General features: G+C 71.3%; 43 protein-coding genes (1 of these 43 running past the window's edge). 29 read left to right on the plus strand and 14 right to left on the minus strand.

Features of this window, described 5'->3' with window-relative positions:
* Nucleotides 1-141 precede the first annotated feature (141 nt).
* Together L1785_RS04295 and L1785_RS04300 are read left to right on the plus strand one after the other, a co-directional pair.
* Nucleotides 142-1,455 carry an extracellular catalytic domain type 1 short-chain-length polyhydroxyalkanoate depolymerase gene (locus L1785_RS04295; protein ID WP_236087907.1) on the plus strand — a complete coding sequence of 438 codons (1,314 nt, stop codon included), beginning with the start codon at nucleotides 142-144 and terminating at the stop codon, nucleotides 1,453-1,455.
* Between the two features lie 763 nt (nucleotides 1,456-2,218).
* Complete coding sequence (locus tag L1785_RS04300) at nucleotides 2,219-4,042, plus strand: RICIN domain-containing protein (RefSeq protein WP_236087908.1); 1,824 nt, start codon at nucleotides 2,219-2,221, stop codon at nucleotides 4,040-4,042.
* Between the two features lie 589 nt (nucleotides 4,043-4,631).
* Here L1785_RS04300 and L1785_RS04305 read toward each other — a convergent pair.
* The 4 genes from L1785_RS04305 to L1785_RS04320 all read right to left on the minus strand — a co-directional run bounded on the left by L1785_RS04305 (nucleotide 4,632) and on the right by L1785_RS04320 (nucleotide 9,479).
* Nucleotides 4,632-6,368 carry a type 2 periplasmic-binding domain-containing protein gene (locus L1785_RS04305; protein ID WP_236087909.1) on the minus strand — a complete coding sequence of 579 codons (1,737 nt, stop codon included), beginning with the start codon at nucleotides 6,366-6,368 and terminating at the stop codon, nucleotides 4,632-4,634.
* A gap of 33 nt (nucleotides 6,369-6,401) precedes the next feature.
* Nucleotides 6,402-7,418: a carbohydrate ABC transporter permease gene (locus tag L1785_RS04310; RefSeq protein WP_236087910.1), complete on the minus strand. Its 1,017-nt coding sequence runs from the start codon at nucleotides 7,416-7,418 to the stop codon at nucleotides 6,402-6,404.
* A 10-nt stretch (nucleotides 7,419-7,428) separates the two neighbouring features.
* On the minus strand, nucleotides 7,429-8,370 hold the full coding sequence (locus L1785_RS04315) for an ABC transporter permease subunit (protein ID WP_236087911.1): 942 nt from the start codon (nucleotides 8,368-8,370) through the stop codon (nucleotides 7,429-7,431).
* A gap of 110 nt (nucleotides 8,371-8,480) precedes the next feature.
* Nucleotides 8,481-9,479: a LacI family DNA-binding transcriptional regulator gene (locus L1785_RS04320; RefSeq protein WP_236087912.1), complete on the minus strand. Its 999-nt coding sequence runs from the start codon at nucleotides 9,477-9,479 to the stop codon at nucleotides 8,481-8,483.
* A 232-nt stretch (nucleotides 9,480-9,711) separates the two neighbouring features.
* Between L1785_RS04320 and L1785_RS04325 the strand changes: the two genes are divergently transcribed.
* The 9 genes from L1785_RS04325 to L1785_RS04365 all read left to right on the plus strand — a co-directional run bounded on the left by L1785_RS04325 (nucleotide 9,712) and on the right by L1785_RS04365 (nucleotide 22,024).
* Nucleotides 9,712-11,787, plus strand: a complete 2,076-nt coding sequence (locus tag L1785_RS04325) for a beta-galactosidase (protein WP_236087913.1) — start codon at nucleotides 9,712-9,714, stop codon at nucleotides 11,785-11,787.
* Nucleotides 11,784-14,081: an alpha-xylosidase gene (gene yicI, locus L1785_RS04330; protein ID WP_236087914.1), complete on the plus strand. Its 2,298-nt coding sequence runs from the start codon at nucleotides 11,784-11,786 to the stop codon at nucleotides 14,079-14,081. Before L1785_RS04325 ends, yicI begins: the two co-directional genes overlap by 4 nt.
* A complete protein-coding gene (locus tag L1785_RS04335) occupies nucleotides 14,078-15,505 on the plus strand; it encodes a GH1 family beta-glucosidase (RefSeq protein WP_236087916.1) in 1,428 nt (475 codons plus the stop codon). The genes yicI and L1785_RS04335 overlap by 4 nt, the downstream gene beginning before the upstream one ends.
* Complete coding sequence (locus L1785_RS04340) at nucleotides 15,505-16,941, plus strand: serine hydrolase domain-containing protein (RefSeq protein WP_236087917.1); 1,437 nt, start codon at nucleotides 15,505-15,507, stop codon at nucleotides 16,939-16,941. The genes L1785_RS04335 and L1785_RS04340 overlap by 1 nt, the downstream gene beginning before the upstream one ends.
* Nucleotides 16,942-17,097: 156 nt before the next feature.
* Nucleotides 17,098-17,337 carry a glutaredoxin-like protein NrdH gene (gene nrdH, locus L1785_RS04345; RefSeq protein ID WP_236087918.1) on the plus strand — a complete coding sequence of 80 codons (240 nt, stop codon included), beginning with the start codon at nucleotides 17,098-17,100 and terminating at the stop codon, nucleotides 17,335-17,337.
* 107 nt (nucleotides 17,338-17,444) lie between these two features.
* On the plus strand, nucleotides 17,445-17,894 hold the full coding sequence (gene nrdI / locus L1785_RS04350; RefSeq protein WP_236087920.1) for a class Ib ribonucleoside-diphosphate reductase assembly flavoprotein NrdI: 450 nt from the start codon (nucleotides 17,445-17,447) through the stop codon (nucleotides 17,892-17,894).
* A complete protein-coding gene (gene nrdE / locus L1785_RS04355) occupies nucleotides 17,891-20,026 on the plus strand; it encodes a class 1b ribonucleoside-diphosphate reductase subunit alpha (protein WP_308113256.1) in 2,136 nt (711 codons plus the stop codon). The genes nrdI and nrdE overlap by 4 nt, the downstream gene beginning before the upstream one ends.
* A 90-nt stretch (nucleotides 20,027-20,116) precedes the next feature.
* Nucleotides 20,117-21,097, plus strand: a complete 981-nt coding sequence (gene nrdF, locus L1785_RS04360; protein ID WP_236087922.1) for a class 1b ribonucleoside-diphosphate reductase subunit beta — start codon at nucleotides 20,117-20,119, stop codon at nucleotides 21,095-21,097.
* Nucleotides 21,098-21,640: 543 nt separating this feature from the next.
* Nucleotides 21,641-22,024, plus strand: a complete 384-nt coding sequence (locus L1785_RS04365) for a PAS domain S-box protein (protein ID WP_236087923.1) — start codon at nucleotides 21,641-21,643, stop codon at nucleotides 22,022-22,024.
* Nucleotides 22,025-23,375: 1,351 nt separating this feature from the next.
* Here the strand turns inward: L1785_RS04365 and L1785_RS04370 are convergent.
* Both L1785_RS04370 and L1785_RS04375 read right to left on the minus strand, forming a co-directional pair.
* Nucleotides 23,376-23,900, minus strand: coding sequence for a phosphoribosyltransferase (locus L1785_RS04370; RefSeq protein WP_236087925.1), 525 nt, complete (start codon nucleotides 23,898-23,900; stop codon nucleotides 23,376-23,378).
* A 96-nt stretch (nucleotides 23,901-23,996) separates the two neighbouring features.
* The gene (locus L1785_RS04375) at nucleotides 23,997-24,977 is read right to left on the minus strand and encodes an FKBP-type peptidyl-prolyl cis-trans isomerase (RefSeq protein WP_236087927.1); all 981 of its coding nucleotides are present in this window, start codon (nucleotides 24,975-24,977) and stop codon (nucleotides 23,997-23,999) included.
* A 161-nt stretch (nucleotides 24,978-25,138) separates the two neighbouring features.
* Here L1785_RS04375 and L1785_RS04380 point away from each other — a divergent pair, with 161 nt between their 5' ends.
* Genes L1785_RS04380 through L1785_RS04390 form a run of 3 tightly spaced genes read left to right on the plus strand, consistent with a single transcriptional unit; the run spans nucleotide 25,139 to nucleotide 27,127 of the window.
* Nucleotides 25,139-25,438 (plus strand): Rv1322 family protein, encoded by a 300-nt coding sequence (locus tag L1785_RS04380; RefSeq protein WP_236087928.1) that lies wholly within the window; start codon nucleotides 25,139-25,141, stop codon nucleotides 25,436-25,438.
* Nucleotides 25,439-25,496: 58 nt separating this feature from the next.
* On the plus strand, nucleotides 25,497-26,240 hold the full coding sequence (locus tag L1785_RS04385) for an alpha/beta hydrolase (RefSeq protein WP_236087930.1): 744 nt from the start codon (nucleotides 25,497-25,499) through the stop codon (nucleotides 26,238-26,240).
* Between the two features lie 50 nt (nucleotides 26,241-26,290).
* Nucleotides 26,291-27,127, plus strand: coding sequence for an alpha/beta fold hydrolase (locus L1785_RS04390; RefSeq protein ID WP_236087931.1), 837 nt, complete (start codon nucleotides 26,291-26,293; stop codon nucleotides 27,125-27,127).
* An 87-nt stretch (nucleotides 27,128-27,214) separates the two neighbouring features.
* Here the strand turns inward: L1785_RS04390 and L1785_RS04395 are convergent, their stop codons facing one another.
* Nucleotides 27,215-28,729, minus strand: coding sequence for a DivIVA domain-containing protein (locus L1785_RS04395; RefSeq protein ID WP_236087932.1), 1,515 nt, complete (start codon nucleotides 28,727-28,729; stop codon nucleotides 27,215-27,217).
* A 261-nt stretch (nucleotides 28,730-28,990) separates the two neighbouring features.
* Between L1785_RS04395 and L1785_RS04400 the strand changes: the two genes are divergently transcribed.
* The 3 genes from L1785_RS04400 to L1785_RS04410 are packed head-to-tail and all read left to right on the plus strand — an operon-like array spanning nucleotide 28,991 to nucleotide 32,877.
* A complete protein-coding gene (locus L1785_RS04400; protein ID WP_236087934.1) occupies nucleotides 28,991-30,892 on the plus strand; it encodes a hypothetical protein in 1,902 nt (633 codons plus the stop codon).
* Entirely contained in the window at nucleotides 30,889-31,887 is a 999-nt protein-coding gene (locus L1785_RS04405) for a DUF8094 domain-containing protein (RefSeq protein ID WP_236087935.1), read from the plus strand. Before L1785_RS04400 ends, L1785_RS04405 begins: the two co-directional genes overlap by 4 nt.
* Before the next feature lie 45 nt (nucleotides 31,888-31,932).
* Nucleotides 31,933-32,877 carry a tetratricopeptide repeat protein gene (locus L1785_RS04410; RefSeq protein WP_236087936.1) on the plus strand — a complete coding sequence of 315 codons (945 nt, stop codon included), beginning with the start codon at nucleotides 31,933-31,935 and terminating at the stop codon, nucleotides 32,875-32,877.
* 148 nt (nucleotides 32,878-33,025) lie between these two features.
* Here the strand turns inward: L1785_RS04410 and glgB are convergent, their stop codons facing one another.
* A complete protein-coding gene (glgB, locus tag L1785_RS04415; RefSeq protein WP_236087937.1) occupies nucleotides 33,026-35,272 on the minus strand; it encodes a 1,4-alpha-glucan branching protein GlgB in 2,247 nt (748 codons plus the stop codon).
* Between the two features lie 103 nt (nucleotides 35,273-35,375).
* On the opposite strand from glgB, the gene L1785_RS04420 reads away from it, so the two are divergent.
* The 4 genes from L1785_RS04420 (at nucleotide 35,376) to L1785_RS04435 (ending at nucleotide 39,698) form a co-directional block, all read left to right on the plus strand.
* Complete coding sequence (locus L1785_RS04420; RefSeq protein WP_236087944.1) at nucleotides 35,376-36,410, plus strand: LacI family DNA-binding transcriptional regulator; 1,035 nt, start codon at nucleotides 35,376-35,378, stop codon at nucleotides 36,408-36,410.
* Between the two features lie 113 nt (nucleotides 36,411-36,523).
* On the plus strand, nucleotides 36,524-37,828 hold the full coding sequence (locus L1785_RS04425) for an ABC transporter substrate-binding protein (protein ID WP_236087946.1): 1,305 nt from the start codon (nucleotides 36,524-36,526) through the stop codon (nucleotides 37,826-37,828).
* An 80-nt stretch (nucleotides 37,829-37,908) separates the two neighbouring features.
* Nucleotides 37,909-38,835, plus strand: a complete 927-nt coding sequence (locus L1785_RS04430; RefSeq protein ID WP_236087947.1) for a carbohydrate ABC transporter permease — start codon at nucleotides 37,909-37,911, stop codon at nucleotides 38,833-38,835.
* Complete coding sequence (locus tag L1785_RS04435; protein ID WP_236087949.1) at nucleotides 38,832-39,698, plus strand: carbohydrate ABC transporter permease; 867 nt, start codon at nucleotides 38,832-38,834, stop codon at nucleotides 39,696-39,698. Before L1785_RS04430 ends, L1785_RS04435 begins: the two co-directional genes overlap by 4 nt.
* Nucleotides 39,699-39,719: 21 nt before the next feature.
* Here the strand turns inward: L1785_RS04435 and L1785_RS04440 are convergent, their stop codons facing one another.
* Genes L1785_RS04440 through L1785_RS04450 form a run of 3 tightly spaced genes read right to left on the minus strand, consistent with a single transcriptional unit; the run spans nucleotide 39,720 to nucleotide 45,327 of the window.
* Nucleotides 39,720-41,327 (minus strand): maltokinase N-terminal cap-like domain-containing protein, encoded by a 1,608-nt coding sequence (locus L1785_RS04440; protein WP_236087950.1) that lies wholly within the window; start codon nucleotides 41,325-41,327, stop codon nucleotides 39,720-39,722.
* The gene (gene treS, locus L1785_RS04445; protein WP_236087951.1) at nucleotides 41,324-43,195 is read right to left on the minus strand and encodes a maltose alpha-D-glucosyltransferase; all 1,872 of its coding nucleotides are present in this window, start codon (nucleotides 43,193-43,195) and stop codon (nucleotides 41,324-41,326) included. Before treS ends, L1785_RS04440 begins: the two co-directional genes overlap by 4 nt.
* On the minus strand, nucleotides 43,192-45,327 hold the full coding sequence (locus L1785_RS04450) for an alpha-1,4-glucan--maltose-1-phosphate maltosyltransferase (protein WP_236087953.1): 2,136 nt from the start codon (nucleotides 45,325-45,327) through the stop codon (nucleotides 43,192-43,194). Before L1785_RS04450 ends, treS begins: the two co-directional genes overlap by 4 nt.
* A 121-nt stretch (nucleotides 45,328-45,448) precedes the next feature.
* Here L1785_RS04450 and glgP point away from each other — a divergent pair, with 121 nt between their 5' ends.
* Entirely contained in the window at nucleotides 45,449-48,034 is a 2,586-nt protein-coding gene (gene glgP / locus L1785_RS04455; protein WP_236087955.1) for an alpha-glucan family phosphorylase, read from the plus strand.
* Nucleotides 48,035-48,271: 237 nt separating this feature from the next.
* Nucleotides 48,272-49,090 carry an MHYT domain-containing protein gene (locus L1785_RS04460; protein WP_236087957.1) on the plus strand — a complete coding sequence of 273 codons (819 nt, stop codon included), beginning with the start codon at nucleotides 48,272-48,274 and terminating at the stop codon, nucleotides 49,088-49,090.
* A 6-nt stretch (nucleotides 49,091-49,096) separates the two neighbouring features.
* Here L1785_RS04460 and L1785_RS04465 read toward each other — a convergent pair whose 3' ends face one another.
* Nucleotides 49,097-49,396 (minus strand): hypothetical protein, encoded by a 300-nt coding sequence (locus L1785_RS04465; protein WP_236087959.1) that lies wholly within the window; start codon nucleotides 49,394-49,396, stop codon nucleotides 49,097-49,099.
* A 102-nt stretch (nucleotides 49,397-49,498) separates the two neighbouring features.
* Between L1785_RS04465 and fdxA the strand changes: the two genes are divergently transcribed.
* From fdxA to L1785_RS04480, 3 genes are all read left to right on the plus strand, one after another.
* Entirely contained in the window at nucleotides 49,499-49,816 is a 318-nt protein-coding gene (fdxA, locus tag L1785_RS04470; RefSeq protein ID WP_236087960.1) for a ferredoxin, read from the plus strand.
* Nucleotides 49,817-49,820: 4 nt separating this feature from the next.
* Nucleotides 49,821-50,975: a succinyldiaminopimelate transaminase gene (gene dapC, locus L1785_RS04475; RefSeq protein ID WP_308113254.1), complete on the plus strand. Its 1,155-nt coding sequence runs from the start codon at nucleotides 49,821-49,823 to the stop codon at nucleotides 50,973-50,975.
* A 114-nt stretch (nucleotides 50,976-51,089) separates the two neighbouring features.
* Nucleotides 51,090-52,388 carry a citrate synthase gene (locus L1785_RS04480; RefSeq protein ID WP_236087962.1) on the plus strand — a complete coding sequence of 433 codons (1,299 nt, stop codon included), beginning with the start codon at nucleotides 51,090-51,092 and terminating at the stop codon, nucleotides 52,386-52,388.
* 168 nt (nucleotides 52,389-52,556) lie between these two features.
* Here L1785_RS04480 and L1785_RS04485 read toward each other — a convergent pair whose 3' ends face one another.
* Nucleotides 52,557-53,465, minus strand: coding sequence for a hypothetical protein (locus L1785_RS04485; protein WP_268914851.1), 909 nt, complete (start codon nucleotides 53,463-53,465; stop codon nucleotides 52,557-52,559).
* 265 nt (nucleotides 53,466-53,730) lie between these two features.
* Complete coding sequence (gene dapD, locus L1785_RS04490; RefSeq protein WP_236087966.1) at nucleotides 53,731-54,684, minus strand: 2,3,4,5-tetrahydropyridine-2,6-dicarboxylate N-succinyltransferase; 954 nt, start codon at nucleotides 54,682-54,684, stop codon at nucleotides 53,731-53,733.
* Nucleotides 54,685-54,749: 65 nt separating this feature from the next.
* Here dapD and dapE point away from each other — a divergent pair, with 65 nt between their 5' ends.
* The 3 genes in view from dapE to folP are tightly spaced (at most 36 nt apart) and all read left to right on the plus strand, a layout consistent with a single transcriptional unit that may run on beyond the window.
* Nucleotides 54,750-55,868 (plus strand): succinyl-diaminopimelate desuccinylase, encoded by a 1,119-nt coding sequence (dapE, locus tag L1785_RS04495; RefSeq protein WP_236087967.1) that lies wholly within the window; start codon nucleotides 54,750-54,752, stop codon nucleotides 55,866-55,868.
* Between the two features lie 36 nt (nucleotides 55,869-55,904).
* Nucleotides 55,905-56,726: an LOG family protein gene (locus tag L1785_RS04500; RefSeq protein WP_236087969.1), complete on the plus strand. Its 822-nt coding sequence runs from the start codon at nucleotides 55,905-55,907 to the stop codon at nucleotides 56,724-56,726.
* Between the two features lie 23 nt (nucleotides 56,727-56,749).
* Nucleotides 56,750-57,671 carry the 5' portion of a dihydropteroate synthase gene (folP, locus tag L1785_RS04505; protein ID WP_236088028.1) on the plus strand. Its footprint extends 17 nt past the window's final position, so 922 of the gene's 939 nt are visible here — the first part of the coding sequence; its start codon is at nucleotides 56,750-56,752; its stop codon lies off the right edge, out of view.

Raw genomic sequence — 57,671 nt, forward strand, 5'->3', positions numbered from 1 at the left:
CCCGCCCCCCCCCCCCCGGCCCGCCCGCCCCCCCCCCCCCCCCGGCGGGGGGGGGGGGGCCCCCCCCCCCCCCCCCCGGAGCCCGCTCCCATGGTCCACCCACAGGCTCCACTGGTCCCCCTACAAGGAGGTAGCACGGCTATGTCTTCGGTCATCCGCTTGCGCCGCGGTGCAGCAGTGGTCTTCGTGATCGCGCTCGCGTCCGCACTCATGGCCTTCATCGCCCCCAAAGCGGCACACGCCGCCCAGCTGACGCAGGTCACGAACTTCGGGAACAACCCCGGCAACCTCCAGATGTACGTGTACGTGCCCGACAACGTCGGGCCGAAGCCGGCGATCGTGGTCGCCAACCACTTCTGCACCGGGTCCGCGTCGGCGATGTTCGACGCCACGCAGTTCGACGAGCTGGCCGGCCAGTACGGCTACATCGTCGTCTACCCGTCGGTGACCCGCGCGAGCAAGTGCTTCGACGTCGCGTCGCAGGCCTCGCTCTCGGGCACCGGTGGCGACTCGGTGAGCATCAAGTCGATGGTCGACTACGCACTCGCCAACTACGGTGCCGACCCGAACCGGATCTTCGCCACCGGAATCTCGTCGGGTTCGATGATGACCAACGTCCTGCTCGGGGTCTACCCCGAGGTGTTCAAGGCCGGTTCGTCCTACGCGGGCGTGCCCTTCACGTGCTTCGCGACCACGAACGGCTCGGAGTGGAACTCCGACTGCGCGACCGGCATGATCAACCGCACTCCGCAGCAGTGGGGCGACGCGGTCCGAGGCGCCAACCCCGGCTACTCAGGGCCCTGGCCGCGCATGCAGATCTGGCACGGCACCGAGGACGAGGCGCTGTACTACCCGAACTTCCAAGAGCAGATCGACCAGTGGACCAACGTCAACGCAACCGACCAGGTCGCGGAGTTCACCGACCACCCGCAGCCGAACTGGACCCGCACCCGCTACGGCTCCACCGGCGGCCAGGCCCTGGTCGAGGCGATCAGCATGGAGGGCGTCGACCACGGGCTGCCGCACTCGGCCGCCGAGACCCTGCGCTTCTTCGGCCTGACCGGCTCCGCGAGCAGCGGCCAGATAGTGGGCGCGGGCTCGAACCGCTGCGTGGACATTCCGGGTTCCGCGACCGCGAACGGGACGCAGGCGGTGCTCTGGGACTGCAACGGCGGCTCCAACCAGTCGTTCACCCGCACCGCTGCCGGCGAGCTCAAGGTCAACGGCAAGTGCCTCGATGCATACGGGTGGGGCACGGCCAACGGCACCAAGGCGGTGATCTGGGACTGCACGGGCGGCGCGAACCAGCGCTGGAACGTCAACGCGAACGGCACCATCACCAACACCTACAACGGGCTCTGCCTGGACGCCAACGGAGCCGCCACCGCCAACGGCACCCAGATCATCCTCTGGGCCTGCAGCGGCACACAGAACCAGCAGTGGACGCTCTCCTGACCTCGGGCCTTTATCGGTGAGGTTTCCGCGGGCCGGTTCGTGACCGCGAAAGGTGCCCCTGACCTGGGAAACACGGCTTGTCGAAGTCGTATCAGTCCAAAGGTCGGGGGCACCTTGCAGGTGAGGAAGTCTCACCGGGTTCTACCCGTGAGTGCTGCGGGGACTCTCGTCGTGGCGCGCGACGCGCACCGCTCAAAGGCGCCGTCGGCCGCCCTCGGGGCGTCGGGTGAGAACCTCGCTGAGGCGGTCAAGGGGTAGTTGCGTGCTAGTGCCCAATATGCATGCATCAGCATTGACATCGGATCACCAGCGGGACTACATTTCAGCGAACCGGTTCGCTGGCTCCAGGTCGCCCGATCGACCGATCACGGAGAACGGTGGCCGGAGCAGGTGCGCGGACCGATTCGATGAGGAGTCGCTGACATGAACATTGGCGAGATCGCCTGCCGGGCGGGGTGTCCCGCAGCACCGCGCACCCAGGGCGCACCGGTGGAGTCGACGTCGACGACACCATCCTGATCGGCCTTTGCGTGGTCGCGGTCCGGCACTGGGCTGAGGGCCACCACTGACCGCGGCTGAGTACCCGCGATCGAGATGGGCGCCGTAGCGGTCGAACCGCTGCTCGAACGCATCGCTGAACCCCGTCCCCGCCCCGGCACCAGCTGCTGGCCCCGCCCGATCGCACTGCGGGCCAGCACCGGACCGGCACCGCCGATCCGGTTCCTCCACCCCCCTCGCTGCACGCACCCTCAGGAGAGCGCACATGCACGGACCCAGGAAAAAGTCCCTCCTCGCGGCCGGGCTGGCCGCGGCCGTCGCAACCGTTCTGGTGCCGCTGGTGCCGGCGCAGGCCGCCGACACGAGCGTCACAGTGGATTTCTCGGTCGCCGGAGGTGCCCCCACCTACCGCGCCTCGGGCATGATCTACGGGCTGACTGTCGACGGGTCGCAGCCGCCGGACCACTTCTTCACCGACATCAAGTGGCACTTCGAGCGGGCCGGCGGCGCGCAGCTCAACGGTGGCGGCTACGCCACCAGCCTCGCCGAATACCAGACCCGCTGGAACGCCACCCTCGCCCAGTACAAGCGCACCAAGGCGCTCGGCGGAACCTTCGTCATCCTGCCGCACGACCTGTGGGGCGCCGACGGCACCACCAACACGGGCTTTCCCGGCGACAACGGGAACTGGACGCAGTTCGACAACTTCGTCAACCAGCTCATCTCCGACGTCAAGGCCAACAACATGACGGTGGAGTGGGACCTGTGGAACGAGCCAGACCTCGGCGGCTTCTGGGGCCGGTCCCAGAGCCAGTACCTGCAGATGTGGTCCCGCTTCCACGCCGCCGTGCGGGCTGACCTCCCCGGGCAGCTCATCGTCGGCCCCAGCATGGCCAACCCGCCCAACTCCTCCAACACCTGGTGGACCACCTACCTGAACCACGTCAAGGCCAACAACGTCGCCCCCGACATCTACAGCTGGCATGCCATCCCGCACGACCCCGTCCAGGCCGTCAGCGACGCCAACTCGACCATCGCCGCGGCGGGCCTGACCAACACCCGGCCATACCAGATCAACGAGTACGGCGGGCGGGAGCACCAGAACCCCGGTGGCGGCGGCTGGTTCATCAGCCGCCTGGAGCGGGCCGGCGCCGACGGCATGCGTGCCAACTGGGGATGGGGCCCCAACCTGCACGACTACGCGGCCAGCCTGCTCACGAAGGACAGCTCCGGCCAGTACCTGCCGCTCGGCGAGTGGTTCGTGTACCGCTACTACGGCTCTCAGACCGGAAACATCGTGAACCTCACGCCCGGTACGAACACCGACGGGGTGGCGACGAAGGACAACTCCGCGCGTAACGCGAAGATCCTGCTGGGCAGCAACGGCAACACCGGCAACGTCACCGTCAGCCTCAACCGCCTCGACACCACGTCGGTGGTGGAGAACAGCCGGGTGCGCGCGATCGTCCAGCGCATACCGTACAACGGCGGCGGCGCGGTGACGGGTCCGGTGACGGTCTCCGACCAGACCCTGACTGTCAGCGGCAACTCGGCTTCGGTGAGCGTGCCGTGGACGGATGCCGCGGACGGCTACACCGTCACGCTGCTGCCACCGAGCAACAGCACCATCCCCACCGTCGCGGTCGTGCAGCACAGCGGGCAGTGTCTGGACGACACCAACCTCAGCACCGCCGACGGCACGCAGTACCAGCAGTACCACTGCGAGGGCGGCTATCAGCAGATGCTCGACTTCAAGCCGGTCTCCGGCCGGACGAACACCTACACGATCGTCAACGAGTTCAGCGGCAAGTGCCTGGATGTCAACGGCGCCTCGACTGCCGATGGCGCAGCCGTCATCCAGTGGACCTGCAACGGCCAGACCAACCAGATGTTCACCTTGCAGGCGGTGAGCGCACTCGGCAGTAACCAGGACTTCCAGCTCGTCGCTGTCCACAGTGGAAAGTGCGTCGACGTCAACGGCGCGTCCACGGCGCCGCGCACGCCGATCATCCAATGGACGTGTGACGCACCGAGCGTACTCAGCACCAAGAAGAACCAGGTCTGGCGGCTGCTCGGCAAAGCGCCGTGAGCTGACGCTTCCGTAGGGGACCCCGTCGTGTGGGGGTGCAACGGAGGCACCAACCAGGGCTGGGTTCGACGCTGACGCAGCGGTCGATCCGCGGGTGCCGGGGGTAGCAACGCCCGGCACCCGCTACGGGCAGCACTCCGGTCAACCTGTGCATCGACTCGTGGCGCCGCCCAGGGCCACCGTCGTGGCCTCGGCTCCGAGCCGGATGTCCCGAAGACGTCGGCAGCCATGGTCAGCCATCGAGCGCGGAGGTGCTGTCCGTCATCATCGCCCGACGGCCATGTCAGTGACTGGTGCGAGACTTCAGGGTTGAGCGAACGTCCACCCGTCCCGACCGAAATCGTCCTGCGAGTCGCCGCCATCCTCGAGCGCCTCCCCGAGGCCCAGGTCCGGGCGGATGAGCTCTCAGTGCCTGAGCTCGCGGCCTGCCACAACGTGCTGCACGATCCGCCGTCGGCCGCCAAGCTCAGGAACGGACGGTACAAGGACCACGGAAGCACCAACGAGGCCCGGGCTCCTGGCGGAGCCCGGGCCTCGTGCTACCCGGTGCTACCCGGTCGCCGTCCGATGCCGGATGTCACCGGTGGGATCACCCGAACTCCTTGGCGACCTCCACGCGAGCCTCGTCCTGTGCCTTCGCGTTGGCCATGTCGACCTCGAGGACCTTCTCGAAGCCCAGGCCCTCGGCGGTCTCCTGCAGGCTGGCGAGCAGGCTCTCGAACTCCGCCTCGTCCTTGGCGAAGACCATCTTCCAGGAGTGCTCCACGATGGTGGCCTTGACCTGGTTGCGGATCGCCTCGATCTCCGCGTCGTCCGCCGGGATGGTGAAGCCCGCGCCCGGTGCCACGATGATCTGGTCGTTCTCCTTCAGGTAGTCCATGGTGGTCGTCGCGCCGCCCATGCGGGCGCTCCAGTCCTCCGTCAGCGGGTTGGCGGCGGTCGCCTGGTAGCTCGGCCAGGCCTTGTAGTTGTACGGCAGGCCCGTGTTCGGGTTGACCTCGTTGAACGCCAAGTTCGCCGCGTTGAGCGCCGAGCCGCCGTCCGCGTAGTCGCCGCCGCCCCACTCGGCCGGCACTTCCGCTCCGCCCCCGAGGTGGGCCTGCCGGCCGAACTCGGTCAGGACGGGCTCGCCGTCCACGATCTCCCACGTGAGGCCCTCCGGGCCCGCGAAGGTGGTCGCCGCGCCCTCCGGCGAGTAGAGCCAGTCGACGAACGCGGCGATGCGGGCCGGGTCCTCGGCGCTCGAGCCGATGCTGTAGGTCAGCCCCAGCCCGCCGCCGTACGGCGAGCCGCCGCTCGCGCTGATCTTCTGGTCCGCCATCGGCACGAGCATGAAGCCCTTGCCCTCGGCCGTGTTCTGGTCGGTGTTGTACGCCGACTGACCGAGCCACGGCCACCAGGACAGCAGCACCTGGCCGCCCTGGTACTTGGTGAACATCGTGTCCCAGTTCTGCGTGGTCGACTCAGGGTCGACGAGGCCCATCTGGTTCGCCTCGAAGAAGAACCGCAGGCCGCGCACGTAGGCCCCGTCGGAGTCGAGGGCGCTCTGGTAGTCAGACCCGTCCGCCTTGGCCAGGACGAATCCCACCTCCTCGTACCCGTAGACGTGCGCCCCCGGCTGCTTGCCCATCGTCATCATGTTGCCGTCCCAGTCCTTGAACAGCGAGATGCCGTACGTCGGCTTGCCGTTCTCGCCGGTCGGGTGCGCGTCCTGCATCGTCTTGAGGACAGGCAGGAGGTCCTCGAGCGTGCCGATCTCCGGGTAGCCGGCCTCGCCGTAGTAGTCCCAGCGCAGATAGGCGCCGAACGTCGGGTCGATGGGATCGGCCGGCTCCGTCGGGTTGAGCGAGGAGACCTCGGACGGGAACCCGTAGACGCCGTCCTTGCCCTCGTTGAGCCTCTGGACCGCCGGGTCGTACTGGGCCGCGTTCGTCATGGACTCGTAGTACGGGGACGCGTCCAGCACCAGGCCGCCCTCGACCAGCTCGTCGAGCTGCTTTCCCTTGCCGACGATGACGAGGTCGCCGAGGTCGCCACCCGCGACGCGGGTGTTGTAGAGCGTGTCGCCACCGCCCGCGACGTTCGGGGCGATGATGTTCAGCTCCATGTTGAACTTGTCCTTGACGATCTTGCCGAACCAGCCACCCTGGATACCCATGTAGTTGGCCGTGGCGCTGAAGACGTCGATGGTGATGGGATCTGCTTGCGACCAGTCCTGGTCGATCGAGGTGTTCGTCTCCTCGGGTCCGGACGCTGTGCACGCAGCGAGGGACATCGTCCCCAACAGCGGTGCCATCAGGAGGGCGATGGTCTTTCTGGTCTTCATTGACTCTCCTCTGTTGTTCTGTGTGGTTGTGTGTCAGCCCTTGACGGCGCCGAGCATGATGCCCTTCACGAAGAACCGCTGGAAGATCGGGTACACGAAGAGGATCGGCAGCACGACGATCACGGCGACCGTCAGGCGGATCGACGTCGGCGTCTGCGAGGTGGCGGCGGAGGCGAGCGCGCCGAGGTTGCTCTGAGCGTTCTGCGCCGCCGCTGCTAGGCTGCTCGCCTGGTTGATGTACGTATAGAGCACGTACTGAAGCGGATACAGCTTCTGGTCCGTGACGTACAGCAGGGTGTCCTGGAACGAGTTCCACTGGGCTACCGCGGTGAAGATCGCCACGGTGGCCAGGATGGGCGTGATGTTCGGGAAGATGATGCTGAAGAAGATGCGGATGGCGCCGGCGCCGTCGAGCTCGGCCGCCTCCTGGAGCGACTGCGGCAGCGACTCCACGTACGTCTTGACGAGGATGATGTTGAACGGCTGCACGATCGCCGGAAGGATGTACACCCAGAACGAGTTCGTCAGGCCCAGGCTCTTCATCGTCACGTAGACGGGGATGAGGCCGGCGTTGAAGTACATCGTGAAGATGACGAGCCGGTACCAGAGCGCACGCTTCCACATGCGCTCCTGCGTGAACATGAACCCGAGGAACGCGGACGCGAGCACCGTGGTCACCGTGCCGATCACGGTGCGGGCCACGGAGACGAGCGTGGCGCTCGCGAGGCCGCCGAGACCGAGGACCTGCGTGTAGTTCGACAGGTGGAAGCCGACCGGCCACAGGCGTACGTCGCCGAGCGCGCTGACGTCGTTCGCGCTGACCGAGTTGATGATGAGGTAGTAGAACGGGTAGCCGCACACCAGGGCGAAGATCGTGAACCCCACGTAGTTCCAGATCTCGAACGGCAGGTCGCCCCGGGTGCGTTGCAGGTGCGGGCCGCGTCGCCGGCGGCGGCTCCAGGGGTCTTGTGCGGTGCGCGCGCCCGCAGGGAGCGTCGACGGAGGCGTGGCCGTGGCGGCCGGCGTGGCAGGGGTCGTCCGGGTGGTCATGGTCCGCTCCCTAGATGATCGACGTCCCGCGAGCGCGCTTGGCGATCGCGTTGGCGGTCACGAGCAGCGCCACGGAGATGACGCTCTTGAGCATGCTGAGCGCGGTGCCGAGCGAGATGCTGTTCCCGGTGATGCCGACGTTGTAGACGTACAGGTCGAGCACTTGGATGTGCTCCTTGTTGAAGGCGTTCTGGAACACGTAGTACTGCTCCAGCCCGTTGTTGAGGAGGTTGGCGATGGAGAGCAGGAGCAGGACGATGTAGGTCGGCATCAGCTCCGGGAACGTGATGTGCCGCATGAGCTGGAAGCGGTTGGCGCCGTCGATCCGGGCCGACTCGTACAGCGTGGGGTCGATGCCGGCGATGGCGGCGAGATACAGGATCGCGCCCCAGCCCAGGCCCTTCCACAGGCTCCAGGCGAGCATCGTCAGCCAGACGTGCTGGTCGGAGTCCAGGAACTTGACCGGGATGGTGATCAGGCCCCAGTCGTGCAGCGTCGTGTTGACCAGGCCGCTCGTGGAGAACAGGGAGAACGCGATCATGTAGACGAGCACCCACGAGATGAAGTTCGGGAGCGTCGTGAGCGTCTGGACCATGTTGCGGAACCAGTTCGCCCGTACCTCGTTGAGGAAGATGGCGAAGACGACCGGCAGCAGCGACGTCGCGATGCCGAGGAAGCTCATGGCGAAGGTGTTCGCCATGACCTGCCCGATCTGCTCCAGCTGGGTGCGCGACGAGACGAGCATCTCGAACCACTGCAGACCGACGAACTCGCTGCGGCCGAGGCCGAGCGCGGGCTTGTAGTCGTACAGCGCCGTCACCCAGCCGATCAGCGGCAGGTAGGAGAACAGCAGCACCAGCACCAGGAACGGTGCGACCAGGAGGAACGCGGAGACGGAGACTCGTCGCGTCTCGCCCCGGACCAGTACCCGGCTACGTTGCAGGAGACCCACCTGTCACTCCCTCGTGAAGTCGCGGTCAGCGTTGAAACGCATTGAAGCGCTTCGACGCTGAATTGATACCACGGGGGAGCAGGTCAGGGCAATGCTCTGGTCAATGCCTGTCAGCGGGGCGCGGTGCTTCCTCGGTCGGTGAGCACTGGCGTGAGGAGCCTCGTCTCGGCCGGCTGGTCGCCGTCGAGCCGCGCCATCACCATGTCCACGGCCAGGCTCCCGATCGTCGCGGCGGGCAGGTCGATGGCCGTCATCGGCACCTGCTGGGCCAGGGCGACGTCCTCCGGGCAGAGGGCGAGCACGGAGACGTCGCCGGGCACCGCACGGCCGAGCTCGCGCAGGCGCGTGAGCACGTGCGGGAGCGCGCGCTCGTTGTGCACGAACAGCCCCGTCACGCCGGGGGCCGAGGCCAGCAGCTCGTCGACCACCTCCCGCGCGCCCGCCGGGGTGCTGGGACACGGCAGCACGTGCGCCGTCAGCCCGTGGGCACCGGCCGCCTCCCGGAAGCCCCGGGTCACGCGGTCGGCGTACGAGGTGTGCCGTTCGAGGACCTCGGGCGGCGCCCCGAGGAGCGCGACCTCCCGATGGGCGAGGCCGGCAAGGTGGTCGGCGGCCAGGCGCCCGGCGGCCTCGAAGTCGAGGTCGAGGCAGGACAGGCCGGACGCGTTGCGCGGCAGGCCGATGAGGACCGCCGGCTGGCGGGACCGGGTGAGGATCGGGACGCGCGCGTCGTCGGCCTCGACGTCCATGAGGACGAGCGCGTCGGCCATCGACCCGTCCGTGGCGCGCTCGAGGCCCACGAGATCCTCCTGCGTGAGCAGCAGCACGTCGTGCCCGTGCTCGCGCCCGCGGGTCACCACGCCCGCGACGAACTGCATGATGACGGACACGTCGACCCCAGAGCGCAGCGGCACCATCAGCCCGATCACCTCGCTGCGGGCCGAGGCGAGGGCGCGGGCGCCCGCGTGGGGTCGGTAGCCGAGCTCGGCCACGGCCTGCTCGACCCGGCGGCGGGTCGCGGCCGAGATCGGCCGCTTGCCAGAGAGGGCGTACGAGACCGTAGAGGTCGAGACTTTGGCCAGACGGGCGACGTCCTCGATGGTCGGCACAGGCGTACTCCTCAGGAGGTGGATGGATCCAGGACAACGGTATCCCCGGATGCGACGCGCGCCGTCGAGAGCCTCTGCGGAAGGCCCCTCGTACGGGCAATCGTCTTGTCAAAGGTTGGGTTCGCGTGGTTCCTGTCCACGCCTCAGTTGCCGCTGGACATCCTGCGGTTCTGAGTCCTACCCTGGCGAAGCGCTTCGACGGAAGCGTCGACGCGGAACTATGGAGGCGACGATGCCCGCACGGCCCACCGCGCCCACGGCGCGATCCGTGCCGACCGAGGGTGCCACCCGGGTCGCGGCACTGACCGCAGACCTCGGCATCCTGTACGGCGGCGACTACAACCCTGAGCAGTGGGACAGCGTTTTCTGGAAGGACGACGCCCGGCTCATGCAGGAGGCCGGGGTCAACCTGGTCACGGTGGGCGTGTTCTCCTGGGCCCGGTACGAGCCGCGTCCCGGCGTGCGGGACTTCGGCTGGCTCGAGGAAGTCCTCGACCTGCTGCACGACCACGGCGTCGCGGTCGACCTCGCGACCCCGACGGCGTCCCCGCCGGCCTGGTTGGGCGTGCTCCACCCCGACACGCTTCCCGTGGACGCCGACGGCGTGCGGCTCGTCGCCGGGTCGCGCAACCACTTCAGCCCGGCGTCGCGCGTGTACCGCGAGCACGCCCTGGCCATCACGTCCGACCTCGTCGAACGGTTCGCCCCGCACCCGGCGGTGCGGATGTGGCACGTCGGCAACGAGCTCGGCCAGGTCTGCTACGGCGATGAGTCGGCCGAGGCGTTCCGCACGTGGCTGCGCGCCCGCTACGGCACGGTCGATCGCCTCAACGAGGCGTGGGGCACGGCCTTCTGGTCGCAGCGGTACGACACGTTCGACGAGGTGCTCCCGCCGCGCCGCATGCCCTATCACGTCAACCCGACGCAGGCGCTCGACTTCCGCCGGTACACCTCCGACCTCCTGCTCGACCTGTACCGCGAGCAGCGCGACCTCATCCGGGTCGTCGACCCGCTCCGGCCGGTGACGACCAACCTCATGGGCTTCTTCCCGCATGCCGACTACTGGTCGTGGGCCGACGACGTCGACGTCGCGGCCGACGACGCGTACCCCGACCTGGCCGATCCGCACGCCCCGGCCGACGCCGCGCTCACGCAGGACCTGATGCGCTCGCTGCGCGGCGGCGAGCCGTGGATGCTGATGGAGTCCGCGACGAGCGCGGTCAGCTTTCGGACGCACAACCTGCCCCGGACGCCGGAGGCCTCGCGGCTCGGCTCGCTGCAGGCCGTCGCCCGCGGCGCAGACGGCGTGTGCTTCTTCCAGTGGCGGGCCTCCCGTGCGGGCGCGGAACGGTTCCACTCCGCGATGCTGCCGCATGCCGGCCCGGACACGCGCGTGCACGGGGCGGTGCGGCGCCTCGGCGCGGACCTGCGCACGCTGCGACCCGTCGTGGGCGGTCGGGTCACGGCCCGGGTCGCCGCCCTGTGGGACTGGCCGTCCTGGTGGGCCACGAGCGGCCCCGCCCTGCCGACGGACCGGCTCGACGCGCTCGCTCAGCTGCGCGCCTGGTACCGCCCCCTGTGGGAGGACGGCGTCGCCGTCGACATCGCCCGCCCGGGCGCGGACCTGACGGGGTACGACGTCGTCCTGGTGCCGCACCTGAGCCTGCTCTCGCCCGACGCTGCCGGCGTGCTCGCCGCCGCCGTGCACCAGGGCGCCACGCTCGTGGTGGGGCCGTTCAGCGGCGTGCTCGACGAGGACGCCCACGTGGTGACCGGCCGGGCGCCCGCCCTGCTGCGCGAGGTGCTCGGCGTGAGCGGCGAGGAGTGGGCCCCGCTGCCCGACGGCGGCGTCGAGCTCGTGCCCGGCCCCGGAGCGCTCGACCCGGCCCTTCCTCCCGAGGCGTGGCACGCCGGCGTGCTCGGCGAGCTGGTGCGCGCCGAGGGTGCGGAGGTGCTGGCGACGTTCGCCGAGGGCCACCTGGCCGGCGCGCCCGCGCTGACCCGCCACGCCGTCGGGCCAGGCACCGCCTGGTACGTGGGCACGGTGCCGTCCGAGGACCTGCTCGCGGCCGTGCTGCGCGCGGCCGTCGCGGAAGCGGGCGTCGAGCCCGTGCTGCCGGGCCTGCACGGCACCGGTGTCGAGGCGGTGCGGCGCGGGGGCGCGCTGTTCCTGATCAACCACGCCGGCACGCCCGCCAAGGTGGCCGTGCCCGGAACCCACACCGACCTGCTCACGGGTGCCCGCGTCGACGACGAGGCGGAGCTGGACCCGTGGGGCGCCGTCGTCCTTATGGAGAGGAACGCATGAAGTTCACGGATGGCTACTGGCAGCTCCTGCCCGGCGTGTCGGTGCTGCGGCCGCGCTGGGTGGACGGCGCCGTGGCGGAGGGCGACCGGCTGGTCGTGCACGCACCCACGGTGCCGGTCCACGACCGGGGCGACACGCTGAACCGCCCGCTCGTCACGGTGACGTTCGACGCGCCCGCGGACGACGTGATCGGCGTGCGCATCGAGCACCACAAGGGTCGTCGCGACCCGGGGCCGCACTTCGAGGTCAACCGGCAGGCGGGCGACGTCAAGGTCGTCGCGCCGGGCCCGGGCGACACGTCGGCGTCGATCACGTCCGGCGGCCTGACCGCCCGCGTGTCCGTGTCGGAGCCGTGGCGTGTCGACTTCGAGGCTGACGGGCGCGTGCTCACGTCGTCGACCGACCGGAGCGTCGGCGTCGCGACCACACGCCAGGGCACGTTCGTCCACGAGCAGCTCACGCTCGACGTCGGCGAGCACGTGTACGGGCTGGGGGAGCGGTTCGGCGCGTTCGTCAAGAACGGGCAGAGCATCGACGTCTGGAACGAGGACGGCGGCACGGCGAGCGACCAGGCCTACAAGAACGTGCCGTTCTACCTGACCGACCGCGGGTACGGCGTGTTCGTGGCGCACCCCGAGCGGGTGTCGTTCGAGGTCGGCACGGAGGTGGCGTCCCGGACCCAGTTCTCCGTGGCCGGCGAGCACCTGCAGTACTACGTGATCCACGGGCCGACGCCCGCGGAGATCCTGCGCCGCTACACCGCACTTACCGGGCGGGCACCGCAGGTCCCTGCTTGGTCGTACGGGCTGTGGCTGTCGACGTCGTTCACGACGGACTACGACGAGGCGACCGTGACCTCGTTCGTGGACGGCATGGCCGAGCGCGGCATCCCGCTGAGCGTCTTCCATTTCGACTGCTTCTGGATGCGACAGTTCCACTGGTGCGACTTCGTGTGGGACCCGGCCACGTTCCCCGACCCGGAGGGCATGCTCGGACGCCTGCACGAGCGGGGCCTGCGCGTGAGCGCCTGGATCAACCCGTACATCGCGCAGCGCTCGCACCTGTTCGACGAGGGCGCGCGCCTGGGCTACCTGGTGCGCACGCCGTCCGGCGACGTGTGGCAGTGGGACATGTGGCAGGCCGGCATGGGCCTGGTGGACTTCACCAACCCCGACGCGACCGCGTGGTACCAGGAGAAGCTGCGCGGGCTGCTGCGGCAGGGCGTGGACTGCTTCAAGACGGACTTCGGCGAGCGCATCCCCACGGACGTGGTGTGGCACGACGGCTCCGACCCGCAGAGCATGCACAACTACTACGCCCACCTCTACAACCGCGCGGTGTTCGAGGTGCTCGAGGCCGAGCGCGGGCAGGGCGAAGCGGTCGTGTTCGCACGCTCCGCGACGGCAGGCACGCAGCAGTTCCCGGTGCACTGGGGCGGCGACTGCGAGTCGACCTACGTCGCGATGGCCGAGTCCCTGCGCGGCGGCCTGTCGCTGGCGCTGTCCGGCTTCGCGTACTGGAGCCACGACATCGGAGGGTTCGAGGGCACGCCCGACCCGGCACTGTTCAAGCGGTGGGTCGCGTTCGGAATGCTGTCGTCGCACTCGCGCCTGCACGGCTCGAGCTCCTATCGCGTGCCGTGGGCGTTCGACGAGGAGGCGGTGGACGTGACGCGCGCGTTCACCCGGCTCAAGATGCGCCTCATGCCCTACCTCGGCCGGCTCGCCGAGGAGGCCACGGAGCAGGGCCTGCCGGTCATGCGGCCGATGGTCCTCGAGTTCCCCGGCGACCGCACGGCGGCGACGGTGGACACCCAGTACCTGCTCGGTGACGCGCTGCTCGTCGCGCCTGTCTTCCAGGCCGACGGGCGCGTGGAGTACTACGTCCCGGAGGGCACCTGGACGCGCCTGCTGCCGGGCGCCGGCCTGCCGCGGACCGTGTCCGGCCCGCGGTGGGTGACCGAGGAGCACGGCTTCGACACGCTGCCGCTGCTCGTCCGGCCGGGCACCGTCCTGCCGGTGGGCGGCCGGGACGACCAGCCGGACTACGCCTGGGCGGACGGGGTCACGCTGCGGCTGTTCGAGCTGGCGGACGGGCACGACGAGGTCGTGACGGTGCCCGCCGGGGAGGGCTCGGCGGCGACGTTCAGGGTCCGTCGGTCCGGCGACCAGGTGCACGTCACGTCTGACGACGCCCCGGGCGACTGGGCCGTCGAGGCCGGCGACCAGGTGGTACGTGCGCAAGGTCCAGCCGAGGTCGCCGTGTCGGTGTCCCGCACTAACCTGACGGCATGAGCACAACACGCACCTTCCCCGACGGATTCGTCTGGGGCTCGGCCACCGCGTCGTACCAGATCGAGGGCGCCGCCACGGAGGGCGGGCGCGGGCCGTCGATCTGGGACACGTTCTCCCATACCCCGGGCAAGACGCTGAACGGGGACACGGGCGACGTCGCCGATGACCACTACCACCGGTGGCAGGAGGACGTCGCGCACATCAAGAACCTCGGGCTCGGCGCGTACCGGTTCTCCATCGCGTGGCCGCGCGTGCAGCCGGGCGGCAGCGGCGAGTTCAACGAGGAGGGCATCGCCTTCTACTCGAGGCTCGTGGACGCGCTGATCGAGGCGGGCGTGAAGCCGGTCGTCACGCTCTACCACTGGGACCTGCCGCAGGAGCTCGAGGACGCGGGCGGCTGGGCCAACCGTGAGACGGCCTACGCCTTCGCACGGTACGCCCGCCGCATGGCGCAGGAGCTGGGCGGCCGCATCGACACGTGGACCACGCTGAACGAGCCCTGGTGCTCGGCCTTCCTTGGCTACGCGTCGGGCGTGCACGCACCGGGCATCGTGGACGCGGTGGCGGCGCTGAAGGCGGTGCACCACCTCAACCTCGCGCACGGCCTGGCGGCACAGGAGATCCGGGACGTGCTGGGCGAGGCGGCGAAGGTGTCGCTCACGCTCAACCTGCACGTCTTCCGCCCGGACGACCCGTCGTCGGCGTCGGACCTCGACGCCGTCCGCAAGGCCGACGAGATCGCCAACCGGACGTTCCTCGGCCCGGTGCTCGAGGGTGCCTACCCGGCGGACCTGATCGCGCGCACGAGCGGCCTGACCGACTGGTCCTTCGTGCAGCACGGCGACCTGGAGATCACGAACCAGCCGCTCGACGTGCTCGGCGTGAACTACTACTCGACGGCGCGCGTGCGCACCTACGCGGGCGCGGGAGAGCGTCAGCAGGCGGACGGCCACAAGGACTCCGAGGGCTCGCCATGGATCGGCGCGGACGACGTCGAGTTCGTGCCGCAGCCCGGCCCGTACACCGCCATGGGCTGGAACATCGAGCCGGCCGGGCTGACGGACCTGCTGCTGTCGCTGCACGAGACCTACCCGGACCAGCCGCTCATGATCACGGAGAACGGCGCCGCGTTCGACGACGTCGTGTCCGACGACGGCCGCGTGCACGACGACCGCCGCGTGGCGTACCTCCGCGATCATGTGGAGGCGCTCGGCCAGGCCCGCGACAAGGGCGTGGACGTGCGCGGCTACTTCGCGTGGTCGCTCCTCGACAACTTCGAGTGGGCCTACGGCTACGACCGCCGGTTCGGCATCATCCGGGTGGACTACGACACGCAGATGCGCACCTGGAAGGACTCCGCGTACTGGTACCGGAAGCTGGCCACGACGGGCACGCTCCCGGCCGTCACGGACGTCGAGCCGTAGTGGCCGGGCCCGTGCTCGCCGGGGGGCGGCTCGGCGGGCCGGGCCAGGGCACGCCTCTCGCCCCCGCCACCGTGGACGCCCTTGCCGCGCACCTGGACGGGATGCGGCGCGGGGCGCGGGTGCCGGCCCTGTCGGCGGCCGTCGGCCGCGCGGGGCGGGTCGCGTGGGCTGCGGTGTCCGGCGGCCCGACGCCGGAGCTCTCGTTCCGCATCGGGTCGATCACCAAGCCGATGGTCGCCGTGGCGGTCCTGCGGCTCGTCGAGGCGGGCCGGGTGGCACTGTCCGACCCGGTCGGCCGGCACCTGCCGGACGCCCCGGTCCCCGGGGCGACGCTCCGGCACCTGCTGAGCCACACGAGCGGGCTCCCGGCGGAGCCCGCCGGCCCGTGGTGGGAGCGGCACGGGTACGGGAGCTGGGCGGACCTGGTCGCCGCTGACCTGCCCGCGCTCTGGGAGCCGGGGGACCGGTACCACTACTCGAACGTCGGCTTCGCGGTGCTCGGCCGGCTCGTCGAGGAGCTGCTCGGGCGTCCGTGGGACGAGGTGCTGCGCGAGGAGCTGTGGGAGCCGCTCGGCATGCGCTCGACGGGGCGCGTGCCCGCGGGTCCCGCCGCTGCCGGCTTCGCCGTCCACCCGCACGCCGACCTCGTGCACGCCGAGCCCGTCGCCCCGTACGGTGCGATGGGCCCGGCCGGCGAGGTGTGGTCGACGCCCTCGGACCTCGTACGGTTCGGCCTCTGGCTCGTGGGCGCGGGACCGGTCGACCTCGCGCCGGCCGTGGCCGACGCCGTCCTGTCGGTCGCCACCCGCCGCTCGATGGCCGTGCCGCGCGTCGTGGTCGACGACGCAGGGCCGGCGGGCGGTCCCTGGACCACCGCGCACGGGCTGGGGGCGCGCGTGCGCCAGGACGGGGCCCTGCGCACCGTCGGCCACTCGGGTTCGGTGCCAGGCTTCACGGCCGACCTGCGGGCCGACGTGGTGACCGGGGACGTCGTCGCCGTCTGCGGCAGCTCGACCGGGGGCTTCGGCGACGGCGCGGGCCTGCTCGCGGTGCTGCAGGAGCACGAGGCGCCCCAGCCGCTGCCGGTGCCCGGGCCGGGGACCGACCCGGCGCTCGCGGCCGAGCTGACCGGCACCTGGTACTGGGGTCCGAGCCCGTACACGCTGTCGTTCGACTCCGGCGGCCGGATCGTCCTGCGCTCGCAGTCGGAGACCGGGCGGGGCTCGGTCTTCGACCGGGTGACCGGCGCCGGCTGGGTCGGCGTGGAGGGTGGCTACTGGCTGGGCGAGCGGCTGCGCCAGGACGTCCGGGACGGTCGCACGGCGGCCCTCGACGTCGGCACGTTCCACCTCACGAGGTCGCCCTACGACCCCGCGACACGCGTGCCGGGCGGGCTCGACGGGACCGGCTGGAGGGCGCTACCCTCTGCTCCCTGAGCGCACGCCTGAGAGTGGCAACCACAACATCTCGTAGGCGAGCGCGTGTCAGACACTAGGTGTAGTGTTTGAAGCAGCGGGGCCACCAGGCTTCCGCGCGAACCACATCGGTGTAGTTACACCACCGTTTTTCGAGGTCAGACAGGGGAGGCCGCCATGAGCGTCACGGTCTACAGCAAGCCGGCATGCGTCCAGTGCGACGCGACCTACCGTGCACTGGACCGCAAGGGCGTCCAGTACACGGTCGTCGACATCACGCAGGACGCCGCCGCGCTCGAGATGGTCCGCGGCCTCGGTTACCTCCAGGCTCCGGTCGTGGTCGCCGGCGAGACGCACTGGTCCGGCTTCCGCCCCGACCAGATCAGCGCTCTCGCCGCCGTGGTCGCGACGGCCTGACATCACCGGCGCCGCAAGGCGCCACCCGCCGTCGGTCGCGCCGCAGGCGCGCGCAGCCGCCGGCCGGCAGCGTTCCCGGTAGTTCCTGGCAGGTGAGGAGGTCGGACATGGGATCTCTCGTCTACTTCTCCAGCGTCTCCGAGAACACCCATCGGTTCGTGCAGCGGCTCGGGCTCGAGGAGCTCGGGATCTCGGTGCACCGGATACCGCTGCGGCCGGCCGACGGCTTCCTCCGGGTGGACGAGCCCTACGTCCTCATGGTCCCCACCTACGGAGGGGGCAACGAGGGCGGGGCCGTCCCCCGGCAGGTGAGGAAGTTCCTCAACGACGAGCACAACCGGTCGTTCGTCCGTGGCGTCATCGCCGCGGGGAACACCAACTTCGGAGCGGCGTACTGCATCGCCGGGAACATCGTCGCTACCAAGTGCCATGTTCCCTACCTGTACGCCTTCGAGCTCCTGGGCACAGCGGAGGACGTCACACGCGTCCGCGAAGGATTGGGACGATTTTGGCAACGACAGTCATCGACGAAGGCACCGGCGCAGCTCTCGGCGTGACGGAGGTCCGGCTGCCCACGCTGCAGCTCGACTACCACGCGCTCAACGCGATGCTGAACCTGTACGGCGCGGACGGCAAGATCCAGTTCGACAAGGATCGCGAGGCCGCCCGCCAGTACTTCCTGCAGCACGTGAACCAGAACACGGTCACCTTCGAGTCGCTCGACGCGAAGCTGGACCACCTCGTCGAGAACAAGTACTACGACCCGGCGGTGCTGGCCAAGTACGACCGCGCCTTCGTGAAGGAGCTGTTCCAGCTCGCGTACTCGAAGGACTTCCGCTTCGACACGTTCCTGGGCGCGTTCAAGTACTACACGTCGTACACGCTGAAGACGTTCGACGGGAAGAAGTACCTGGAGCGCTTCGAGGACCGCGTGTCGATGGTGGCGCTCGGACTGGCGGACGGCGACGAGCAGACCGCCCGTGACATCGTCGAGGAGGTCGTCTCCGGCCGGTTCCAGCCCGCGACGCCCACGTTCCTCAACGTCGGCAAGGCGCAGCGCGGCGAGCCCGTGTCCTGCTTCCTGCTGCGCATCGAGGACAACATGGAGTCGATCGCGCGCGGCATCAACTCGGCGCTGCAGCTCTCGAAGCGCGGCGGCGGCGTCGCTCTGCTGCTGAGCAACATCCGCGAGCACGGCGCGCCGATCAAGCACATCGAGAACCAGTCGTCGGGCGTCATCCCCGTGATGAAGCTGCTGGAGGACTCGTTCTCGTACGCGAACCAGCTCGGCGCGCGCCAGGGCGCCGGTGCGGTGTACCTGCACGCGCACCACCCGGACATCCTGCGGTTCCTCGACACCAAGCGTGAGAACGCCGACGAGAAGATCCGCATCAAGACGCTCTCGCTGGGCGTCGTGATCCCGGACGTCACGTTCGAGCTCGCCAAGAAGAACGCTGACATGCACCTGTTCTCTCCGTACGACGTAGAGCGCGTGTACGGGGTGCCGTTCGCGGACATCAGCATCACGGAGAAGTACGACGAGCTCGTCGCGGACGACCGCATCCGCAAGACGACCATCAAGGCGCGCGACTTCTTCCAGACGCTGGCGGAGCTGCAGTTCGAGTCGGGCTACCCGTACGTCATGTTCGAGGACACGGTGAACCGGGCGAACCCGATCGAGGGCCGCATCACCCACTCGAACCTGTGCTCGGAGATCCTCCAGGTCTCGACGCCGTCCACGTTCAACGAGGACCTGTCCTACTCGACCGTCGGCCGCGACATCTCCTGCAACCTCGGCTCGCTGAACATTGCGCGCACGATGGACTCGCCGGACTTCGCGAAGACGATCGACACCGCGATCCGGGCCCTCACCGCCGTGAGCGACCAGACGAGCATCGAGTCGGTGCCGTCGGTGAAGCTGGCGAACGAGATGGGTCACGCGATCGGCCTCGGCCAGATGAACCTGCACGGCTACCTCGCCCGCGAGCGGGTCTTCTACGGGTCGCAGGAGGGCGTCGACTTCACGAACATCTACTTCTACACGGTCGCGTTCCACGCGATCGCGGCGTCCAACCGCCTCGCGATCGAGCGGGGCCGGGCGTTCGGCGGGTTCGAGAAGTCCACGTACGCGAGCGGCGAGTACTTCGACAAGTACACCGACCAGGTGTGGGAGCCGGAGACGGACCGCGTGAAGGAGCTCTTCGCCGACGCGGGCGTGCGGATCCCGACGCAGGAGGACTGGAAGCAGCTCAAGGCCTCGGTCATGGAGCACGGCATCTACAACCAGAACCTGCAGGCCGTGCCGCCCACGGGCTCGATCAGCTACATCAACAACTCCACCTCGTCGATCCACCCGGTGCCGGCGAAGGTCGAGATCCGCAAGGAAGGCAAGATCGGCCGCGTCTACTACCCGGCGCCGTACATGACGAACGAGAACCTGGAGTACTACCAGGACGCGTACGAGATCGGGTACGAGAAGATCATCGACACGTACGCCGCGGCGACGCAGCACGTGGACCAGGGCCTGTCCCTGACGCTGTTCTTCCCGGACACGGTGACCACCCGCGACGTCAACAAGGCGCAGATCTACGCCTGGCGCAAGGGCATCAAGACCCTGTACTACATCCGCCTGCGCCAGATGGCGCTGGAGGGCACCGAGGTCGAGAACTGCGTGAGCTGCATGCTCTGATCCAGCCTCGCGACAGGCAGTCCATCCAGCACCGCCTCGGCGGCCGCCTCACCCAGTTCGTCGCCCCGGTGCCGGGGTAGGAGAAGAGAAATGTCACCCACCGGAAAGCTCAAGCTCATCGACCGCGTGTCGGCGATCAACTGGAACCGACTCGAGGACGAGAAGGACCTCGAGGTCTGGGACCGCCTCGTCGGCAACTTCTGGCTGCCCGAGAAGGTCCCGGTGTCCAACGACATCCAGTCGTGGGCGACCCTCTCGCCGGCCGAGAAGCTCATGACGACGCGCGTGTTCACGGGCCTGACGCTGCTGGACACGATCCAGGGCACGGTCGGCGCCGTCAGCCTCATCCCCGACGCGCTGACGCCGCACGAGGAGGCCGTCTACACGAACATCGCGTTCATGGAGTCGGTGCACGCCAAGAGCTACTCGTCGATCTTCTCGACCTTGATCTCCAGCAAGGAGATCGATGAGGCGTTCGCGTGGTCCGAGGCGAACCCGAACCTGCAGCGCAAGGCCGAGATCGTCCTGGAGTACTACCGGGGCGACGACCCGCTCAAGCGCAAGGTCGCCTCGACGATGCTCGAGTCGTTCCTGTTCTACTCGGGCTTCTACGCACCGATGTACTGGTCGAGCCGGGCGAAGCTCACCAACACGGCCGACCTGATCCGCCTCATCATCCGCGACGAGGCCGTGCACGGGTACTACATCGGCTACAAGTTCCAGAAGGGCCTCGCGCAGGTCACGCAGGCCGAGCAGGACGACCTCAAGGCGTACACGTTCGACCTGCTCTTCGAGCTGTACGAGAACGAGGTCGAGTACACCGAGGCGCTCTACGGCGAGCTGGGGCTCACCGAGGACGTCAAGGCGTTCCTGCGGTACAACGCCAACAAGGCCCTGATGAACCTGGGCTACGAGGCGCTGTTCCCCAAGGAGGACACGGACGTCAACCCGGCGATCCTCGCAGCCCTCTCGCCGAACGCGGACGAGAACCACGACTTCTTCTCGGGGTCGGGGTCGTCGTACGTCATCGGCAAGGCCGTCGAGACGGAAGACGACGACTGGGACTTCTGATACTCGTCAGAGCCCGGTAGCCGGAAGGGGCTGACCAGAGGCCCGGAATCGCGGAAACTCGCGGCTCCGGGCCTCTTGCGTGCCGACATCCTCAAGACACAGGAGGTCGGAGATGGACAGGAGTTGTCGTTCGGTGGGGCACGCCGGGGGCACGCGCACACCTTCACGACGAGCGCGAGGCGCGCTGCGACCCGATCTTGGGTCAGGGGTGGTGTCGAGGTCGTGCCCCTTCGTCCCCACGCGGGGTCGCGAAGGGCTCAGGAACCGCGGAGTTCTGCGGACCTCGCCGGTCGTGCCCGGTCAGGGGCACGGAGGGGCACGACGGTCCACGAGGGGCCCGCCGTGTCCACGGGAGGTCGCGATGAGCAGCGTCGGCGCTCGCCCACCCGATCACGAGCCGCACTGGCCGCCCTGGACTGCACGCGGCTAGGCCCCGGATCGGCACCGCCGATCGCCAAAGTGCCCAAAGGTCGAACAGTAGCTGGCCGCGCTATTGTGGCTGCAAGGGAATCGCAAGGTCCGCCTCCGTGAATGGAGATCGCCATGACGACCTCACATGCGACCGCAATCGCCGAGCTGGCCGAGCATCTCAAGCCGGTGCTCGAGGAAAGCCCCGACGGCGTGTATCTCTGGCTCGACGAGCAGAACAAGGTCTGCAACCAGCGGCTCGCCAAGATGTTCGGATACGACGTCGACGAATGGGAGGCGATTGACGACTTCGCGAGTACGCTCATCGCCGATGAAAGCCGTGCCCAGTACGTCTGGAACTATCAGAACCATGTGGGCCGTCTCCAGTATCCGGTGACGTTCCGCTTCCGCGGCAAGCGCAAGGACGGATCGACCTTCGCCGCGGAGACCGACATGATCCCGCTGACCTACCGGGGACACGTGGTGGCGTATCACTTCGTCCGTCGGGTCGGCGAATAGGGGCGAGGCGGTGATCGGGCGCCATGTCGCCGCGTCCTTCTGGTCGGAAGGACACAGCCGCTGAGCCTCGTGTCTCGGGTCGTCACGCCCATCCACCGCGACGTCCGCCGACAGGACCCGCCACTGGGCGCCCGCGAGCCTCATGCGCCGTCCCCATCGGCATGGCGGCCGCCGTCGGCCCGCGCAACATCGCCTCGCAGCACGTCATAGGTCACGGCGCACAAGCAGCCTCGAGAAAGGAGCACGAGGCGTGACCGTAGCGACGTCCCCGCCCTCGACGCCATCCGAAAGTCGACAGGGCGCAATCATTGAATCGCCTCATGTCCATCTCCGACCTCCTGTGTCTTGAGAAAGTCGACACGCAAATAGGCCCGGAACCGCCGTCGCGGTAGCCGTCGTAGAGCGCCGCATGGCGGGGCGGTCGCGCCGGCCGCACGACTCGGAACCTGCCATCAGCACCAGGTCGAACCGTTTGCCGTAGACGTCGCTCCCGCAGGTCGCCGCTGACTGCCGCAGCGGCAGCCACACCACGGTTCGCGGGGAGCGGGCCGCGAGCCACCACGCCGCGGCCAGCTTGAGCGCGGCGTCCTTGTCGACGAACATCTGTCGCACCCGTGCCCGCGCCCGCTTCCAGGCCGAGACCGGCAGCGCGAGGCTGTGGTGCCAGAATCCTGCGGTTCCGGGCCCTCTGGTCAGCCGCTACAAGCTACCGGGAATCAGAAGTCCCAGTTCTTGCCCGAGAGGGGTCGTAGAGCGCAAGGTCATGCCGGGCCGCCAACTCCAGAACCGAGTCGATGGACAGCCGTGCTCACATCTCCCCAGCGCAGGACGAGGTGGAGGCCGCCCCTGTTCCAGCCGACCCCGGAGTACGACGAGGCCGGTTACGGCGACTTCCGGGATCATCTGCGGTTCGAGATGGCGGCCCAGACGATGTTCCTGGTCGGCAGCAGGATCGCCTTCGAGCTTCGCGCTGAGCAGTTGCGCGGGCTGGTGGAGGACTGTCCGGCTCATCTGGCGGCGAGTCCCGACACTCATTGCTGTGCCGAGATCGGGATCGGCAGCCGCGTCGGAGATCTTCCGGAACGGCCGCTCCGGCAACGTCACCGTCTGCGGTCGAGCGTGCAGGGTGACGAGGTCACGCGTCCTCGTGCCCGATGAGACGCACGATCAGCCCAGTCCGGCAGGCGGATCGCACGATGGTCTGCTCATCGCACCCGGCCGGGTCCACCGAGCCGTGCGGTGCGTATCCGGGCCGGGATCTGCAGCTCAAGCTGCAGATCCCGGCCCGAACTGCAGATCTCACGGCGCATACGGCAGCGGTTAGTCGGCGGGGCGGACCTGCCGGCAGCGGTTAGTCGGCGGGGCGGACCTGCGCCCCCGTCACCGGCGGCTCGGCCGACCACGGGAACGTGATCCACAGGTCGGTGTCGCGCCAGGAGAAGTCGGGCGTGATGATGCTGCGCGGCTTCGTGTACAGCACCGCGGAGCGGGCGTCGGCGCCCGTCCCGGCGAGCATGTCCATCACCAGCGCGAGGGTGCGGCCGGAGTCGGCGACGTCGTCGACCACGAGGACCTTCGAGCCCGGCAGCTCGGACGTGTCCATGAGCGGCGGCAGCACGCGCGGGTCGTCGAGCGTCTTGCCGATGTCCGTGTAGAACTCGATGTTCAGCGTGCCGACGCCCTTGGTGCCGAGCGCGTAGGCCACGGCCCCGCCGGGCACCAGACCGCCTCGGGCGACGGCCACCACGACGTCGGGGACGAAGCCGCTCGCCACGACCTGCTCGGCCAGCTGGCGGACGGCGACGGGGAACTGCTGCCAGGTCAGCACCTCGCGGGTGGGCGGGGCGTCGAGCGCCGGTGCCTCGGGTGGGTTCATGCCACGACGATACGGCCGACGGCGGGCCCCCGGAACCGGGAACCCGCCGTCGGTATGCCGCTGACCTGGGGCGTTACACCCCGGCCGTGCGGAAGGTCACGCGTCGCTGCTGGCGTCGAGGATGTCCACGACGAAGACCAGCGGCGAGTTGGCCGGGATGGCCCCGCTCTCCTGGTCGCCGTACGCAAGTTCCGCCGGGATCACGAGGAGCACCTGGCTGCCGACCGTCTGGCCGGCGATGCCCTGCGTCCAGCCCGGGATGACGCCCGTCAGCGGGAACGACGTGGGCGTGCCGCGGCTCCACGACGAGTCGAACGACGTGCCGTCAAGGAGGCAGCCGGCGTACTGGACGGTGACGGTCTGGTCCTCGGTCACGGCGGCGCCTTCGCCCTTGATGAGCGGCTGCACGACGAGCTCGGCCGGTGCCTCGTAGCCCGAGGGGATCGTGACGGTCGGCAGGCCGTCCTCGGCGAGCTCGACGGTCGGCAGACCCTCGGCCGGCTCAACCGGCTCGCCCTCGGCGCGGGACAGCGTGTCCTTCGCCTCCGCGACCTCGATGAGGCTGACCTGGTACGTGCCGTCCGCACCCTGGCTGGCGAGCACGAGGCGGGTGCCGACCTTGTGGCCGAGCAGCGGGGTGTTCAGCAGCTCGTACGAGGCGTCGCCCAGCGTGAAGACCTCGGGCGACTGGCCCTCGGCCCACGTGGAGCCCACGAGCGTCGCGTCGGCGGCGGCCATCACGACGTAGTTGATGCTCACCTGCTGGCCCTCGACCAGGTCGGCTCCCGTGCCCTCGCTGATGATGCGCGTGGTCGGCGCGGTCACCGTGAGCGGCGCCGTGAACGTCACCGTGGGCTCCGCGCCCGCGTCGCCCGTGACCTGGATCGCGTCGACGGCGGCCACGTCCTCGGCAGTCGGCGTCGGCTGGGCGGGGGTGCTCGCGGCGGCCTGGACCTCCGGCGTGCAGACGGCCTCTCCGGCCTCGGTCGCGCTTTCCTCGCCGCTCGAGCAGGCGGTCAGCGCGAGAGCGGCGCCCAGGGCGAGGGCCGCCAGGCCGGCAGTGGTGCGGTGCTTCACGGGTTGGTCCTTCGGTCGGTTTCACCTTCGGGGTCCGGCACACTCTAGCGGGCGCTGCTGGACGCCCCCTCAACGTCGCCCGCCCGCTCGCCGACGCCGGTGGCGCGCCGCTGTGCGGAGGTTCACCTCCGGCGTCGTGCCCCGGATGGAAGAATCTGCGCATGCCGTCGAAGCGTCCTTCCAAGCGTCGGCCCCATGGGGCCGAGCCCCGTCCGCTCGACCTCGACCGCGCGACCGGCGGCCGGCGCAGCGAGTCCGCGGCCGACGGCGAGTGGGTCGTGCAGACGGTCCGCGGGTCCGAGAAGACCTATACGTGCCCAGCCTGCAGGCAGGAGATCCCGCCCGGGACGGCGCACGTCGTCGCCTGGGCGAGCGACGCGATCGGCGGACCAGAGGTCGGGCTCGAGTACCGGCGTCACTGGCACACGTCGTGCTGGCAGCGCCGTGCTCGCCTGCGCTGACCACGAGACGGCGCGCCCGCGCTGACCAGCGGACGCGGACCGGGGGAGAATGGAAGCGATGACTACCGAGGCGTCCCACCAGATCCGCTCCATGACCGTCCTGCCCGCGATCCGCGAGGACGTGGAGCTGCACACGGCTGACCACCTGACCCTGGTTGGCGAGCTGGCGCTGCCCGCCGACCGGTCTCCCGAGGCCACGCTGATCACCCTCCACCCGCTGCCCACGCACGGCGGCTACATGGACTCGCACGTCTTCCGGAAGGCTGCCTGGCGCCTGCCTGCCCTCGCGGGTCTGGCCGTGCTGCGCTTCAACACGCGGGGCACGTCCTCGCCCCGGGGGACGAGCGAGGGCGCGTTCGACGGCGGTGACGCGGAGCGGTACGACGTCGCGGCCGCGATCGAGCTCGCCGAGTTCCGCGGGCTGCCGCGACCCTGGCTCGTGGGCTGGTCGTTCGGCACCGAGCTCGCGCTCAAGTACGGCGACGACCCCGCGGTCGAGGGCGCGATCCTCCTGTCGCCGCCGCTGCACCGCGCCACCGACGAGGACCTGGACCGGTGGGCCGCGTCGGGCCGGCCGCTCGTGGTGCTCGTCCCGGAGCTCGACGACTACCTGCAGCCCGCCGAGGCCCGGCGCCGGTTCGCCCGCGTGCCGCACGCCGAGGTGATCGGTATCGAGAGCGCCAGGCACCTGTGGGTCGGCGAGCCCGCCGTCGTGCGGGTGCTGAACGAGATCGTCGGCCACGTGCTGCCGGATCACCCCCTGCCCCTGCCGACGCACTGGGACGGGCCGCTCGGCGCCTGACCGCGAGACCAACTCCCGGCCCCCGGGCCACGGAACTGAGGAGGACGACGATGACCTCGACCAACCCCCTGGCTACCTACGCTCTGCGCGACGGCGGCGGGGTTCCGCTGGTCCTGCTGCACGCCTTCCCGGTGGACCACCGCATGTGGGCGGCGTGCGCGGACGCCCTGCCGCCCGGCCTGCGGGTGATCGCGGTCGACCTGCCCGGGCAGGGTCACAGCGAGCTCGACGGGCGGCCCGCGTCGCTCGAGTCGGCCGCCGACGCCGTGCACGCGACCCTGGTCGCCTCGGGGGAGGGCAACGCGATCGTGGTCGGGCTCTCGATGGGTGGCTACGTCGCCCTCGCGCTCGCCGAGCGGCACCCCGGCTTCGTGGACGGGCTCGGCCTGATCGACACCCGGTCGACCGCCGACACCGACGAGGCGCGCGCCAAGCGGCGCCGGATCGCCGACATCGTCGAGTCCGCGCAGACCGTCGACGCGGTGCTGGGCATGCCGGCCACACTGCTCGGCAGCACGACGGCGTCGGGCCGCCGCAACCTGTTCCCCGTCGTCGAGTCGTGGATCCGGGCGCAGTCGCCCGCGGGCATCGCCTGGGCGCAGCGTGCGATGGCGGCGCGGCCCGACCGCACGGCCGTGCTCGAACGGTTCGACGGGCCGGTCGCCGTGGTGGTGGGCGCCGAGGACGAGATCACCACCGTGGCGGACGCGGAGCACATGGTGCACGCGACCGCCGACGGCGCGCTGACGGTCGTGCCGGCTGCCGGGCACCTCAGCGCGGTCGAGGAACCGCAGGCGGTGGCCGCCGCGCTCGCGCTGCTGCACCAGAGGGTGACGAGCCGGCGCGACTCGTGGCTCACGCGCCGCTGGTGGTACCCGCCGTCCTGATCCCGAGAACGACGTGTGGGCCCCTACCTGACCGGGTAGGGGCCCACACGTCGTTCTCGTCGCTCGAGGCGGGTGAGTCCGCGGGACTCAGCGGGCAGGTGCCGGCTCCTCGGCCGGGGCCCCCTCCGCGTCGGCCGCCGACTCCCCGGCGGCCTCCCCGTCGGAGTCGCCCTCGCCGGTGCCGGACTTGACCGCCGGGATCACGATGGTGGCGGTACCGACCGGAACGGGCGCCGGGTTGACCGGCGGGATGGCGACCGGCGCGGCGGCCTCGTCGGCCTCGGCCTGCGCACCCACGTTGGCGAACCGTGCCTGCTGGGCCGGCGAGAGCGCCAGGCCGTTCGGGCCGACCGGCGCGGCGGGCTTGGCGTTCTCGCCACCCGGCGCCGGCGTGCCGAGCAGGCCACGCAGCTCGTCGAGGTAGGAGTTGATCGAGTCGTGCTGGCGCGTGAGGTCCTCGAGCTGGCGCTGGGCCGCGCTGCGCTGCATCTCGGCTTCGGCGCGGGCGTCGGCGATCGTCTGCTCGGCGAACTCGCGGGCCTCGGCGACGATGCGGTCGGAGGTGCGGCGCGCGTCGGCGACGAGGTCCTTCACGTACTGGTCGGACTCGGAGCGCACCTTCTCGGACTGCTCCAGCGCGACGGCGACGCGCTTCTCCGCCTCGGCCGCGTGCTCCTCGGCGGCGCGCACCAGGCGCTCCGTCTCGCCCTTTGCGGTCTCGTGACGGGCCGACAGCTCCTGCTCCACGGCCTCGCGGCGCGTGACGATCTCGAGCTGGGCCTCCGAGAGGGCCGAGCGGGCCTGCTCGCGCAGGTCCTCGAGCTCGGTGGTGACGGCGTTCGCCGCCTCGGCCGCCTGCCGGCGGGCCTCGGCGACCTGGCTCTCCACGTCGCGTCGCGTGCGCTCGAGCAGCTCGGCGGACTCGCGCTCCGCGGCCTCGCGCTGGGCGGCGGTCTCGGCGGCCACCTGGGCACGCAGCTGGGCGGCGTCGCGCTCGGTCGTGACGCGCAGCTCGGTGGTCTCGCGCTCGACGGTCGCGCGCAGCGTGCCGAGCTCGCGCTCGAGGCTGGCGCGGCGCTCGCTCTCCTCGGTCGCGAGGCCGCTCGTGATGAGCGCGGCCTCGCGCTCGGCGGAACCGACGAGCTCCTCGGCGCGGCGCTGGGCGCCGAGCAGGTGGCCCTCCGCCTCGGCGGCCGTGGTGGTGCGGATCTCCTCGGCCTCGCGGCGGGCGCTCGAGAGCAGCTCGGCGACCTCGGACTCCGCGCGGGAACGCACCTGGCCCGCGGAGAGCTTGGCGCGCGCCATGACGTCGGCAGCCTGCTGGTTGGCCTGCGCCAGGATGTCGGCCGACTGCTCCTCGGCGGACCGGAGAAGCTGCTCGATGCGCGATCCGAGGCCGGAGTAGGACGGCCGGTCGTTCTCGCGCAGCGCGCGCTTGGCGTCGCTGAGCTCCTGGGTGAGCTGCATCGCCCGGCCGTCGGCGGTCTCGACCTGCCGGCGCGCCTCCTCCAGGGCGTGCGTCAGGCGGGCCATGTGGCTGTCGACCTGCTCGCGGTCGTAGCCACGCATGGCGGTCGGAAAGAGCGAGCCCTGGTCGGACACAGTGCAGACCTCCGTGGTTGGGACCGGTTTGTTCCCCGGGTCAAGGTACTCCGGGTGCCAGTGGCGACTTCCGGCGCTCAGGATACGCGGCAGAGCCTGGTTCGGAACACTGGCTGTCCATCTGGTTCACCCCCGACGGTACGGGCGGTTCATGCAGGTGGGGTGTGAAGGATTCGTGACGATCCTCGCCAGCAGGCCCTCCTGGACAGGACCTCAGCCCGCGTACCTATGCTGGAACGTCCACGTCGAAGGGATTGTTCGGTGGTGCAACGGATTCTCGCGGCCCTCCTGATCGTGCTCGGTCTGGGTGGGATCGGCCTGGGGGTCGCCTCCGCGACCGTCTGGCGCGGGGCAGACACGGTCGTCGCGCAAGCGGTGCCCAGCGGCGACGCCGCGCTCGTCGTCACCGACCCCGGGGTCCTCGGCCTCGTGGCCGACGACGTCACGGTCACCGCGACGGTGCCCGAGGGGCAGACCGTGACGCTGGCCGTGGGCCGCGACGTCGACGTCCTCGGCTGGGTCGGTGCGGACCCGTACGACCGCGTCACCGGCCTGTCGGACTGGGAGACGCTCGACGTCACGCCCGGTGCGGCCGCCACGGACGACGCCGCCGCGACGGACCCGTCCGCGCCGGCTGCCGACCCGTCCGCGCCCGCCGAGGGCGAGGCCGCGACGGAGACGACCGTTCCCGCCCTGGTGGGCCCGGACCCTGCCGGCTCCGACATGTGGGTGTCCGAGGTCACCGGGCAGACCAGCGTCAGCCTGCGCTGGAGCACTCCTGAGGCGCCGGGCCGCTGGGTCCTGCTCGCCGCCGGGGTCGGCGACGGCGCGACGCCGCCCACCGTCGAGCTCACGTGGCCACGCGAGGCCGGGACGCCGTACCTGTGGCCGGGCGTGCTCGGCGGCGTCGTCCTGATCGGGCTCGGCGTCGTCGTCCTGCTCGGTGCTCGCCGCGTGAAGCGCCGCGTCGCGGCGTCCCGGCCCGGCCGGGCCGTGAGCTCGGTCGCCTCGGCGGCCCGCTCGCAGGTCTCCAAGGGTGGCGGGTCTGGTTCGCGCCGCCGCGGCACGACCGAACCGCAGGCCGTTCCCGCGACCCCCGGGTCCGACGACGTCCCCGGCGCCCCGGGCACGGACGACGCCTCCGCGGAGGAACGGCAGGCGGGGGCCGGTCTGTGGGGCGCAGTAGCGCCCGCCGCGTCCCCGTTCGCCGCGTCCCCGTTCGGCGGCCCGGCAGAGCCGGCCCCCTTCGGCGGTGCGCCGGAGCCGGCCCCGTTCGGCGGCCCGGCAGAGCCGGCCCCCTTCGGCGGTGCGCCGGAGCCGGCCCCGTTCGGGAGCCCGGCGGAGCCGGCTCCGTTCGGCGGTGCGCCCGACCGGGCGCCCTTCGGCTCGGTCCCCGAGCCGGCCCCGTTCGGCGGGCTTTCGCCTGTTGAGCCGGCCTACGGCGGCGGTGTGCCCGAGCCGGCCTACGGCGGCGGTGTGCCCGGACCCTTCGGCGCGGCGCCTCAGCCTGGTCCGCAGGGTCCCGAGCCGGGTCCGGTCCCGATGGACGCGCCCGCCGCGGGCCTGCGCCGCGGCCGGCGTCGGCTCGCGGGCGGCGCTCCGCAGCCCGCTCCCGAGCCGTCCGGCGGCTTCGGGGCACTCGGCGGCCCGCCCGCCGGCGCTCCGGTGGCCGACCCGGCCGCCGCTCAGCTCGCCCCGCAGGCGGCCCCGCCGCAGGCCGGCGGCCCGTTCTCCCTGCGCGGCCGACGCCGCCCTGGGCCAGGCGGTCCGGGCGCCCCCGGCGCCGCACAGGCCGCCGGCGCCCAACAGGTCCCCGCCGCTCCTGTCCAGGGCTATCCGGCCCCGGCGCAGGGCTACGCGGACCCGGCACAAGGCTACGGAGCGCCCGACCCGGCGGGCGGTCACGTCGTGCCGAGCGCCCCGACAGGCCCCGGCACGGGCGACCAGGCCGGCGCTCCGGCGTCGGACCGGCCGCTCACACGGCGCGAGCTGCGCATGCGCGACCAGGCCGAGCGTCGCGCGGCCACGGGCACCATGCCCGTCGTGCCCGGGCCCGAGGCACCCGCCGAGGAAGCACATCCGCAAGAGGAGGGGTCGACCGGCCGCGCAGCGGCGTGGCGGCAGACCTGGGGCTTCTCGGGCGGCGACGGAGGAGAGCGATGAACCGCAGGACGAGGCGGACGGGCCTGGTGGCCCTGGCCGCGACGACGGCGCTGCTGGCAGGGTGCGCAGCCGAGCTGCCGACGCCGGCGGCAGAGGAGGCGGTCGTCGCACCGGTGCTGGGCCTGGACCAGGAGAAGCGGGTCCTCGAGTCCGTCCGGGCGACGCTGGAGGCGGCCCAGGCGAACAACGACCTGGAGTCGTTGAAGACCCGGCTGACGGGCCCAGCCCTGGACCTGCGGTGGCGTCAGCTCGAGGTGGCGCAGAGGCGGGGCAACGCCGACCTGGTGACGCAGCTCCCCATGGAGGCCCAGCAGGTCGTCCCGCCGACGACCACGACGTGGCCGCGCACGTCGTTCGCCGTCAGCGTGGTGCCGGCGGACCTGACGCCGCAGCGCCTCATGGCGTTCGACCAGGCCACGGCGCGTGACCCCTACAGGCTGTGGGGCTGGGTCCAGCTCCTGCCGAACACGGTGCTACCGGCGTTCGCGAAGCCCGACTTCGGCAGCGAGGTGCTCGCGCCGGACGACGCAACCCTGCTCGTGACGCCCTCGGACGCCGTCGCGCAGTACTCGGACGTGCTGAACGCCGGTGACGGGTCGCAGTTCGCGCCCACCTTCACGCAGGACAAGTTCCGCGAGTTCGTGGCGGGCAACACGGCCACGCAGACCGAGGCGCTCAAGGCTGCCGCGGGCAGCACGTACACGATGCAGTTCTCGACGACGGAGGACCCGCCGCGCGCGATGCGTACCCTCGACGGCGGGGCGATCGTCATGGCTCGGCTGTCGAGCCTCGAGTCGTTCAACGGCCCGACCGGCGCCAAGATCGGGCCGCAGACGGAGACCGCGAAGGCGATCTTCGGCGACGCGCAGCCGTCGAACGTCCTGAAGATCACGTATGTCGACGTGGTGGCTCTGTACGTCCCGGCGGCGGGGTCGATCGAGCAGGTCTCCCTGGTGGGCTTCACGCACGTCGCGGACGCGGTCGCGAACAGCTGACCGCGCCGGGTCGGCCGCGGCGCCGTGACTTCGTAGGATGGCCCCATGAGCAGTCCCACTCCGCAGCCTGCCTTCTCCGCCCGCGGCGCTGTCGACCTGTCCGCGCTGACCCGCCCGCAGGCCCCGCCGCCTGGTGAGCCGGGCGGGGCGCCCGCAGCCGGCGGCTACGTGATCGACCTGACGGACGCCAACTTCGAGCAGGTGGTCCGCGACTCCTCGAAGTATCCCGTCGTGGTGCTCCTGTGGATCCCGACCGATGCCTCGAACGCCGAGCTCGGCAGCACGCTCGGCGCGCTCGCCGAGGAGTACGCCGGCCGCTTCCTGCTCGGGCGCGTCGATGCCCAGGAGTACCCGCAGCTCGCGGCGGCGTTCCAGGTCCAGGGCGTGCCGACCACCGTCGCAGTGCTGCAGGGGCAGCCACTGCCCCTCTTCGCAGGCAGCGCGCCGGCCGACCAGGTGCGCGGCGTGATCGACCAGGTGCTGGCCGCGGCCGAGCAGAACGGTGTGACAGGCCGCGTGCCCGCGCCCGGCGCCGAGGCCGCCGGCGCCGAGCCGGAGGAGGAGCAGGAGCCGCCGCTGCCGCCCCTGCACCAGGAGGCGTACGACGCGATCGAGCGCGACGACCTCGATGCCGCGGTGGCCGCGTACGAGAGAGCGCTCAAGCAGGACCCGCGCGACGCGATGGCCTCGGCAGGGCTGGCGCAGGTGCGCCTCCTGCAGCGCACCCACGGCGCCGACCTCGCCACGGTGCGCAAGGCCGCGGCCGACGGGCCGGAGGACGTCGACGCCCAGCTCGCCGTGGCCGACCTGGACCTGCTCGGCGGCAAGGTCGAGGACGCCCTGGAGCGCCTGCTCGACCTCCTGCCGGGGGCCTCGGCCGACGCCAAGGAGAAGCTGCGTGTGCGGCTCCTGGACTACTTCGAGGTGGTCGGACCCACTGACCCGCGCGTGGGCAAGGCCCGTCAGCGCCTGGCGATCAGCCTGTACTGAGCGGGTTCAAGGTAGTCGGTCGGTATTTCCTTCCGCGAGGCGACCATCCGGCCGCTCGTTCCTCGCGGCCTCCCGCCAGGCCCATCCAGCCTCGCGGAAGGAAATACCGACCGAATACCCCCGGCCCGGCCCGGCCCGGACCGACCCACTACTTCGCGCCCGGCTCCGGCACGAGCACCAGCGCGCCCAGCGGCGGCACCCGCAGGGTGGCGGACTGCCCGCGGCCCTTCCACGGCACGTCCTGCGCGTGGACCCACCCCATGTTGCCCACCCCGGACCCGCCGTACTCGACCGCGTCGGTGTTCAGGGCTTCGAGCCATACGCCGGTGGGGGAGTCGGGCAGGGACACGCGGTAGCCCTCGTGCGGCACGCCCGAGAAGTTGACGATGACGACGACCGGGTCCCCGGAGAGCGACCGGCGGACGTAGGCGAGGACGTTGTGGTCGGCGTCGTCGGAGTCGAGCCACTCGAAGCCTGCGGGCTCGAAGTCTCGCTCCCACAGGGCGGGCGTGCGCCGGTACAGCGCGTTGAGGTCGCGCACGAGCTGCTGGACGCCGGCGTGGCCCGGGTTGCCGAGCAGGTCCCACCGCAGTCCTTCGCCCTCCGCCCACTCGACGTCCTGGGCGAACTCGCACCCCATGAAGAGCAGCTGCTTGCCGGGGTGGGTCCACTGGTAGGCGAGGAACGAGCGCACGCCCGCGAGCTTCTGCCAGTGGTCGCCAGGCATCTTGCCGAAGAGCGAGCCCTTGCCGTGCACCACCTCGTCGTGGCTGATCGGCAGCACGAACTGCTCGGAGAACGCGTAGACCAGCGAGAACGTCACCTCGTGGTGGTGGTACCGGCGGTACATCGGGTCCTCGGCGAGGTAGCGCAGGGTGTCGTTCATCCACCCCATGTTCCACTTGAGGCCGAAGCCGAGGCCGCCGAACGAGGTCGGCGTCGTGACGCCGGGGAAGGCGGTCGACTCCTCGGCGATCATCATGACGCCGGGCGTGCGCCGGTAGGCGGTGGCGTTGGTCTCCTGGAGGAACGCGATGGCGTCCAGGTTCTCCCGCCCGCCGTGCACGTTGGGCTGCCACTGACCAGGCTCGCGCGAGTAGTCGAGGTAGAGCATGGAGGCCACGGCGTCGACGCGCAGCGCGTCGGCGTGGAACTCCTCGAACCAGTAGGTGGCGTTCGCGACGAGGAAGTTGCGCACCTCCCGGCGGCCGAAGTCGAAGACGTACGTGCCCCAGTCGGGGTGCTCGCCGCGCGTGGGGTCGCCGTGCTCGTACAGCGCGGTCCCGTCGAACCGGGCGAGGGCGAAGTCGTCGCGGGGGAAGTGCGCGGGGACCCAGTCGAGGATCACGCCGACGCCGGCGCCGTGCAGGCAGTCGACGAGATACCGGAAGTCGTCGGGGTGCCCGAACCGGGACGTCGGCGCGTAGTACGACGTCACCTGGTAGCCCCAGGAGCCGCCGTAGGGGTGCTCGGCGACCGGCATGAACTCGACGTGGGTGAAGCCCTGCTCGACCGCGTACGTCGTGAGCTGCTCGGCGAGCTCCCGGTAGGACAGGCCGGGCCGCCACGACCCCAGGTGCACCTCGTACACGCTCATCGGCCCGCTGTGCGGGTCGCGGGCCGCGCGGGCCGCGAGCCATTCGTCGTCGTCCCACGCGTAGGCCGACTCGATCACGATGCTCGCCGTCGAGGGCGGCACCTCGGTGCCCTTGGCGAGGGGGTCGGCCTTGGCGCGCCAGACGCCGTCGGCCCCGAGGATCTCGTACTTGTAGCGCGTGCCGGCGCCGACGCCCGGCACGAACAGCTCCCACACCCCGGACGAGCCGAGCGAGCGCATCGGGTGGGTGGGGCTCCAGTGGTTGTGGTCGCCGAGGAGGCGCACGCCGCGCGCGTTCGGCGCCCACACCGCGAACGACGTGCCGGACACCTCGCCGAGCACGCTCGGGTAGCGCCGCGGGTTCGCGCCCAGCACGCGCCACAGCTCCTCGTGGCGCCCCTCGCCGACGAGGTGCAGGTCCACCTCGCCGAGGGTGGGCAGGAAGCGGTAGGGGTCGTCCGCCGTCGACTCGAGGTCGCCGTAGCGGGCCCGGATGCGGTAGTCCGGGACGTCGTACCGCAAGGGTGCGGAACGGCGTCTGGCCGAGCCGCTGGGCTTCTCCTCGGGCGGCACGGCGGCCGGCACGACGGCGGCCCACACGCCCGCGCCCTCGTGCTCGGCGGGGTGCTCGCCGTCGGGCGTCACCACGACGACCTCGTCGGCGAGAGGGCGAAGGGCCCGCACGACGGCGAAGGGTCCGTCGAGCAGGTGCGGTCCCAGGACGGCGTGCGGATCGAAGTGCGCGCCCTGCGCGATAGCGGTCAGGGTCTCGAGGTCCACGGCGGGCAGGTCTGCCATGGGATCACCTTTCCACGGACGGGCGTGGCTCGCCGTCACGCCGCGCGATGCGGATACTGAGTCGCTGCCCGACGTCGTCGCCGGGCCAGGAGGAGGCTGCCCCGTGACGCGCATCACCATCGCCGACATCGCCCGCCGCGCGGGCGTGTCCACCGGCGCGGTCTCGTACGCGCTCAACGGCCGCCCGGGGGTGTCGGAGGCGACGCGGGAGCGGATCCTGGGCATCGCGACGGAGCTCGGCTGGGCGCCCAGCTCGGCCGCGCGCTCGCTGTCGGGTGCGCGGACGGAGACGGTCGGCCTGGTCCTGGCGCGTGACCCGAGCACCCTGGGCTTCGAGTCGTTCTACATGCAGTTCGTGGCAGGCATCGAGTCCGAGCTGGCGGCGCGCGACTACGGCCTCCTGCTGCAGGTCGCGCCCGACCTCGAGGCCGAGCTGCGCACATACCGGAAGTGGCGGGCGGCTCGGCGGGTGGACGGGATCGTCACGGTGGACCCCCGCGTGGACGACCCGCGGGTGGCGATGCTGGCCGAGGACGGGGCGCTGCCCACGGTGGTGGTGGGGGACCCGAGCCTGGCGCGCGGGCTCACGAACGTCTGGACCGACGACGCGGCGGCCACGCGCGAGTCGCTGCGCCATCTCCGGGGCCTGGGGCACCGGGACGTGGCACGCGTGTCGGGCGTGCGGAGCTTCGGCCACACCTGGATCCGGGACCAGGCCTTCCGGGAGGAGTCGGCGCGGCTCGGGGTGCGCGCCCGCGTGCTGCCCACGGACTACTCGCCCGACCAGGGCGCGGCCGCGACGCGTGCGCTGCTGGCGGACGACCCGGCGCCCACCGCGATCGTGTACGACAACGACGTCATGGCGCTGGCGGGGCTGGGCGTCGCGGCGTCCATGGGGCTGCGCGTCCCGGGGGACCTGTCGATCGTGGCCTGGGACGACTCGCCGCTGTGCCGGGCGACCTTTCCGCAGCTCACGGCGCTGAGCCACGACGTGGTCGGCTTCGGCGCGCACGTCGCGCGGCGGCTGTTCGACCGGATGGCGGGGGTGCTGGGCGGGAGCTTCCTCGACTCGACACCGACGCTGCGGTTGCGGGGGACGACGGGCCATCCGGAGAGCCGGCCCGTTGCCCAACCGTGACCATCACTCGTTGACTTACGGAAACTTAACCGCTTCACTCGGTCTCGTGCCTGACCAGGAATAGCCCTGGTGCTGGGAAATCACGGGTCAACGACGACGAGAGTGAGACCGAGATGGCAAGGAAGCACATCGCCGCCGTGGGCGCGGCCACGGCTCTGACCCTGACCGCGTGCGGGAGCGGTGGCTCCGGGGACGCGAGCGAGGGGATCGACGGCACGCCTTCCGGAGAGATCACCGTCATCACCCAGCGCACCGACATCGTCGACACGGTCTTCCAGGACTACAAGGCCGAGTTCGAGGCGGAGTACCCCGACGTCACGGTGAACTTCGAGTCCATGACGGACTACGAGGGCGAGATCGCGACGCGCATGAACACCGAGGACTACGGCGACGTCCTCCTCATGCCGAACAGTGTCGACCCCGACGAGTTCGCGACCTACTTCGAGCCGCTGGGCAGCGTCGAGGACCTGAGCCAGAAGTACAAGCTCGTCGAGGAGAAGGCGTACGAGGGGCAGGTCTACGGCATCTCCATCACGGTCAACACCCAGGGCCTGGTCTACAACAAGGTGGTCTGGGCGGAGGCCGGCATCGAGGACCTGCCGACCACGCCGGAGGAGTTCCTCGAGGACCTCCAGGCCATCAAGGAGACCACCGACGCGGTCCCGTACTACACGAACTACGCCGACGGCTGGCCGCTGAGCCAGTGGGACGGCAACCGCGGCGTGATGGGCGACCCGGACTACGCGAACACGCAGGTGGCGTACTCCGACACCCCGTGGGCGCAGGACGAGTGGCACGGCATCTCCGACGGCTTGCTCTTCGACGTCGTCGCGAACGGCCTCTCCGAGGAAGACCCGACCACGACGAACTGGGAGGAGTCGAAGACGCTCCTCGGCACCGGCGAGATCGCCACCATGCTGCTCGGCTCGTGGGCCATCACCCAGATGCAGCAGGCCGCCGAGGACGCCGGCGCCTCCGCCGAGGACATCGGCTACATGCCGTTCCCGTACCAGGTGGACGGGAAGTTCCACGCACAGATCTCGGGCGACTACAAGAACGCCATCAACGTGCACAGCGAGCACAAGGCCGCCGCATGGGCCTGGATCCAGTGGTTCGCCGAGAAGTCGGACTACGCCTACGACGAGGGCGGCATCTCCCCGCTGGTCGACGGCCCGACGCCCACGACGCTGGGCGACTTCGACGCGGCCGGCGTCGAGTACGTCCAGATGAACCCGGCGCCCGCCGGCAAGGAGGCGTACGAGTCCTCGGTCGTCAACGAGTCCGAGATCGACCTCTACGGCAACATCTACCGCCAGGAGCTCGTGGACATCGCCCGCGGCGCGGCGGACGGCGACAAGGAGTCGTTCTTCGCCGAGCTCGACGAGCGGTGGGCAGCCGCCCGCGAGTCGGTGGGCTGACCTCTTCGCACACCGTTCCCGGGGGCGGCCGGACGACGCCGTCCGACCGCCCCCCGGGAACCCATGAAAGGAGGCTGCCCATGGCGGCAGCGGTCGCGACGACGCCGACCACGACACCCACGGCAGCACCCGGCCGCGCTCGGTCGCACAGGGGCTGGCGCGCCACCCCTTGGCTCTTCCTGCTCGTCCCCCTCGGCCTGCTCGTGCTCTTCACGTACGTGCCGGTCGCCAACATGGTCTGGTACAGCTTCACGGACTGGGACGGCCTGGGCGAGATGGAGCCCGTGGGCCTGGCGAACTACGTCCGCGTCTTCACCGACGAGACGTACGTCCAGGTCTTCCTCGTCAGCCTGTACTACCTCGTCGGCGCGGCGGTCCAGCTCGTGCTCGCCCTGTACTTCGCGACGCTGCTGAGCTTCAGGACCAGGTTCCGCAACCTGTTCAAGGGCCTGATCTTCTTCCCGTACCTGATCAACGGGGTCGCGATCAGCCTGGTCTTCCTGTACTTCCTCCGGCCCGGCGGCACGCTCGACGCCGTGCTCGTGCTCTTCGGGGTGAGCGAGCCCGCGCAGTGGCTCGGTGACCCGGGCATCGTCAACGTGTCGCTCGCCGCGACCTCCGTGTGGCGGTACATGGGGCTCAACTTCGTGCTCTTCCTCGGCGCGATCCAGTCCATCCCGAGCGAGCTCTACGAGGCCGCCGACATCGACGGCGCAACCTCGTGGGACACGTTCCGGTTCATCATCGCGCCCGGCATCCGGCGTGTGGTGGGGTTGTCGGCGATCCTGGCGATCTCCGGCTCGCTCTCCGCGTTCGAGATCCCGTTCATCATGCTGGACGGCGCGAACGGCTCCACGACCTTCGTGATCCAGACCGTGCACACGGCGTTCGAGTTCCACAAGGTCGGCCTCGCCTCGGCCATGGCCGTCGTGCTGCTGCTCATCGTCCTGGCGGTCACGTGGGTCCAGCGCGCCCTGTTCCCCGACGAGAAGGTCGACCTGGCATGACCGTGAACGTCCGCCGCACCGTGCGGTCCCTGTCGCCCGTCCTCGAGCCCGTCGGCGTGATCCTCAAGTACGCGAGCCTGCTCGTCGCCTCCGCTGTGGCCCTGCTGCCGCTCGTGACGGTGTTCCTCGCCGGTTTCAAGACGAAGCAGGAGTTCGCCACCACGGCTCCGCTCGACGTGCCGCAGGACTGGTTCAACGTCGAGAACTACGTCACCGCCTTCACGCAGGGCCGGCTCCTGCAGGGCTTCGTCAACACGTCGATCATCCTCGTCGTGTCCCTGGTCGGCACCATCCTCATCGGGTCCATGGCGGCCTACGCGATCGACCGCTTCGACTTCCGGGGCAAGGGCCTCGTGCTCGGGGCGTTCCTCGTGGCGACGCTCGTGCCCGGGGTCACCACCCAGGTCGCCACCTTCCAGGTCGTCAACGGCCTGGGCCTGTTCAACACCCGCGCGGCCGCGATCGTGCTCTTCATGGGCACGGACATCATCTCGATCTACATCTTCTGGCAGTTCCTGCAGTCGATCCCGAAGTCGCTCGACGAGGCGGCGATGCTCGACGGCGCAAACCGCTTCACGATCTACGCGCGGATCATCTTCCCGCTGCTGAAGCCGGCCATCGCGACGGTGGTGATCATCAAGGGAATCGGCATCTACAACGAGTACTACATCCCGTACCTGTACATGCCGAAGCAGGACCTGGGCGTGGTGTCCACCGCGCTGTTCCGGTTCCAGGGGCCCTTCGGCGCGCAGTGGGAGGTGATCTGCGCGGGCGCGATGCTCGTCATCCTGCCGACGCTCTTCGCGTTCCTCTTCCTGCAGCGGTTCATCTACAGCGGCCTGACCCAGGGGGCGACCAAGTGACCGACGTCGGTCACCCCCGCGTCAGCCGAGCACGCGAGCGACGGCCGCCAGCGGGATCCGCGCCCACCCGGGGCGGTGCCGGGTCTCGTACACGACCTCGTACAGGGCCTTGTCGAGCACGAGGGCGCGCAGCAGGGCGTCGGTCGTCGCCAGGTCCAGGCCCGACGTGTCCGACGCCGGAGCCTCGCCCGGGTGCACCTGCGCTCGTTCCTCGGCCCCCGCCCTCTCCTGCGCTTCGCGGTAACCCTCTGTGTCTTCTGGTCGGGTCACCGCTGCGCTCCGGGCCGGGCGGGTCCCTCGTTCCTCGGCCCCCGCCCTCTCCTGCGCTTCGCGGTAACCCTCTGTGTCTTCTGGTCGGGTCACCGCTGCGCTCCGGGCCGGGCGGGTGCCTCGTTCCTCGGCCCCCGCCCTCTCCTGCGCTTCGCGGTAACCCTCCAGGAACGAGAGCTGGGCGCGCTCCGGCCATTCCGGGTCCGTCGCGCCGCCCACGGCCGCCGCGTAGTCGAACGAGCGCAGCATCCCCGCGACGTCGCGCAGCGGCAGGTCCGGCGCCGTGCGCTCGGCGACCGGTCGCTGGGGCTCGCCCTCGAAGTCGAGCACCTTCCAGCCGTCCCGCCCGTACAGGGCCTGTCCGAGGTGCAGGTCGCCGTGGATCGCCTGGAGGCTGACGCCACGCTCGGACGCCGCGAGGCGCTCGCGCACCTCGTCGAACAGCGCGGTCGCGCCCGCGCGGTACGGGGCCAGCTCCCGGACGTCGGCGAACGCCTCGGCCGCGCGGCGCCGCAGCACGCCCACGAACGCGGCCGGCTCCAGCACCTGGCCCGCCGGGAGGGCGACGCGCAGGACCGCGTGCAGCTGCGCCACCACGGCGCCCAGCTCTGCCGCGCGCTCGCCGAAGTCCTCGTCGCGGCGGGCGTAGTCGCACGCCAGCTCGAAGCCGTCGTGGGCGTCCGCGACGAGCGCGGACATGACGCCCAGGTGAGCGAGCAGGGTGCCGGCCGGGACCGGGCCGCCGGACGGCGCGGGTAGGTCGACCGCGCCCAGGAACCGCGGCACGCCGTCCCAGCCGGCCCGCGTCAGCGCCTCGGGGATCGTGACGTCCGGGTGCGGGCCGAGCGCGACGGTCCGCAGGATCTTGAGCATCGCCCCGCTGCCGAAGGCCGGCACGACCACCGACGTGTTGGACTGCTCGCCGCCCAGCGCCCGGGCGCCGTCGAGCGCGTCCTCGCTGACGTCGCCCGCGGCGGCCCGCAGGTAGGCGAGCCAGCAGGCGGGGTGCGCACCGCCGTCGTACACCTCGACCATGCCCGACGACATGGTGACCGTCCCCACGAGGCCGGGCGTGTCCTCCGGCGGCTCCGCGGTGGGGGTGAGCACGAGCGGGACCTGCACGACCAGGGCCTCGTCGCCGCCCGGTAGGCCGGGTCCCTCGAGGCGCAGCAGCGGCACCACCACCTCCGGGGCGTGCGGGAACGTCACCGTGAGCCACGGGACGTTCCGCACTCCCTCGCCCGGCACGGGATACCACCGGCGGCCCGGGAGCCAGCGGTCGAGGAGGTGCAGGACCCCGGCCGGCAGGTGCCCCGCACCGGGGGTCACGATCACATGGGCTTGCGTCGTCTGGTTCACGCCCCTCCTGAGCCGTCGGTCCAGGCGGTGCCGCCGGGCCGGCGGGGCCCGGTCGTGGCCCATGCCGGGGCCTGGTGCGCCGCCGGGGTCTGGTGCGGCGCCGGCGCCTGGGCCGACGCCGGGGCCGCCAGGGGCCGCAGGCCCGCCGCCGGCGGTGTCAGGACCAGCCAGTAGAAGTCGCGGGCGCCCCACGTCATCGTGAGCGTGCCGCCCTCGCCCACGGTGGGGAAGGTCGCGCCGCCGAACACGTCGGTGAGTGTCCACCCCGCGTAGCGCGGCAGCTTGAGCGTCGCGGAGCGCGCGGTGGCCGACAGGTTCGCCCCGACGAGGACGATCTCGTCCTCGGACCCGCGGGTGAACGCGATCACTGCCTCGTCGTCGCAGTCCATCGCCGTGAAGTCGCCGGTGCCGAACACCGGGTGCTGCCGGCGCACGGCCAGCATGCCGTGCACCCAGTGCAGCAGCGACGTCGGCTGCGCGAGCTGCGCCTCCACGTTCACGTGGTTGTAGTGGTGCACCAGCGACTGGACGAGCGGGAGGTAGAGCTTGCCCGGGTCGGCGGTGGAGAAGCCGGCGTTGCGGTCCGGCGTCCACTGCATCGGGGTGCGCACCGCGTCGCGGTCAGGCAGCCAGATGTTGTCGCCCATCCCGATCTCGTCGCCGTAGTAGAGGCAGGGCGAGCCGGGCAGCGACAGCAGGAGCGCGTGCGCGAGCTCCATCTCCTTGCGCGAGTTGTCCAGCAGGGGCGCCAGGCGTCGGCGGATGCCCACGTTCGCGCGCATGCGCGGGTCGGGGGCGTACCAGCCGTACATCGACGCGCGCTCCTCGGTCGAGACCATCTCGAGGGTCAGCTCGTCGTGGTTGCGCAGGAACGTGCTCCACTGCCCGCCCGCCGGGATGGCGGGCGTGTCCGCGAGGATCTCGAGGAGCTGACGCGACCGCTGGTCCTTGATGGCGTAGTAGATGCGCGGCATCACGGGGAAGTGGAAGCACATGTGGCACTCGGGGTCGTCGTCCGTGCCGAAGTACTCGACGACGTCCTGCGGCCACTGGTTGGCCTCGGCCAGCATGATCCGGCCCGGGAACTCCGTGTCCACCATGCGCCGCACGCGCCGCAGGAACGCGTGCGTCTCGGGCAGGTTCTCGCAGTTGGTGCCCTCGGCCTCGAAGAGGTACGGCACCGCGTCGAGCCGGAACCCGTCGACGCCGAGCTGCAGCCAGAACCGGGCGACGTCGAGCATCGCGTCGACCACGCGCGGGTTCTCGAAGTTCAGGTCCGGCTGGTGCGAGAAGAACCGGTGCCAGAAGAACTGGCGGCGCACGGGGTCGAACGTCCAGTTGGACGTCTCGGTGTCCACGAAGATGATGCGGGCGTCCTGGTACCGCGTGGCGTCGTCGCTCCACACGTAGAAGTCGCCGTACGGGCCCTCCGGGTCGGCGCGCGAGGCCTGGAACCACGGGTGCTGGTCGCTCGTGTGGTTCATGACGAGGTCGATCACCACCCGGATGCCGCGCTCGTGCGCGGCCTTGACCAGGTCGCCGAAGTCGGCCACAGAGCCGTACTGGGTCGCGATCGCCGTGTAGTCGGAGACGTCGTACCCGCCGTCCCGCAGGGGGGACGGGAAGAACGGCGGCAGCCACAGGCAGTCGATGCCGAGCCACTCGAGGTAGTCGAGGCGCTCGATGAGGCCCCGCAGGTCGCCCGACCCGGCGTCACCCGAGTCGGAGTACGAGCGGACCATCACCTCGTAGAAGACGGCCTTCTTGTACCACTCCGGGTCGTGCGGGAGGCCGCGGCGTGCCCGCTCAGGAGCCCGGGGCTGGCGCCGCGGTGGCAGCGCCTGCACGGGTACGGGTCCCGTCGTCATGCGTGACCCACCTGCACGACGTGGGCCACCTGCGCGCGGGGGTCGAGGCGGACGAACGGGTGCGCCCCCCACCCGTAGGTGTCGCCCGAGAGCAGGTCGTGGGCCACGTAGAACGCCGAGCTGTCATCGCCCGCGGGGGCCGAGAGGCCCAGGGCGGAAAGGTCCAGGTGCACGATCGACTCCTGTGTGTTCCAGGGATCCAGGTTCACCACGACCACGATCACGTCGTCGTGACGGGGACGCAACGGACCGCCCCCTGCACTTATGGTGAGGCCGGACGAACCGTTTCGCGCGGCAGACGCGCGGCGTGCCGGGGCACGGGTCGCGGCGGGTTTCGCCGGGGGCAGGTGCTCCGCCGCGACGCGCCGCGAGAATGCGATGACCTGGTCGTTCGTCGTCGGGTGGATCGTGAGGTTCCGAAGCTGCTGCAGCGCCGGGTGCGCTCGCCGGATCTCGTTGAGCACGCCGAGCAGGCGGGCGATGCCGAGCTTGTCGGCGACGGCCCAGTCGCGCGGCTTGTACTCGTACTTCTCGTTGTCGATCTGCTCCTCGACGCCCGGGCGGGGCACGTTCTCGACGAGCTCGTACCCGGAGTAGACGCCCCACGTCGGCGAGCCCGTCGCCGCCAGCACGGCTCGGACGGCGAAGCCCGCCACGCCGCCCTGCTGGAGGTACGGCGGCAGGATGTCGTGCGTCGTGGGCCAGAAGCTCGGCCGCATGACGGAGCCGAGCGGCCCGCTGACCTCGGCCAGGTACTCCTCGAGCTCCTGCTTCGTGTTGCGCCACGTGAAGTAGGTGTACGACTGGTGGAAGCCGATGCGGGCGAGCGTCTTCATCATGGCCGGCTTGGTGAAGGCCTCCGACAGGAAGATCACCTCGGGGTTGGTGGCGTGCACCTGCGCGAGCAGCCACTCCCAGAAGCTCAGCGGCTTGGTGTGGGGGTTGTCGACGCGGAACAGCGTCACGCCGCGGTCGATCCAGGTCCTGATGACGTCCAGGACTGCCGATCGCAGGCCCTCGGGGTCGGTGTCGAAGCTCAGCGGGTAGATGTCCTGGTACTTCTTCGGCGGGTTCTCCGCGTACGCGATGCTGCCGTCCGCGCGGATCACGAACCACTCCGGGTGCTCCTTCACCCACGGGTGGTCGGGGGAGCACTGCAGCGCGATGTCGAGCGCCACCTCCAGGCCGTTGTCCCGGGCCGTCGCGACGAACGCCCGGAAGTCCTCCTCCGTGCCCAGGTCGGGGTGGATCGCGTCGTGCCCCCCGTCCGGCGAGCCGATCGCGTAGGGACTGCCCGGGTCGCCCGGCGCCGCGTCGAGCGTGTTGTTGCGGCCTTTCCGGAACGTCGTGCCGATCGGCGAGACCGGGGTCAGGTAGACGACGTCGAAGCCCATCGCGGCGATCGCCGGGAGGCGCTTGCTCGCCGTCGTGAACGTGCCCGAGACCCACGTGCCGTCCTTGCGCCGGTAGGCCCCCTCGGAGCGGGGGAAGATCTCGTACCACGCACCCGCCAGCGCCAGTGGGCGGTGCACCCGCAGGGGGTAGGGGGCCGACGCCGTCACCAGGTCTCGCAGCGGGGCGCGACCCAGGGCGGCGCGCACCTCGCGCGACGTCGCCGCGGCCAGGCGGGCCTCGGCCGGGCGCCGCGCGTCGCGGAGCGCCAGCAGTGCGTCCGTGAGCACCCGCGCGTCCCGCGCGCTGCGCCGGGCCGCGACGATCCCGTCCGACGGCGCGGTGCAGATGCGCGCGAACAGGCGCTCACCCTCGGCGAGCATCAGGTCGACGTCGATGCCCGCACCGATCTTGATGATGGCGTCGTGCGCCCACGTGGCGAACGGGTCGCTCCAGCCCTCGACCCGGAACGACCACTCGCCGGGCGCGTCCGGCTGGAGGAACCCGCGGAAGTGGTCGAGGCCCGGTGCGACGTCGACCATGTGGGCCCACGAGTGGTCCGTGCCGTCGGGGGCGACGAGGATCGCGGTCGCGGCCACGGCGTCGTGCCCCTCCCGGAACACTGTCGCCTCGACCGGGACGACCTCGCCGACGACGGCCTTGGCGGGCCAGCGTCCGCCCTCGACGACGGGCGAGACCTCGATGACGGGGATCCGGCCGATGGGGGTGTGTGCGGTCACCCTGACCACGCTACCGAGAGTCGGGGCCCACTTGCGCGCGGGCCTGCCGCGCGTCGGCTATCCGCGAGCGGCTCGTGTCGCAGATGTGTGTCCGCTCCGCCGAGTGCGTAGTCTTCGGTGCGTGAAGGCGATCCGACGATTTACCGTCCGTACCGTCCTCCCGGGCGAGCTCGACGCGCTCGACGAGCTCGCGCAGAACCTGCGATGGTCCTGGCACGCCCCGACGCGTGAGCTCTTCGCCAGCATCGACCCCGAGCTCTGGGCGGACGTCAGGGGCGACCCCGTGGCGCTCGTCGCCGCCCTCGGCGCCGAGCGGCTCGCGGCGCTCGCGGCCGACGAGGCGTTCGTGAGCCGGGTTCGCGCAGCCTCTGAGGATCTCGCGCGATACCTGTACGCCCCGCGGTGGTACCAGGAGCGCGTCTCGTCGTCGGGCGCCGCGCTGCCCGAGGCGATCGCCTACTTCTCGCCGGAGTTCGGCATCACGTCCGTGCTGCCGCAGTACTCGGGCGGCCTCGGCATCCTCGCCGGCGACCACCTCAAGAGCGCGTCCGACCTCGGCGTCCCGATCGTCGGCGTGGGCCTGCTGTACGGGGCAGGCTACTTCCGCCAGGCCCTGACGCGGGACGGCTGGCAGGTCGAGTCCTACCCGCTGCTCGACCCCGACGGCATGCCGCTGGCGATCCTGCGCGAGGAGGACGGCACGCCCGCGGAGATCTCGCTCGCGCTGCCGGGCGGCCGCCGGCTGCTCGCGCACGTCTGGGTCGCGGCGGTCGGCCGCGTGCCGCTGCTCCTGCTCGACTCGAACGTGCCCGGCAACGACGAGCAGGCGCGCAAGGTGACGGACCGTCTCTACGGCGGCGGTGGCGAGCACCGCCTCCAGCAGGAGCTCCTGCTGGGCGTCGGCGGCGTGCGTGCCCTGCGTGCGTGGTCGCGCCTGACGGGCGCGCCCGAGCCGGAGGTCTACCACACGAACGAGGGCCACGCAGGCTTCCTCGGCGTCGAGCGGATCCGCGAGCTGGTGGCGTCCGGCCTGTCCCCGGCCGAGGCGCTCGAGGCCGTGCGCGCGGCGACCGTCTTCACGACGCACACCCCGGTGCCCGCCGGCATCGACCGGTTCCCCCGCGAGCTCGTCTCTCAGTACTTCGGCGGCGACAACGCCATGGAGGGCGTGCCTCTGGACCGGGTGCTCGCGCTCGGCGCGGAGGACTACGAGGGCGGCGACCCGACGGTCTTCAACATGGCCGTGATGGGCCTGCGCTTCGGCGGCCGGGCCAACGGGGTCTCGCTGCTGCACGGACAGGTCTCCCGCGAGATGTTCGAGGGGCTGTGGCCGGGCTTCGACTCGCGCGAGGTGCCGATCGCCTCCGTCACGAACGGCGTGCACTCGCCGACGTGGGTGGCGCCGCGGCTCGCCGCCGTCGAGGCGGACCGGCTCGGCCTCGACCAGCTCAGCGCGGCGGAGGCTTCGAGCGGCTGGCTCGACCCGTCCCGGGTGACCGATGCCGAGCTGTGGGCCCTGCGGTCCGAGATGCGCGGGGAGCTCGTCGCCGAGGCGCGCAGGCGGCTGTACACGTCGTGGCGCGAGAGGGGCGCGTCCCCGGCCGAGCTGGGCTGGGTCGAGGAGGCGCTGTCGCCCGACGTCCTGACGATCGGCTTCGCGCGCCGCGTGCCCACGTACAAGCGGCTCACGCTCATGCTGCGGGACCCGGAGCGGCTCAAGGCCCTGCTGCTGCACCCGGAGCGCCCGGTCCAGCTCGTGGTGGCCGGCAAGTCGCACCCGGCCGACGACCAGGGCAAGCGGCTCATCCAGCAGCTCGTCCGGTTCACCGACGACCCGGCCGTGCGGCACCGGATCGTCTTCCTGCCCAACTACGACATCGGCATGGCGCTGTCCCTCTACCCGGGCTGCGACGTGTGGCTGAACAACCCGCTGCGGCCGCTGGAGGCCTCCGGCACGTCCGGCATGAAGAGCGCGCTCAACGGCGGCCTCAACCTGTCGATCGAGGACGGCTGGTGGGCCGAGTGGTACGACGGCGAGAACGGCTGGGGCATCCCCACGGCCGACGGCGTCGCGGACCCTGACCGCCGCGACGACCTCGAGGCGGCCGCGCTCTACGACCTCGTCGAGTTGCAGGTGGCGCCGCGGTTCTACGACCGCGGGGCAGACGGCGTGCCCGGCCGCTGGCTGGACATGGTGCGTCACACGCTCGCGACCCTCGGCCCGAAGGTGCAGGCGACCCGGATGGTCGGCGAGTACGTGCACGGCCTGTACGCCCCTGCCGCGCAGGCCGGACGCGCTCTCGCGGCGGACGACCACGTGGCGGCGCGTGAGCTGGCGAAGTGGAAGGCGCGCGTGCGCGCAGAGTGGCCCTCGGTCCGGGTGGACCACGTGGAGTCCGGCGGTATCGGAGACGCCGCCCAGGTCGGCGACCGGCTGGCGGTCAAGGCCTACGTGTCGCTCGGGGCGCTCTCGCCGGAGGACGTGGACGTGCAGGTCGTGCACGGGCACGTGACAGAGGCGGACGTGATCGACGAGTTCGCGGCGGAGCCGCTCGCTCTCGTCGAGTCGTACGAGGCCGGCCGCCACGCGTTCGCGGGCGAGATCGTGCTCGCGGCCTCGGGTGCGTTCGGCTACACGGTCCGGATCGTCCCGCGGCACCGTGGCCTGGGTAGCGTGGCGGAGCTGGGCCTGGTCGCGAACGCGTAGGTCCGTCGCACCGTCCGGCCGGTCACCCCGGCCGGACGGGGCGACGACGGCGCTGGTCACCTGATCGAAACACCCCGGTGACGTGTGACTGTGACGTGCGTCACACCGTCTGGGAACTTGCGGTAATTCGTTCCATTCCGCCTGGAAGTGCTGCATCGTCTGGTCTCGGAGTCGTACTTCCGCTCCGTACGATGACGGGCGTTCACGCCTCGATATGCGCCATTTCAGGGGACCACCATGATCGACCAGTTTGCGAACGGCTACATCACGCCGGCGCTCTCCTTCCTTCTCTCGTGCATCGGGTGTGCCGCAGGCCTGTCCGCAACCGCCCGGGCGCACATCTCCACCGGGCGCGCCCGCATCGGCTGGCTCCTGGTCGGGGCCTTCGCGATCGGCGGCACCGGCATCTGGGTCATGCACTTCGTCGCGATGCTCGGGGTCGCCGTGGAGGGGGCCGTGATCAGGTACGACCTCACCAACACGATCCTGTCCGCGCTCCTCGCCGTGTTCGTCGTGGGCATCGGGCTGTTCGTCGTGGACCGCTCGGGCGGTCGCCTGGGGCCCCTGCTCGTGGGCGGTGTCATCGCCGGCCTGGGCGTGGCAGGCATGCACTATCTCGGCATGGACGCGATGCACATCGGCCTCGGCGTCGGTGTCGAGTACGCCCCGGGCCTGGTCGTGCTCTCCGTCGCCATCGCCGTCGTCGCCGCGACCCTGGGCCTCTGGCTCGCGACCAACGTGCGTGGCGTGTTCTCGGGTATCGGCGCGTCGCTCGTCATGGCTGTCGCGGTCTCGGGCATGCACTACACCGGGATGTCCGCCATGAGCACCCACCGGGTGGGCAACGGTCCGATCCCGCCGTCGACGCTCGGCGTGTCTCCTGACGAGCTCATCATCCCGCTGATCGTCGGCACCACCGCCGCCACGCTTCTCGTGATGCTCGTCATCATGGTGCTGCCGAGCGCGCGCGAGATCCAGCAGCAGGCCAAGTTCGACGAGTGGCGCGCGCGCAACCGGGCCATGGTCGAGCAGCCGGTCAAGAGCAAGCTGCTCTGACCGCGCTCAGTGCTCGGGGTACCTCGGTACCCGGCGGGGCGGTCGCGGCGGAACCTGCCGTGCCGCCTCGATCTCGTCCGCCGGCACCAGCACCTCCTCGGGCGTGCCGTGCCGGGGGTCGGTGCGCAGCCGCACGCCGCCGTCGGACACCTCGAGGACGTACCCGACCACGTCCGTCCAGACCTGGCCGGCTCCCGAGCCGGACCCCTGCGCCTCGGCGGGGGACAGGCGCCGCCGCACCACGGCGCGCTCTCCGGGCCGCAGCTCGCGCCACGGCCGGGGCGGCAGGGGTGTCGTGGAGGTCACAGTGCGCTCTCAGGGGTCGGGACGGCCGGACAAGGCTGGCATGGCCTGGGCGATACTAGAGTCACACGCGCAACCCCCGCGCCGTCCAGGAAGGTACCCGCAGTGACCTACGTGATCGCTCAGCCGTGCGTCGACGTCAAGGACAAGGCGTGCATCGAGGAGTGTCCCGTGGACTGCATCTACGAGGGCAAGCGCTCCCTGTACATCCACCCGGACGAGTGCGTCGACTGCGGTGCCTGCGAGCCGGTGTGCCCGGTGGAGGCCATCTACTACGAGGACGACGTCCCCGAGGAGTGGAAGGGGTACTACGCGGCGAACGTCGAGTTCTTCGACGACCTGGGCTCGCCCGGTGGCGCCGCGAAGATGGGTCAGATCGAGAAGGACCACCCGCTCGTCGACGCGCTCCCGCCGCAGGCCTGACGTCGTGGGCCTCGCCGACCTGCGCGACCTCGCCTACCCCTGGGACACGCTCGCCGCGCTGACGGCGACGGCGAAGGCGCACGCGGGCGGGCTCGTCGACCTGTCCATGGGCACGCCCGTGGACCCCACCCCGGACGTGGTCCGGCGCGCGCTGGAGGCCGCGTCGGACGCGCCGGGGTACCCCCTGACGGCGGGAACGCCCGCCCTGCGCCGCGCGGTCGTGGACTGGTTCGCTCGCCGACGCGGCGTGCCGGGCCTCGACCCCGCGGCGGTGCTCCCCACCATCGGCTCCAAGGAGCTCGTGGGCCTGCTGCCCTCGCTGCTGCGGCTCGGGCCGGGCGACGTCGTCGTGCACCCCGCGGTCGCGTACCCCACGTACGAGGCCGGCATCCGCGCCGCCGGCGCGACGCCGCTGGCCACCGACGACGTGGCCGAGTGGGCCGGCCGGCCCGACGTGAAGATGGTCTGGGTGAACAGCCCCGGCAACCCGACGGGCCGCGTCCTGCCGGCGGACGGGCTGCGCGAGGTAGTCGAGGCGGCCCGCCGCACCGGCGCGGTCGTCGTGAGCGACGAGTGCTACGCCGAGCTCGCCTGGGAGGAGCCGTGGGACGCCGAGGGCGTCCCCAGCGTCCTCGACCCCCGCGTGTCAGGCGGCTCGCACGAGGGTCTGCTCGCCGCGTACTCCCTGTCGAAGCAGTCGAACATCGCGGGCTACCGCGCGGCCTTCCTCGCGGGCGACCCGGCGCTCGTCGCCGACCTCCTCGCGACCCGCAAGCACCTCGGCCTCATCGTGCCGGCGCCCGTGCAGGCGGCCATGGTCGCCGCCCTGGACGACGACGCGCACGTCGCCGCCCAGAAGGCGGTCTACGGAGCCCGTCGACTGTCGCTCGCCGCGGCGTTCGAGAAGGCCGGCCTCGTGGTGGACCGGTCCGAGGCGGGCCTGTACCTGTGGATCACCACGCCCGACGACGGTCCGGTGCCGGGGGGCGACGACCCGTCCGGCGTCGGCCATCGCGTCGCCGCGTGGCTCGCGGAGCGGGGGATCCTCGTGGCCCCCGGAAGCCTGTACGGGCCGGGTGGAGAGGCGCACGTCCGCGTCGCGCTGACGGCGTCGGACGCTGCGATCAGCGATGCTGTGGTGCGCATCACACTTACTTGACCTGCAAATTGGAAAGACAATGAATTTTCGGGGTACGGTCATCTACCGGTCGACGCTGCCCGCGACCAGCATTCCTGGGTAGCGACCCGCGCCACGCTCCACAGGAAGGAAGCCATGACGTCCACCACCCAGGCACACGTCGAGCTCGTCGTCGACGGGACCGCTCGACCGCTGCCCGTCGTGCCCGCGAGCGAGGGCAACGACGGCATCGTCGTCTCGTCGCTCCTCAAGGAGACCGGCCTGGTCACGGTCGACCCCGGGTTCATGAACACCGCGTCCTGCGAGTCGTCGATCACGTACATCGACGGCGACCAGGGCATCCTCCGCTACCGCGGCTACCCGATCGACCAGCTCGCCGAGGGCTCGTCGTTCCTGGAGGTCGCGTACCTGCTGATCTACGGCGAGCTCCCGAGCCCGTCGGAGCTCGAGGGGTTCGTGACGCGGGTCAACCGCCACACCCAGGTGCACGAGGACTTCCGCACCCTCATGGGGACGTTCCCGCGCTCCGGTCACCCGATGGCGGGCCTCGCGTCCGCGATCAACGGGCTGTCCATGTTCTATCCCGAGTCGCTCGACCCGCACGACGACGAGCAGGTCGACCTCGCGACCGTCCTGCTGCTCGCCAAGACGCGCACCATCACGTCCTACCTGCACCGCCGCCGTGTCGGCGAGCCGCTGCTGTTCCCGGACTACTCGCACGGCTACGTCGAGGACTTCCTGCGCATGACGTTCGCCAGCCCGTACGAGAAGTACGAGGTGGACCCGGTCGTCGTGGACGCCATGGAGAAGCTGCTCATCCTGCACGCCGACCACGAGCAGAACTGCTCGACGTCGACCGTGCGCGTCGTCGGGTCCTCGAACGCCAACCTGTACGCGTCGGTCGCGGCCGGCGTGAACGCCCTGTCGGGGCCGTCGCACGGTGGCGCCAACGAGGCCGTGCTCGACATGCTGGAGAAGATCCGCTCCGGCGGCGAGACCGTCGCGTCCTTCATGGACAAGGTGAAGACCAAGCAGGACGGCGTGCGGCTCATGGGCTTCGGCCACCGGGTGTACAAGTCGTACGACCCGCGCGCCGCCATCGTGAAGAAGCACGCCGACGCGGTGCTGAGCAAGCTCGACGCCAAGGACGAGCTGCTCGACATCGCGCGTGGCCTCGAGGAGATCGCACTCAGCGACGACTACTTCATCGAGCGCAAGCTCTACCCGAACGTCGACTTCTACACCGGCCTCATCTACAAGGCCATGGGCTTCGAGCCGGCCATGTTCACGCCGCTGTTCGCGCTGGGCCGCATGCCCGGCTGGATCGCGCAGTGGCGCGAGATGATGAAGGACCCGCAGACGAAGATCAGCCGCCCGCGCCAGGTGTACACCGGCGCGACCGAGCGCGAGTTCCTGCCCGTCTCGCTGCGCTGACTCCCCGGTCACCCACGTCGTCGGCCCGTCCGGACCGAGCGACCACGTCGGCCTGAAGAACCTGCCGAGGTAGTCGCTCCGTCGGACGGGCCGACTACTTCGGCGTGGGTACCGGGCGGGTTGGGCGGGAGTCTCCTCGCGCCGGCGGCGGGCGGCCCGTTCCGCGGGTCAGCCCTCGGACGCGGTCGTGAGGGTGATCGTGACGGTCCCTGCGGGCAGCGCGTCGTCGGCGGCGGCCCAGGCCGCCTCGTCCCGGGTCCAGACCCGGTCGGCGACCCGGACCTCGACGACGTGGGTCGTAGCCGCCGTGGCGACCGCCCACTGCGCGGTCGCCCAGGCGCCGCGCGCCGGGTCGTCCGCGGTGAGGGGGGCGGCGTCCACCGTCACGACCGTCCCGTCGCCCGACGCCGTCGCCGCCTCGCCCGCCGCGGCCGTCACCGGCGCGAGGCCCAGGTCGCGGCCGAGCCGGCCCACGAGCACCGAGCGTGCCTGGTCGACGGGCAGCGCCTCCTCCTCGGGCACCCCGGCGAGCTCGCACGTCAGGACCTCGGGCGTGTTGCCCGTGAGGGCCGACGCCCACGCGCGCGACCGGATCTCGTGCTTCGCGTACGCGTCCGGGTAGGCCGAGCGCTGCACGGCCTGCGCGGCGACGGTGATCTCCATCGCCTCGTACCCGTCGACCTTCACCAGGCCGTCGTAGAAGGCGTTCGTCGAGAAGACGGGGTCGAGGACCTGCTCCGGCGTGCCCCAGCCCTGCGACGGCCGCTGCTGGAACAGGCCGAGGGAGTCGCGGTCGCCGTGCTCGATGTTGACCAGCTTTGACTCCTGCATGGCCGTGGCCAGGCCGATCGTCGCCGCGCGCGCCGGGAGCGCCCGCTGCTGGGCGATGCCCGTGATGAGGGCCGCGTTGTCCGCCTGCGCGGGGGAGAGGTACCAGGTGATGCCGTCGAGCACCGCGGAGCAGCGTTCGGTCGCCGGACCGGCCTCGTCGAGCTGGCGCAGGCCGAGAGACACGCCGTACGCGGCGGCGCCGCCCAGGACGACGGTCGTGACGACGGCGACCACGGCACGGCGCAGCCGCCGCCGGCGCCGCGGGGGGCGGGCGCTCGGCGGCGGGAACGGTGAGGCGGCCTCGTTCTCGGCGAGGAGGACCACGGCGGACTCCGTCGGTCGGGAGGGTACGGACGTGCCGGTGCCGGAGCTGTCCGGCCGCGAAGGCCGGCGCCCGGCACCGAGCCCCAGAGTCTAGGTCCCCTGCCTGGTAGGCGACAGGGTCTTCACGGCTTCCGCCGACGTTGTTCGCCTGGACCCTCGCGGGAGGCCCTCGTCAGGGTCTTCAGGGTCAGTTGGCGTGCAGCACCGCGTTCAGCTCGATTCCCACGCCGTCCCGTGACAGCACCTCCACGGCTCCGGTCTGCGAGTTGCGGCGGAACAGCAGGTTGCTGCGCCCCGCGAGCTCGCGGGCCTTGACCACCACCGGGCCGGAGCCCTCCGGCGCGGCAGCGCCGAGGACCGCGACCTTGGTGCCCGCCGTGACGTAGAGGCCCGCCTCGACGACGCAGTCGTCGCCCAGGGGGATGCCCAGGCCGGCGTTCGCGCCCAGCAGGCACCGCTCGCCCAGGGAGATGACCTCACGGCCGCCCCCGGACAGGGTGCCCATGATCGAGGCGCCGCCGCCGACGTCGGACCCGTCGCCCACGGTGACCCCCGCCGAGATTCGGCCCTCCACCATCGAGGTGCCGAGCGTGCCCGCGTTGAAGTTGACGAAGCCCTCGTGCATCACCGTGGTGCCCGGCGCCAGGTGCGCGCCCAGGCGCACGCGGTCCGCGTCGGCGACGCGGACGCCCGTCGGCAGCACGTAGTCGACCATGCGGGGGAACTTGTCGACGCCGTAGACCGTGACGACGCGGCCCGAGGCACGCAGCCGGAGCCGGGTCGCCTCGAAGCCGTCCACCGCGCACGGGCCGGCGCTGGTCCACACGACGTTGGCCAGCGCGCCGAACACGCCGTCCAGGTTGACGCCGTGCGGCCGGACCAGGCGGTGCGAGAGCAGGTGCAGGCGCAGGTACGCGTCGGACGCGTCCTTCGGCGGCGCGTCCAGCTCGATCTCGGTGCGGACCACGGCCGTGCGGACCTGCCGCGCGTCGTCGCGCCCCGTCAGCGCGGCGAGCTCCGCGGGGACCGTCAGGTCCTCCGGGGCGGCACCGAGCGCGGGCGCGGGGTACCAGGTGTCGAGGGTGGTGCCGTCGTCGGCGATCGTGGCGAGGCCGAGGCCCCAAGCGGTGCTGGTCGACATGCCACCACCCTAACGAGGACCGCACCCCAGAGCCGGGTCCGTCCACGCCTCGTTAGGGTGGGCGCATGACTGCGCCCGCGATCGACCCCGTGCTCCTCGACCCGGCCTCCGACCTCGTCGGCCTCACCGCCGCCATCTGCGACATCGCGTCGGTCAGCGGGGCCGAGGGGGCTCTCGCCGACGCGATCGAGGCCCTGCTGCGGGGCGGGCCGCACCTCGAGGTCACACGGGACGGGGACGCCGTCGTCGCCCGGACCACGCTGGGCCGCGCGCGCCGCGTCGTCGTCGCCGGGCACATCGACACGGTGCCCCTCGCGGGCAACCTGCCGACCCGGCTCGTCGGCACCGGGCCCGAGGCCGAGCTGTGGGGCCGCGGCACCGTCGACATGAAGGGCGGGGTCGCCGTCGCGCTGGCGCTCGCGCTCGAGCTCGGCACCCCGGGCAACGAGCCGGCGCAGGACGTGACGTGGGTGTTCTACGACCACGAGGAGGTCGACTCCGCGCTCAACGGGCTGGGCCGCCTCGTCCGCAACCGGCCCGACCTGCTCGCCGGCGACTTCGCGATCCTCGGGGAGCCCAGCAACGGGGGGATCGAGGGCGGCTGCAACGGCACGATGCGGGCCGAGGTGCGCACCCACGGCGTGGCCGCGCACTCCGCGCGGGCGTGGACCGGCCGGAACGCCATCCACCTCGCCGCGCCGGTCCTGGACCGCCTGGCGGCGTACGTCCCGCGGGACGTCCAGGTCGACGGGCTGGTCTACCGGGAGTGCCTCAACGCCGTGGGCATCTCCGGCGGGATCGCCGGCAACGTGATCCCCGACGCCTGCACGGTCGTCCTGAACTACCGGTTCGCCCCCTCGCGTTCGGTCGCCGAGGCGGAGGAGCACCTGCGGGAGGTGTTCGACGGGTTCGAGCTGGAGGTCACGGACGCCGCGGGCGGCGCCCGGCCGGGTCTCGACGACCCGCTCGCGGCCGACTTCGCCGCGTCCGTGCTCGCGACCACCGGCGGGGCGCCCGCGCCCAAGTACGGCTGGACCGACGTGGCGCGCTTCGCCGAGCTCGGCGTGCCCGCCGTGAACTTCGGCCCGGGGGACCCGCTGCTCGCGCACAAGGACGACGAGCGGGTGCCGGTCGCCCAGCTCGCCCTGTGCCGGGACGCCCTGCGGGCGTGGCTCCTGGGCTGACGGTCACGTGTGTGCAACCGGCGTTAGGTTGGGCGCATGAGTGACGACGGCTACCCACAGACGGGCACCGGCTATCGCAAGGGCCCGGTGCTCCTGCGCGGCGCCAAGATCCCGAGAACGACCAGCGACCAGCGGCTCCTCGCGACGGAGGAGGGCGCCGAGTGGGTGCACTCGGACCCGTGGCGCGTCATGCGCATCCAGAGCGAGTTCGTCGAGGGTTTCGGCGCGCTGGCCGAGGTAGGTCCCGCGGTCTCGGTCTTCGGCAGCGCCCGCACGAGGCCCGACCACCCGGACTACGCCCTGGCCCGCGAGGTGGGCCGCCGCCTGGCCGAGGCCGGCTACGCGGTGATCACCGGTGGCGGGCCGGGCATCATGGAGGCCGTGAACCGGGGGGCGGCCGATGCTCATGGCACGTCGATCGGCCTCGGGATCGAGCTGCCGTTCGAGCAGGGCATGAACGCGTACGTGAACCTCGGCATCAACTTCCGCTACTTCTTCGCCCGCAAGACGATGTTCGTGAAGTACGCGCAGGGGTTCGTGGTGCTGCCCGGCGGCTTCGGCACGTTCGACGAGCTCTTCGAGGCCATCACCCTCGTGCAGACCCACAAGGTCACCGAGTTCCCGCTCGTCCTCGTCGGCACCGAGTACTGGGGCGGCCTGCTCGACTGGGTCCGCAGCACCGTCCAGCCGCGCGGGATGATCAGCCAGGCCGAGCTCGACCTGCTCTACCTCACCGACGACCCCGCGGATGCCGTCGAGCACGTGCAGCGCCGGGGTGCCGCCCTGGCCGCGCGGGAGCGCGAGGCCCTCGAGGCGCTCGCCGAGGCGGAGGAAGAGCCCACGGTGGCCGAGGCGTGAGTCCCGGTCCTTCCGGCACGGCGGTGCCCGCCGTGCCTCCCGGATCCGCCCCGCTCGTCCTGCGTGGGCGCGAGGTGGGCCTGGGCGCCGCCGGCGCCCTGCGGCCCGTGGTCATGGCGGTCCTCAACCGGACCACGGACTCGTTCTACGCCCCGGCAAGACTGCCCGACGACGGCCGGGCGCTCGCGGCCGCCCACCAGGCGCTCGCGGACGGCGCGGACATCCTCGACGTCGGCGGGGTGCGCGCGGGTGCCGGGCCGGTGGTGGACGAGGCGGAGGAGATCCGGCGCGTGGTGCCGTTCGTCGAGCGGGTCCGCGCCGAGGTCCCTGGGTTGCTGGTGTCCGTCGACACCTGGCGCGCGGGCGTCGCGCGCGCCGCGATCGAGGCGGGCGCCGACCTGGTCAACGACACCTGGGCGGGGCACGACCCCGCACTCGTCGAGGTCGCCGGTGCGGCCGGCGTCGGCGTCGTGTGCTCGCACACCGGCGGGGCGGTGCCGCGCAGCGACCCGTACCGCGTCGAGTACGCCGCGCCCGTCGGCGACGCGAAGGCGGACCCGCGGGACGGCGTGCTGCTCGACGCGCTCGCCACGCTGCGGGCCGCCGCCGAGCACGCCGTGGCCTGCGGCGTGCCGCGCGCCTCGGTCCTCGTCGACCCCACGCACGACTTCGGGAAGAACACCTGGCACTCGCTGCACCTGCTGCGGCGCACCGGCGCTCTGGCGGGACTCGGCTTCCCCCTCCTGATGGCGCTCAGCCGCAAGGACTTCGTGGGGGAGACGCTGGGCCTGCCGCCCGAGGAGCGGCTGGAGGGCACCCTCGGCGCCACCGCCGTGGCGGCCTGGCTCGGTGCCCGGGTGTTTCGCGCGCACGACGTCCGGGCGACCCGTCGGGTGCTCGACCTCGTGGCCGCGCTACGCGACGAGGCGCCTCCGCTGGCGGCCC

Source organism: Antribacter soli (genome assembly GCF_021568775.1).
GTDB lineage: Bacteria > Actinomycetota > Actinomycetes > Actinomycetales > Cellulomonadaceae > Antribacter > Antribacter soli.

Coding starts and splice junctions, on each gene's coding strand:
- nrdI (WP_236087920.1), top strand. CDS start 17,445: ATGGGATCTCTCGTCTACTTCTCCAGCGTCTCCGAGAACACCCATCGG.
- nrdF (WP_236087922.1), top strand. CDS start 20,117: ATGTCACCCACCGGAAAGCTCAAGCTCATCGACCGCGTGTCGGCGATC.
- L1785_RS04460 (WP_236087957.1), top strand. CDS start 48,272: ATGATCGACCAGTTTGCGAACGGCTACATCACGCCGGCGCTCTCCTTC.
- L1785_RS04365 (WP_236087923.1), top strand. CDS start 21,641: ATGACGACCTCACATGCGACCGCAATCGCCGAGCTGGCCGAGCATCTC.
- yicI (WP_236087914.1), top strand. CDS start 11,784: ATGAAGTTCACGGATGGCTACTGGCAGCTCCTGCCCGGCGTGTCGGTG.
- L1785_RS04370 (WP_236087925.1), bottom strand. CDS start 23,900: ATGAACCCACCCGAGGCACCGGCGCTCGACGCCCCGCCCACCCGCGAG.
- L1785_RS04435 (WP_236087949.1), top strand. CDS start 38,832: ATGACCGTGAACGTCCGCCGCACCGTGCGGTCCCTGTCGCCCGTCCTC.
- L1785_RS04305 (WP_236087909.1), bottom strand. CDS start 6,368: ATGAAGACCAGAAAGACCATCGCCCTCCTGATGGCACCGCTGTTGGGG.
- L1785_RS04480 (WP_236087962.1), top strand. CDS start 51,090: ATGACGTCCACCACCCAGGCACACGTCGAGCTCGTCGTCGACGGGACC.
- L1785_RS04310 (WP_236087910.1), bottom strand. CDS start 7,418: ATGACCACCCGGACGACCCCTGCCACGCCGGCCGCCACGGCCACGCCT.
- dapD (WP_236087966.1), bottom strand. CDS start 54,684: ATGTCGACCAGCACCGCTTGGGGCCTCGGCCTCGCCACGATCGCCGAC.
- L1785_RS04430 (WP_236087947.1), top strand. CDS start 37,909: ATGGCGGCAGCGGTCGCGACGACGCCGACCACGACACCCACGGCAGCA.
- treS (WP_236087951.1), bottom strand. CDS start 43,195: ATGACGACGGGACCCGTACCCGTGCAGGCGCTGCCACCGCGGCGCCAG.
- L1785_RS04325 (WP_236087913.1), top strand. CDS start 9,712: ATGCCCGCACGGCCCACCGCGCCCACGGCGCGATCCGTGCCGACCGAG.
- L1785_RS04295 (WP_236087907.1), top strand. CDS start 142: ATGTCTTCGGTCATCCGCTTGCGCCGCGGTGCAGCAGTGGTCTTCGTG.
- nrdH (WP_236087918.1), top strand. CDS start 17,098: ATGAGCGTCACGGTCTACAGCAAGCCGGCATGCGTCCAGTGCGACGCG.
- L1785_RS04385 (WP_236087930.1), top strand. CDS start 25,497: ATGACTACCGAGGCGTCCCACCAGATCCGCTCCATGACCGTCCTGCCC.
- L1785_RS04405 (WP_236087935.1), top strand. CDS start 30,889: ATGAACCGCAGGACGAGGCGGACGGGCCTGGTGGCCCTGGCCGCGACG.
- dapE (WP_236087967.1), top strand. CDS start 54,750: ATGACTGCGCCCGCGATCGACCCCGTGCTCCTCGACCCGGCCTCCGAC.
- L1785_RS04300 (WP_236087908.1), top strand. CDS start 2,219: ATGCACGGACCCAGGAAAAAGTCCCTCCTCGCGGCCGGGCTGGCCGCG.
- L1785_RS04410 (WP_236087936.1), top strand. CDS start 31,933: ATGAGCAGTCCCACTCCGCAGCCTGCCTTCTCCGCCCGCGGCGCTGTC.
- L1785_RS04380 (WP_236087928.1), top strand. CDS start 25,139: ATGCCGTCGAAGCGTCCTTCCAAGCGTCGGCCCCATGGGGCCGAGCCC.
- glgB (WP_236087937.1), bottom strand. CDS start 35,272: ATGGCAGACCTGCCCGCCGTGGACCTCGAGACCCTGACCGCTATCGCG.
- L1785_RS04390 (WP_236087931.1), top strand. CDS start 26,291: ATGACCTCGACCAACCCCCTGGCTACCTACGCTCTGCGCGACGGCGGC.
- L1785_RS04500 (WP_236087969.1), top strand. CDS start 55,905: ATGAGTGACGACGGCTACCCACAGACGGGCACCGGCTATCGCAAGGGC.
- L1785_RS04425 (WP_236087946.1), top strand. CDS start 36,524: ATGGCAAGGAAGCACATCGCCGCCGTGGGCGCGGCCACGGCTCTGACC.
- L1785_RS04335 (WP_236087916.1), top strand. CDS start 14,078: ATGAGCACAACACGCACCTTCCCCGACGGATTCGTCTGGGGCTCGGCC.